We start from the raw sequence: 57,671 nt of genomic DNA, 5'->3' as shown, positions 1-57,671 counted from the left end.
ACTTCGGCCGTGGCTTGATTTCCAGCCGCCTCGATCTGCTGTCTGAGCTCGACTTCCGCTACAAGCGCAACTACGGCTTCCGCGTCAGTGGCGCGGCCTGGTATGACGACGTGTACAACCGCTCCAACGACAATCCCGGTTTTGCCGGCGGCGCCTTGATCAATCAGCGCTCGGCGAAGTACAACGAGTTTGCCAGGCAAACCGAGAAGCTGCACGGGCGTAAGGCCGAGTTCCTCGATGCCTTCGTGTATGGCAGCTTCGCCCCAGGTGGCATGAACCTGAACGCCAAGGCCGGTCGCTTCACCCAGCTGTATGGCGAGAGCCTGTTCTTCGGTTCCAACGGTATTGCCGGTGCGCAAACGCCGCTCGACCTGGCACGCGCGCTGTCGGTGCCCAATTCGCAGTTCAAGGAAGTGGCGCGCCCGGTGGGGCAGGTGTCGGCGCAGCTGCAGATCAACGCCGATGTGACGGTGGGCGCTTACTACCAGACCGAGTGGCGCAAGTCGCGCCTGCCGGCCTCGGGCAGCTATTTCAGTTTTGCGGACTTCGTCGATGAGGGTGGGGATGCGCTGATTCTTGGGCCTGGTGCTGAGGTGCACCGCGGCAAGGATATCGAAGCGAAGAACTCGGGTCAGGGGGGTGTGCAGGTCAAGTTCAAGGCTGGCAACGCCGAGTATGGCCTCTATGCCGCGCAATTCCACGACAAGATGCCGCAGTTCTATGTTCGTCCCGGTGTCAATCCTAAGCCCGGCTTCATTGGCGACTACGTGATGGTCTACGCCGAAAACATCCGCACCGTGGGCGCGAGCTTCAGCACCCTCGTGGGCGAGACCAACGTCGCCGGTGAATTGTCCTTCCGCGACAACATGCCGCTGGTGGGCAGTGGCATCACCATGATCCTGCCGGGCGATACCAAGTCCGATGGCTACAGCAACGCCGCCTTTCCGGTGGGCCGCACCATGCACCTGAACCTGTCCGCGATCAGCGTGCTGGGTGCCAGCTCGATGTGGGATGCTGCCACCTTCATCGGTGAGTTCGCTTACAACCGCCGCCTCAAGATCACCGACAACGCCGATCAGCTCGACCCCTCGGCTACCCGTGACGCCAGTGCGATCCAGTTCGTGTTCACCCCGGAATATTTCCAGGTGACTCCCGGTGTCGACCTGCAGGTGCCGATTGGTTTGAGCTACGGCCTGGCCGGGCGCTCCTCGGTCAATGGCGTGCTGTTCCCGGCAGAGAAGGGCGGCAATGTCAGCATCGGCGTCAAGGCGGATTATCAGCGCACCTGGCAGGCCAGCCTGAACTTCACGCACTACTTTGGCCCGGCCGGCTCGGTGATCAAGTACGACACCGCGGTGCCCGAGCTATCGTACAGGAACTTCCATCGTGATCGCGACTTCATTTCGTTGTCGATCCAGCGCACGTTCTGATTCAGAAAAATCGAATAAAGGAGACGAAACATGATGAAGCTCAAGATGATCTGTGTGGCGCTTGGCGCCGTGCTGCTGAGCGTGGGCGCAGCCCAGGCTGCGGTGACCACCGAAGAGGCTGCGAAGCTGCAGACCACGCTGACCCCGCTGGGCGGGGAGCGTGCAGGCAACGAGGACGGCAGCATTCCGGCATGGACGGGCGGGATCACCAAACCGCTGCCCGGCCCGATGCTGGGTGACATTCCCACGTCGATCTTTGCCGATGAAAAGCCGCTGTTCCAGGTGAACGCCGGCAACATGACCCAGTACAGCGAACTGCTTTCCGACGGCACCAAGGCCTTGCTGCAGAAGTACCCGGATAGCTTCCGTCTCGACGTGTTCCCGACCCACCGCACTGCAGCCGCACCGCAGCGGGTGTATGACAACGTTGCGAAGAATGCCACCCGCTGCAGCACCACCGACGGTGGCTACTCGCTGCAGGGCTGCATCGGCGGCACGCCCTTCCCGATTCCGAAGGAAGGGGTGGAGGTGATGTGGAACTACCTGCTGCGCACCGAAGCGCCGTCCATCGAGTACCGCTTCAAGAACATCGTGGGCAACTCGGATGGCTCGCATACGCTGGCAACGCGTAACGAGATTTCCTTCCAGTACCCGCCGTTCTATGAGGACGCGACCCCGGAAAGCTGGTCGGGTGAATATGCGCTGCTGCGCTTCAACACGCTCGAGCCGCCGTTCAAGGCCGGTGAGTCGCTGGTGATCCGTGACAGCATCGACCAGAAGAACGCGCGTCAGGCCTGGCAGTATCTGGTGGGGCAGCGCCGTGTGCGTCGTGCGCCGACGGTGGCATACGACACCCCGGACTTCGTGGCGTCGGGTGCCAACTACTTCGACGAGGTGCAGGGCCTGTTTGGCTCACTCGATCGTTATGAGTGGAAGCTGATCGGCAAGCAGGAAATGCTGGTGCCCTACAACAACAATGGCTTTGTGGGCGCGCCGCTCAAGGATGCCTTGTCTAAGCATCACCTCAACCCGGATCACGTGCGTTGGGAGCGTCATCGCATGTGGGTGGTCGAGGCCACGGTGGCACCGGGCAAGCGCCATGCGGTGCCCAAGCGTCGCTACTACGTCGATGAGGACACCTGGCTGGTGTTGCTGATGGACGGCTACGATGCCGAAGGCAAATTGTGGCGGACCACCCAGGTGACCCCGTTCGTGGTGCCGTCGATTCCGGCAACGCTGATCAAGACCGCCACCGTGTTCAACCTGCAGGCCAACACCATGAGCGTGATCCAGGCGCTCAATGATGAAACCTTCAAGGTGGTGCCGCGCCGGCCCGAGACCTACTTCACCGGTGACGCAGTCGCCGCTGATGCCTCGCGCTGACCGGTAACGCATCGCGGTTTCCTGCCAGCCCGCAACCGGGCTGGCAGGTGCAACTTCACTCCTGATACGCCTGTTCGAGCGCACTGCCTGCAGCGGCAAGGTGCTGCGTTGCGGGTGTTGCGAACGAGTAAGCACCATGGTTTCCAAGAGTTTTGGTGGTGGGCGCCTGATGCGCCTTGCCGCTGAGTTTTCCCTTGTCTGGCTGAGCGCTGGCTCGCTGGCGATGGCGTCCACGCACAAGGTGCCGGACCTGCTTGAACTGCCGGCGCGGATCGATGTTCGCGCCCAGCATGCACTGCAGCTGTCGGTTGCCCGGGCGGGCGAGCGTCTGGTGGCGGTCGGCGTGCGCGGCAACGTGCTGCTCTCCGACGACCAGGGCGGATCCTGGCGCCAGGCCGGCGCAGTGCCGGTCAGCGTGGCGCTGACGGATGTCAGCTTTGCCTCCGCCAGCAAGGGCTGGGTCGTGGGGCATAGCGGGGTGATCCTGCACACTGCGGACGGCGGCGAAAGTTGGGTTCGCCAGCTCGATGGCATCCAGGCTGCACAGCTGGCGCTGGGCGAGGCCAATGCCCGCCTGGCCGCAGGCGACGAGTCTGCAGCACGCGCCGTGCGCGACGCCGAACGCATGTTGGAAGAAGGCCCCGACAAGCCCTTTCTCAGCGTGCATTTCGTTGATGAGCAGCGCGGGTATGTGGTGGGCGCCTATGGCCTGGCGCTGATGACGCTTGATGGCGGTAACAGCTGGAAGTCGTTCGCTGGGCGTATCCCCAACCGCCGCGGCAACCACCTGTATCAGATCCAGAGCCAGGGCGAGGACGTCCTCATTGTTGGCGAGCAGGGGGTGGTGTTTCGCTCGCGGGATGCGGGCGAGCAGTTCTCTGCGATCTCCACACCTTATCCGGGCACCTTCTTCGGCCTGGTCATGATTGATGCCGACAGCCTGCTGGCCTTTGGCCTGCGCGGTAACGCCTGGGCCACCCGCGACGGGGGTGATACCTGGACGCAGGTGCCGATCGATCAGGAAATCACCCTGACCAGCGGGCGTCGCCTGGCCGACGGTTCCATCGTGCTTGCCGATGAAAGCGGACGACTGCTGCGCAGCACGGACGGTGCGCGCAGCTTCGTGGCGGTGCCCGAACATCCCGCCAGCGGTCTGACCGGTATGGTTCAGACGCCTGCTGGTGACCTGGTCCTATCCGGCGCGCGCGGCCTTGTCCGTGTCGAGCACGCCAAACTCGTGGCGGAAGCAAAGCGATGAGCGCAGCACACATCCTCTCTGCACCGGCCGCTGCCGTCAGTCTGCAGGGCTTCGATCCTCGTTCGGGCTCCTGGCTCGAGCGCCTGCTGTTCAATAACCGTGCTGTGGTGCTGGCGCTGTGCGTGCTGGTCACGGCCATCCTCGGCTACAAGGCGCTGGGGCTGACGCTGAATGCGGCGTTCGAGAAGATGATTCCGACGAGTCATCCCTACATCGTCAACTACCTCGACAACCGCAGCCAGCTCGCCGGCATGGGCAACAGCCTGCGCATTGCGGTCGAAGCCAGGGAGGGCGACATCTTCGATGCGGAATATCTCGACACCGTGCGCAAGCTCAGTGAAGAGCTGTTCCTGATGCCCGGCGTCGATCGTCCGTTCATGAAGTCCTTATGGGCGCCCGCGGTACGCTGGACCGGGGTCACCGAAGAGGGTCTGGATGGCGGGCCGGTGATTCCCGATGATTACGACGGATCGCTCGAGAGTCTGGAGCAGGTCCGGGTCAACATCGAACGCTCGGGCGAAATCGGCCAGCTCGTGGCCGGCAACTACCAGTCGAGCGTGATCCTGGTGCCGCTGCAGGAGCGCATTGCCGAAACCGGCGAGCGCATCGATTACCATGCCCTTTCCCAGCGCCTCGAAGAACTGCGCAGCAAGTACGAGTCCGACCGCATCAGCATATACATCACCGGGTTTGCCAAGGTGGTGGGCGATCTGATCGAAGGTCTGCGGCAGGTGATGGTGTTCTTTGCCGCCGCAATCGCGATCGCCACTTCGGTGCTGTTCTGGTACACGCGCTGCCTGCGCAGCACGCTGCTGGTCATGCTGTGTTCGCTCACTGCGGTGATCTGGCTGTTTGGCCTGCTGCCCACGCTGGGTTACGAGTTGGATCCATATTCCATTCTGGTGCCGTTCGTGGTGTTTGCCATTGGCATGAGCCACGGCGCACAGAAGATGAACGGCATCATGCAGGACATCGGCCGCGGGACGCACAAGCTGGTGGCAGCGCGTTATACCTTCCGTCGTCTGTTCCTCACCGGCATGATCGCGCTCATCACCGACGCCATTGGTTTTGCGGTGTTGATGGTGATCGACATTCCGGTCATCCAGGACTTGGCGGTGACCGCGAGTCTTGGGGTGGCGGTGCTGATCTTCACCAACCTGATCGTGTTGCCGATCGTGCTCTCTTACACCGGTGTAAGCGCATCGGCCGCACAGCGCAGCCACGAGGCCGAGCGCCTTGAGGCCAGCGATACCGAACACACACGGCACCCGTTCTGGGCCTTCCTTGATCTGTTTACGCAGAAGAAGTGGGCCACCATTGGCGTGCTGGCCGGCGTCGGGATGGGGGTGGTGGGTCTGCTGGGCGGCGCGCAGTTGAAAATTGGCGACACCGATCCGGGCGCGCCCGAGTTGCGTCCCGACTCGCGCTACAACATGGACAACGCCTTCATGGGCGCCAACTATGCGGCCAGCAGCGACGTGTTCATCGTCATGGTGAAGACGCCGCAATATTCCTGCGGGCAGTACGACACCCTGATGGCGGTGGATGCGCTCGAGCGTGAGCTGCAGCAGTTGCCGGGCGTGGAAGGCACCAGTTCGCTGGCGGGCCTGGCCAAGGTGGCCAACGCCGGGATGAACGAGGGCAGCCTGAAGTGGTTCGAGATTCCGCGCTCGCAGGACATGCTCAACGCCATCATCACCCGTGCGCCGCGCGAGATGTTCAACCAGAACTGCGACCTGCTCACCGTTTATGCCTATCTCAAGGACCACAAGGCCGACACCCTGGCCAGCGTGGTCAGCACGGTGGAGGCTTTTGCGGCGCAGTATGGTTCGGACAACATCCGCTTCCTCAACGCGGCGGGTAACGCAGGGATCGAGGCAGCCACCAACATCGTCGTTGAAGAAGCCAACACCCAGATGCTCATCCTGGTGTATTGCGCAGTCATCGTGCTGGCCTTCATCACCTTCCGCTCATGGCGTGCGGTGGTGTGTGCGGTGCTGCCGCTGATGGTCACCTCGGTGTTGTGTCAGGCGCTGATGGTGTGGCTGAACATTGGTGTCAAAGTGGCGACGCTGCCGGTGATTGCGCTGGGCGTGGGCATCGGTGTCGACTACGCCTTGTATGTGATGACGGTAGTGCTGGCGCGCATGAAGGAGGGCATGAACCTGTCCGAGGCCTATTACAGGGCGTTGTTGTTCACTGGCAAGGTGGTGGTGATGACGGGCATCACCCTGGGCTTGGCTGTGGCCACCTGGGCGTGGTCGCCGATCAAGTTCCAGGCAGATATGGGCATCCTGCTCGCGTTCATGTTCGTGTGGAACATGCTCGGCGCGCTGATCCTGCTCCCGGCACTGGGGCATTTCCTGCTGCGGCCCAAGAAAGTCGTCGTGGTCTGAACGAGGGAGACAAGACATGTATCGACACCTGCTGGTGCCGCTCGATGGTTCGGAGCTGGCGACGAATCTGGTGACCCAGGCGGTGGCCTTTGCCGTCAGCCTGGGGGCGAAGATCACTTTTTTCACCATGCGCGCCGATTACGGCGCCAGCGGTGACGGCGCGCTAGCGAGGTCGCTTTCGCCCGAGCATTTTGCCGAAGCCGAGATGGGCGACTCCAACGCCATCCTGGCCAAGGCGCTGGCGGCCGCCGGTGCCTTCAAGCTGGAATGTGATGGGGTGGCCCGCACCGGGAGCCGGCCGTACGAGCTGATCCTGGAGGTGGCTGAAGAGAAGGGCTGCGACCTCATTTACATGGCGTCGCACGGACGCCGTGGCCTGAAGGCGCTGATTCTCGGTTCGCAAACGCAGAAGGTGCTGGCGCACGCGACCCTGCCGGTGCTAGTGGCCACCGTCGAAGCCAATGCGCCGGCTGCGGCCGGTGAGGCTGCGATCGGCGTCATCAAGGACGAGCACCGCGCGATTGCCGCCGTCACCAACGGGCTGCGCCACATCGCCCAGCAGGCGCGCTCGGGTGCGGAAGTGGACCTGCAGTTGCTGGAATCGATGCTGCATTACATCCGCGCTTTTCCCGAAGCCCTGCATCACCCCAAGGAAGAGCAATACCTGTTCGCCCGGCTTGCGCAGCGCACCGACGAGTTTGCCGAACTGATCGCGAGCCTCGAAGCCGAGCATCGGGTAGGCGGCGCCCTGCTGGCCCGGCTCGAGTCTCAGCTTTTGCAGTTGCGTGCTGCCGGTGCGGTCATGTCGGTTCCCGCGCGAGCAGAACTGGGTGAGGCGGTGGAAGCCTTTGCCAAGGCCCAGTGGCAGCACCTCAACGCCGAAGAAAAGCTGATCCTGCCTGCGGCGCAGCGCCACCTTAGCAGCGAAGACTGGGCGCAGATCGAATCCGCGTTTCGTGAAAACGGCCCGCTCAGTCGGGGCTCGGAGTACGACGAGGCCTTTAGGCGCCTGTTTACCCGGCTGATGAATCTGAGCGCTGCCGAGGGCCGGTACTGAACCTTGTTGAGCGTGCCGGCGTTGTAAGGGTTCCGAAAGGGGATCCGGATAGGCTGGCCGGCTGCTCGCGGTGTGTGTTGAAGTCCCCTGATGACGGCGACTCCCAGCTGGAAAGCGAGCGTGATTTCATCGCGCCAGCGAACGACAGGACTACACTGGCGAGCTCAGACAAACGGCCGGATGCGTCACGACGATGCGGGGGAGTCGCCGCCTGGATCGTGCCGATACAGAGCCGGTCGGGAAGGAGACACATGGCAGGAGACCGACTGATCGAGCGTTTCAATTTGCGCTCGAGGCTACGCTTCAATATCGACGCCGGCCAGATCTGGCTGGACGAGAGCCGCATGCTGCTCCTGCATGCAAAGGCTTTCGGCGCCCTGCGCCGGGAACTGTTCGACACCCTGGGTGCGCGACGTGCTCAGGGCTTGCTGTTGCGCATGGGCTTTGTGTCCGGCCAGCAGGATGCCGACCTGGCCGCCAAGCTATACGGCGAGGGCGACAACTACGACGTATTTCGCATTGGCCCCGAACTGCACGCCTTCGAAGGTCTGGTCAAGGCGAACATCACCAATGCCAAGATCGACTGGGAGGCAGGCAGTTTTTTCGGTGAGGTCGACTGGGAGGGCTCCTGGGAAGCCGAGTCGCACACCCAGATGTTTGGCCCGGGTGACGACATGGCGTGCTGGAGCCTGGTCGGCTATGCATCGGGCTACACCTCACGCTTTTTCAAGCGACTGATCGTCTTTCGCGAAACGCAATGTGTTTGCCGCGGCGATGAGAAATGCGTGGTCGTGGGCAAGCCTGCCGATGCCTGGGGGCAGGATGATCCCTATCTGGCACATTTTCATCCCGAGAATATCGACGGCCAGCTGCGCGAGATGGAAGAGGAGCTCGTGCGTCTGCGCGGCAAGCTGAGAGATCAGCAGTGCCCGGGGAGACTGGTGGGAAACTCGCCTGGCTTTCGCTCTGCATTTGCACTGCTAAGCAAGGCAGCAGCCAGCCCGATAAACGTATTGCTGCTGGGGGAAACCGGGGTGGGCAAGGAGCTGTTTGCGCGCTGGCTGCATGACAACGGCGACCGCCACGACAAGCCCTTCGTCGCCGTCAATTGTGCGGCGATCCCGCACGACCTTATTGAGTCTGAGCTGTTCGGCGTGCAGAAGGGGGCGTACACCGGTGCCCAGCAGTCGCGTGCCGGTCGTTTCGAGCGCGCTGATGGCGGCACCCTTTTCCTCGACGAAATCGGTGAGCTGTCGCTGTCGGCGCAGGTCAAACTGCTGCGGGTGCTGCAGTCTGGTGAGCTGGAGCGTCTCGGCGACGACAGAACGCGCAAGGTCAACGTACGCTTGGTGGCCGCTACCAACGTGAACCTCCAACAGGCTATCGCCGATGGACGTTTCCGGACCGATCTCTACTACCGGTTGGCGACGTATCCGGTGGTCATCCCGCCCCTGCGAGAGCGGGTGAACGATGTGCCGTTACTGGTGGCCGCCCTGATCGAAAAGTATTCGCCCGTGTACAACAAGAGCCTTGAAGGCGTGACGGACCGCGCCATGCAGGCCCTCATGTCCTACCACTGGCCCGGGAACGTGCGCGAACTGGAGAACCTGATCGAGCGCGGTGTGCTCCTTGCTCCATCGGGCGGCCTGATCGAGGTCGACCACCTGTTTGCCGGTGGCGCGCCAGCGCCGGCGCAGGAGGCGCAGCTTGACCGCGCCGGCATCGTTGGCAACGTCGATGACGCAGAGCGTGAGCATCTCTACGAAAACCTGTTGTGTGAGGGTTTCGACCTGCAGGCGCACGAAACACGCCTACTCGAGCTCGCGGTGGAGCGTGCAGGTGGCAACCTGACCCATGCGGCACGCTTGCTGGGTATTTCGCGCCGGCAGCTCGCCTATCGCTTCAAGAACGCGCAGGGTGAAAGCCCCTGCCAGGATCCGCCGGCCTGATCGCGGGCGCAGCTGCAACTCTACCTTTTGCCTGCGGGGCGCGGTGTTTGATCTGCGCCGGGTGAGCGTCTGTCGCTGCCGCTCAACATGAAATACGCCGTTCAGATGGCCCGCTGACTCCGTTTCGGGAGCGTAGCGGGCCATTCTCTTTGTTTGCTGCATATCCCGATCTGAGGCGGTTTCGCCGCCGGCGGGCTCAGGATGTTGCGGTGCAGCTTGACCAATTTGTAAGGCATTCCGGGTCGATGGACAAAATGGTCATCTATAAGATTCAGTCCAGATCATCGATTTTTCAGATAAATCAAATAAAAACAATGGCCTGAAGGTTCTGGCATGGTCTCTGCATTAAGAAAGCTGAGGTTCTCATAAGGTGGCTTGATGTTTTGCGTGAAGCGAAGCCGAAGCTGCCGGATTTCATCAGCAACTGAGGAGACATATCGATGGCAATGACTGGAGTTCTGCGTCCCGGGCACGCGCAGGTTCGCGTGCTGGACATTGAGGAAAGCGCGCGTTTTTACCGTGACGTGCTTGGTCTGGTTGAAACCGGCCGCGACGCGCAAGGGCGGGTCTATTTCAAGTGCTGGGATGAGCGTGACCACCACAGCTATGTGATCCGTCAGGCGGACTCGGCAGGCATCGACTTCTTTGGCTTCAAGGTGCTGGACGTGGCGACGCTGAACAAGCTCGATGCCGATCTGCGCGCTTATGGGCTGAAGACTGAGCGCATTCCGGCAGGTGAATTGCTTGAAACCGGTGAGCGGGTGCGTTTCGAGCTGCCCTCCGGCCACCAGATCGAGCTCTACGCGGAAAAGACCGCGGTCGGAAACGGCATTGAAGAAGTGAATCCGGCGCCGTGGTCGTCACAGCGTGATCATGGCATCGCGCCAGTGCGCCTGGATCATGCCCTGCTTTATGGTCCCAACGTGGCCGAAGTGCAGGAGATCTTCACCAAGGTGCTGGGCTTTTACCTCGTGGAGCGCGTGCTCACCCCCGATGGTCAGGGTAATGCGGCGATCTGGTTGTCTTGCTCGCACAAGGTGCATGACATCGCCTTTGCCGAGTATCCGGAGAAGGGCAAGCTGCACCACTGCTCCTTCCTGATGGACACCTGGGAGCAAGTGCTACGTGCGGGTGACATTCTGTCGATGAACAACGTGCCGGTCGACATTGGCCCCACCCGGCATGGTGTGACCCGCGGCTGCACTATTTATGCTTGGGATCCGTCGGGCAACCGTTTCGAGACCTTCATGGGCGGCTATCAGCCCTATCCCGACTACAAACCGCTGACATGGACATTCGAAAACTTTGGTCAGGGCCTGGATTACCCCCAGCGCAAGCTGCACGAAACCTTCCTCACCGTTGTGACCTGAGGGGAGCGTGCCATGACCGAATCCGCACAGCCGCCGGCCCAGACCGGAGCAACATTCGACACTAGTCGTCGCTTCGTGCGCGTCACCGGTGAAAGGCCGAATGGCTTTATCGAGTTCGACTTCGCCATCGGCGAACCCGAGCTGTTCGTGGAATTGATTCTGAGCCGCGAGGCCTTTGCCGAGTTCTGCGCAGCCAACGAGGTCGAGGTGCTGGACCCGGAATCGGCGGCCACCGGCGAAGGGACGCCCGATGACTGGAATTGGCGACTCGCTGACGCCACCTACACCCGCTTCAGATAAACACCCACACGGTTTCGCGCGCTGCGAAACTTAAAGGAGACATGCCATGCAAATTGATCTGCGCACGGTCAGCATCCAGCCGCAACGCAATGCCTTTGACCACCTTGTCCGCCGTTTTGGGGACAAGCCCGCTTCGCGCTACCAGGAGGCCAGCTACGACATCCAGGCCGCGGAGAACCTGCATTACCTGCCCACCTGGGATCCTGATCAGACCTTATACGACCCCACCATCAGCCGCATCGTGATGAAGGACTGGTATGCGCTGAAGGATCCGCGCCAGTTCTACTACAGCACCTACACGCTGACGCGCGCCCGCCAGCAGGACACCGCCGAAGCCAACTTCGCCTTCGTGGAATCGCGCGGTCTGGCTGCGATGATGCCCGAAACGCTGCGCGACGTTGCGCTCAAGCTGCTGGTGCCGCTGCGTCATGCAGCCTGGGGCGCCAACCAGAACAACACCTTCATCTGCGGCTACGGCTATGGGGTCACCTTCACCCAGCCGTGCATGTACCACGCCATGGATAACCTGGGTGTGGCGCAGTACCTGTCACGCCTGGGCCTGTTGCTGGGCGATGTCGAGGCGCTCGATGCCGGCAAGGAAGCCTGGCTCAACGATCCCGCCTGGCAGCCGCTGCGCCGCTATGTGGAAGACAGCATGGTGGTGCGTGACCCGGTCGAACTGTTCGTTGCCCAGAACGTTGCGCTCGACGGCTTGCTGTATCCGCTGGTGTATGAGCGCATCGTCGATGACTACCTGTCGGTGCAGGGCGCTTCTGCGGTGGCCATGCTCACGCAGTTCATGAGCGACTGGTTCGACGAAACCCGCAAGTGGGTTGATGCCGTGCTCAAGGTGGCGGCCGCCGAATCGGAACAGAACCGTGATGTGCTTCAGGGCTGGATCGAGGCCTGGAGCAGCCGCGCCACCTCCGCCCTGGTGCCGGTCGTCGAACTGGCTCTGGGCGCCGGCGCGGACGAGGCGGTAGCCGAGCAGTGCGCGGCCTTCCAGGCCCGCATCCAGAAGAACGGCATCCCCCTCTGAGGACACCCAATGTCGACCGTATTTATTGCACTGCAGGCCAACGAAGACACCCGACCGATCATCGATGCGATCGTGATCGACAACCCGAACGCAATCGTCAACCGCCAGCCGGCGATGGTGAAGATCGATGCCCCAGACCACCTGGTCATTCGCCGCGAGACCATCGAAGAGCAGATCGGTCGTGCCTACGACCTGCAGGAACTGCAAATCAACCTGATCACCCTGTCGGGCAACGTCGATGAAGATGAAGACGAATTGACCCTGACCTGGAACAGCTGACCAAGGAGCACATCATGGATATGAAAGTCGCAAAGAAGAAGCTCGGCATGAAAGAGCGCTATCGCGTGCTGACCCGTGACCTCGGCTGGGAGCCGACTTACCAGTCAAAGGACGCGATCTTTCCGTATGTGAAGTACGAGGGCATCAAGGTCCACGACTGGGACAAGTGGGAAGATCCGTTCCGCCTGACCATGGACGCTTACTGGAAGTACCAGGCCGAAAAGGAGCGCAAGTTCTACGCCATCATCGACGCTCACGCGCAGAACAACGGCCACCTGAACATCACCGATGCACGTTACCTGTCGGCACTGAAGGTGTTCCTGCAGGCCATCAGCCCGGGCGAGTACGCCGCCCATAAGGGTTTTGCGCGCACGGGACGCGAGTTCCCGGGTGTCGGCACCCAGGTTGCCTGCCAGATGCAGGCCATCGACGAGATCCGCCACGCGCAGACCCAGATCCATGCGCTGTCGAACTACAACAAGTTCTACAACGGCTTCCACGGCTTTGCCGAACAGCGCGACCGCATCTGGTACACCTCGGTGGCCCGCTCGTTCTTCGACGACGCCATGTCCGCCGGGCCGTTCGAGTTCATGATCGCCATCGGCTTCAGCTTCGAGTACGTGCTGACCAACCTGCTGTTCGTGCCCTTCATGTCGGGCGCGGCCTACAACGGCGACATGGCCACCGTGACCTTCGGCTTCTCGGCACAGTCCGATGAGGCACGGCACATGACCCTCGGCCTCGAGTGCATCAAGTTCATGCTCGAGCAGGACCCGGACAACCTGCCGATCGTGCAGGCCTGGATCGACAAGTGGTTCTGGCGCGGCATCCGCGTGCTCAGCCTGGTCAGCACCATGATGGACTACATGCTCCCCAAGCGTGTGATGTCCTGGCGTGAGGCTTGGAACATCTACGGCATCGAGAACGGCACCGCGCTGTTCAAGGATCTGGCCCGCTACGGTATCCGTCCGCCCAAGGGCTGGGACCACGCTGAAGAAGCCATCGACCACATGTCCCACCAGCTGATGCTCGGCCTCTATCAGTGGAAGTTCGGCACCTCCTTCCACGTATGGATTCCGTCCGACGAGGACATGAACTGGCTGTCGGCAAAGTATCCGAGCACGTTCGACAAGTACTACCGTCCGCGCTGGGAGCACATCAAGAAGCATGAAGCCGCCACCGGCGCGCCGTTCAACAACTTCGGCCTGCCCAAGCTGTGCCAGTGCTGCCAGCTGCCGACCTTGTTCACCGAGCCGGGTGATCCGACCCTGATCTGCCACCGTGAGTCGGTGTACAAGGGCGAGCGTTACCACTTCTGCTCGGACGGCTGCAAGGACGTCTTCGACAACGAGCCGGAGAAGTACGTCCAGGCCTGGCTGCCGATGCCGGGGCTGATGCAGGATCCGCTCAACGGCGACCTGGCCGGCTGGATGGACTGGGTGTTCCTGAAGAACGGTAAGGACAACGGCGACTACGCCACCTCTGAGGATCGCCAGAATTTCGAGCAGTGGCGCGCGCAGGCCACTTCGAACCAGTAAGCGTCTTGCCCCCTTTCCCCTGGATGGGAGAGGGGGCTCAGGCCGGAACAACAAGGAGGGACACGACCATGACCGTAGCCGCCCGCAAAGAATATGTAGGCATCCCGCGCGACCGCGTGGAAAACTTCAAAGGTAATCAACTGGTGTTCATCAGCTGGGATCACCACCTGCTGCTGTCCGCCCCTATCATGTTCTGCATGTCGCCGCAGGCCCGTTTTGGCGAACTGATCGAAACTCACCTGATGCCGCTGCTGCAGTCTGACTCGGATACCGCGTCCATCGACTGGAGCAAGGTCGAGTGGCTGAAAGAAGGCCAGCCCTGGGTGCCGGACTTCGCGGCCAGCTTGGCTGCCAACGGCATCGGCCACAAGGAACAGTTGCGCATGCGCACGCCGGGCCTGAACAGCCTGGTGCCGTTGAACTGAGGCAGGGCGCACCATGGGTTACGAACTGACCATCGAGCCGCTGGGCCAGACCATCGAGATCGAGGAAGGCCAGACCATCCTTGATGCTGCACTGCGCGCCGGCATCTACCTGCCTCACGCCTGCTGTCACGGCCTGTGCGCGACCTGCAAGGTGCAGGTCACTGACGGCGACATCGAACACGGCGAAGCCTCCAGCTTTGCCCTGATGGATTTCGAGCGTGAGGAGCAGAAGTGCCTAGCCTGCTGCGCTACCGTGCAGAGCGACGTCACCATCGAGGCTGAGATCGAGGAGGATCCCGACGCCGAGAACCTGCCGGTGCGTGACTTCCCGGGCGTGGTCAGCCGTATCGAGAGCCTGACCCCGACCATCAAGGGTCTCTGGCTCAAGCTCGAGGATGCCGAAGGCATGCGCTTCCAGGCGGGCCAGTACGTAAACCTGGAGCTGCCCGACGGCATCGGCAGCCGCGCCTTCTCCGTCGCCAACGCGCCGCAGGAGGGCGGTGAGATCGAGCTGAACATCCGCATCGTCCCCGGCGGCCGTGGCACCGGCTACGTCCACGAGCAGGTCAAGGTGGGCGACCGCCTGACCATCAGCGGCCCCTACGGACGCTTCTTCGTGAAGAAGTCCGCTGATGTGCCGGTGATCTTCATGGCGGGCGGCTCCGGTCTGTCCAGTCCGCGCTCGATGATCCTCGACCTCCTGGCTGAGGGTTTCGACAAGCCGATCGCCCTGGTCTATGGCCAGCGGAACCGCGAAGAGTTGTACTACCACGACGAGTTCCTCGCCCTGGCCGAACGGCACCCTAACTTCCGCTACCTGCCGGCGCTCTCCCACGAGCCGGAAGGCAGCGACTGGCAGGGTTTCCGCGGCTTCGTGCACGAGGCGGCCAAGGCGTACTTCGACAACGACTTCCGCGGCCACAAGGCCTATCTGTGCGGTCCGCCGCTGATGATCGATTCGTGCATAACCACCCTGATGCAGGGGCGCTTGTTCGAGCGTGACATCTACACCGAGAAGTTCATTTCGGCGGCGGATGCGCAGCAGGTGAGGAGCCCCTTGTTCAAGGCGATCTGAGCGTGTCTGGCAGCGAATTTTGAAGGGCTTGTGTCGCAGCGCTGTGCTGGCTGCGGCAAGGTGAGACGGGGGCGCGAAAGCGCCCCCCTTTTTTGCTTTTGCATACCTTAAGGGTATTGAGATGGCGATGACAAAGTATTAGACGGTATCTCTGGTCTTTCCTAGACTCAATCCCATGGGTCTGGATCAGATTGCTGCGCTTCAGCTCGCAGTGCGGGTGATGCGCGCGTTTGAGCCGTCCCTTCGAATAAATCAACACGTGGGGAGACCATGCGTCTAATACAAAACTTCATCAATGGCGAATACCTTGACGCTGCAGGCGGGCGTCGTTTCGACAAGCGCTCGCCGCTGGACAACAAGGTTATCGCGTCCATTTCCGAAGCAGGGGCGCCCGAGGTGGATGCCGCCGTGCGTGCCGCACGTGCTGCGCTGAAGGACGAGTGGGGCGCACTGACCACGGATCAGCGCGTTGAGCTGCTGTACGGCGTTGCCAACGAGATCACCCGTCGCTTTGAAGACTTCGTCGAGGCCGAGATGGCCGACACCGGGCAGCCCAGCCATGTCATGCGCCACGTGTTCATTCCGCGTGGAGCGGCCAACTTCAAGGTGTTTGCCGACGTCATCAAGAACGTCGCTTCCGAGTCCTTCCAGATGGCGACGCCGGACGGTCGTGGTGCATTGAACTATGCGGTCCGCATGCCCAAGGGTGTGATCGGTGTGGTCTGCCCCTGGAATGCACCGTTCATGCTGATGACCTGGAAGGTCGGGCCGGCAATGGCCTGCGGCAACACGGTGGTGGTTAAGCCCTCCGAGGAGTCGCCGCAGACCGCAGCGCTGCTCGGCGAGGTGATGAATACGGTGGGCATTCCCAAGGGTGTGTACAACGTGGTGCACGGCTTCGGTCCGGACTCCGCGGGAGAGTTCGTCACCCGTCATCCGGGTGTGGATGCCATCACCTTCACTGGCGAAACCCGCACCGGTACCGCGATCATGAAAGCGGCGGCCGAAGGCATGCGCGATGTGTCGTTCGAGCTCGGTGGCAAGAACGCGGGCATCGTGTTTGCCGACTGCGATTTCGATGCGGCAATAGAGGGTATCTACCGTTCGGCCTTCCTCAACACCGGGCAGGTGTGCCTGGGCACCGAGCGGGTGTATGTCGAGCGTCCGATCTTCGAGCGCTTCGTGCAGGCGCTAAAGGCAAAGGCGGAGGCGGTCAGGTATGGCCGTCCGGAAAACCCCGATGCCAACTTCGGTCCGCTCATCAGCCAGGAGCACCGCGAGAAGGTGCTGTCCTACTACCGCAAGGCGGTGGAAGAGGGCGCCACGGTCGTGACCGGCGGCGGTGTGCCCGACATGCCCGCCGATCTGGCTGACGGCGCCTGGGTGCAGCCGACGATCTGGACCGGTCTGGCCGACGATGCGTCGCCGGTGCGTGAGGAAATTTTCGGCCCGTGCTGCCACATCCGCCCGTTCGATAGCGAAGACGAGGTGGTCAATCTCGCCAATGACAACATCTATGGCCTGTCCACCACGATCTGGACCAACAACCTGGCGCGTGGTCACCGCGTGGCTGCCCGGGTCGAGGTCGGTATTACCTGGGTGAACAGCTGGTTCCTGCGTGATCTTCGCACCCCGTTCGGGGGCTCGAAGCAGTCCGGCATCGGCCGCGAGGGCGGGGTGCATTCGCTCGAGTTCTACACCGAAACACGCAACATCTGCGTCAAGCTCTGAGGCCCGCCATGGACGACACCACCATCAACCGGCTCGGCGACGAGCTTTACGAAGCCTGGCGTGACCGCCGCGTATTGAAGCCCCTGCGCGAGCGCGAGCCCGACATCACCATTGCCGACGCCTACCGCATACAGGAGCGTTTCGTGGCGCGGCGGGTCGCCGCCGGTGAGACCATCATCGGCAAGAAGATCGGCGCCACCAGCAAGCCGGTGCAGGATTTCCTCGGGGTCTATCAGCCCGATTTCGGCATGCTGACTTCGGGCATGGTCTTTCAGGAAGGCGACGTCATCGATCTCGGCACCCTGATCCAGCCCAAGGCCGAGGCTGAGCTGGCTTTCGTGCTGAAAGCGGACCTGAAGGGGCCGGGCATCACCGCGATGGACGTCATCCGTGCCACGGATTACGTGCTGCCGTGCTTCGAGATCGTTGATTCGCGCATCGCCGACTGGAACATCAAGATCCAGGACACCGTGGCGGACAACGCTTCCTGCGGCGTTTATGTGCTGGGCAAGACCAAGGGCGACCCGCGCAAGCTCGACATCACGCTGGCCGGCATGGTGCTGGAAAAGAACGGCGAGCTGTTCTCCACCGGGGTGGGCGCTGCGGTGCAGGGTTCGCCGGCGAATGCGGTGGCCTGGCTGGCGAACACCCTGGGTGAGCTGGGCATTCCCTTCAAGGCCGGTGAAGTGATCCTGTCCGGTTCGCAGTCGGCACTGGTGCCAGTGGTGGACGGCGATGAGCTGGTATGCACCGTGGGTGGCCTGGGCAGCTGCCGGGTCAGGTTTTCCGGGAGGAGTGCAGCATGAGCATGAACATCACCCTGTCGCAGGAGGACATCGTCCGCCTGTGCGAACGTATCGAAGGTGCGCAGGCGCGCGCGTACGCCATCCCCAAGCTCACCGAGGAATACCCGGGCATGACCATCGGCGACGGCTATGCCGTGCAAAGCGCGCTGCGCCGCCGCTTCATCGCCCAGGGCCACAGGCTGGTGGGCTGGAAGGCGGGGCTGACCTCAAAGGCCAAGATGCAGCAGATGGGCGTGAGCGTGCCCTCGATCGGCTTCCTGACCGACCGCATGGCCCGCCCGGAGAACTCGGCCATCAGTACTGGCGACCTGGTGCATCCACGGGTGGAGTGCGAAGTGGCCTTCGTGATGAAGAAGGATCTGGCGGGCCCCGGGTGCACGCGTGAAGACGTGCTCGCTGCCACCGACTACGTGCTGCCCGCGGTCGAGATCATCGACTCGCGTTTTTCCGGCTTCAAGTTCGACCTCGAAAGCGTGGTGGCCGACAACGGTTCGTCGGCGCGCTATGTCGGCGGTGGCCGCGCTCGCTATGTCGAGGACATCGACCTGCGCACGCTGGGTGTGGTGATGGAAAAGAACGGCGAGATTGTCGGCATGGGCGCAGCAGCTGCCGTGCTGGGCCATCCGGCCGAGGCGATTGCGATGCTGGTCAATATTCTCGCCGAGCTGGGTGAAACCCTGCCCGCGGGCAGTTTCGTGATGAGCGGCGGCATTACGGAAGCCGTTGCAGTGAAGCCGGGTGACAGCATCGTTGCCCGTTTTCAGGAACTGGGCAGCGTATCGATGCGCTTTGTCGACTAAGCCAGGATAGATCGGAGAAATCCCATGCCAATTATTGAAATGCACATGATGGAAGGCCGTAGCCCGGAGCTGAAATGCAGCGTGGCTGCAGCGGTGACCGAGGCGGTGGCCCGCACCTTGTCGTGCAGTCCGGAGACCGTGCGCATCCTCATCACCGAACACGGCGGGCAGGAGTTCTTCGTCGCTGGCCAGACCATGGCACAGCGCGCAGAGCGTCAGCGCGCGGCAGCAGCCCAGGAGCAGGGACTATGAAGAAGATTCGTTGTGCATTGATCGGTTCCGGCAACATCGGCACCGACCTGATTTACAAGATCCAGCGCAGTGAAGTGCTGGAACCGGTGTGGATGGTCGGTATCGACCCTGCGTCCGAGGGCTTGTCGCGTGCGCGCGAAATGGGTTTGAAGACCACTGCGGAAGGGGTGGATGGGCTGTTGACGCATGTGCTCGAAGACAACATCCAGATCGCTTTTGATGCCACCAGCGCCTACGTGCACGCGGAAAACAGCCGCAAGCTCAACGAACTGGGCGTGATGATGATCGACCTCACGCCTGCGGCCATTGGCCCGCTGTGCGTGCCGCCGGTGAATCTGCGCGAGCACACCGAAAAGCTCGAGATGAACGTGAACATGATCTCCTGCGCCGGTCAGGCCACGATCCCCATCGTTCATGCGGTGTCACGCATTCAGGGTGTGGAATATGCCGAAATCATCGCTAGCCTGGCCTCGAAGTCGGTGGGGCCGGGTACCCGCGCCAACCTCGATGAATTCACCTACACGACCTCGAACGCGATCGTGAAGGTGGGCGGTGCCAAGCGCGGCAAGGCGCTGGCGATCATCAATCCGGCCGAGCCGCCGATGATCATGCGCAACACCATTTACTGCCTGACCGAGGACGAGCCGGATCACGCCAGGATTACCGAGTCGATCCTGCAGATGATCGGTGAAGTGCAGAAGTACGTGCCGGGCTACAAGCTGGTCAATGGCCCGAGCTACGACGGCAACAAGGTCGCGGTGTTCATGGAGGTGGCGGGCCTGGGTGACTACCTGCCCAAGTATGCCGGCAACCTCGACATCATGACCGCAGCGGCGACCCGCACCGCCGAGATGTTTGCCGAAGAAATTCTCTCCGGGAAAATCCAACTCAAGGCTACGGAGGCCGCGTGATGAACAGTTCCTCTTCCCTGAAGGGCCGCAAGGTCATCCTTCATGACATGTGCCTGCGTGATGGCATGCATGCCAAACGTGAGCAGATCAGTGTCGAGCAGATGGTGAAAGTGGCCACTGCGCTGGACGACGCAGGCATGCCCTACATCCAGGTCACCCACGGTGCCGGGCTGGGTGGCAATTCGCTGCAGCACGGTTTTGCGCTGGCCACCAACGAGGAATACATCAGCGCGGTGGCGTCGAAGATGAAGCAGGCCAAGGTTTCGGTGCTGCTGATTCCCGGCCTGGGCACGATGAAGGAGCTGCAGTCTGCTTACGACTGTGGCGCGCGGAGTGTGCACGTGGCCACCCATTGCACCGAGGCTGACACTTCGCCGCAGCACATTGCGTTTGCACGCAAGCTGGGTATGGACACCACCGGCTTCCTGATGATGGCCCACCTGAACGACGCCGAAGGCATTGCCCGGCAGGGCAAGCTGATGGAGTCCTATGGCGCACACACGGTGTATGTGACCGACTCGGCGGGCTACATGCTGCCCGACGACGTTCGTGCCCGCGTCAGCGCCTTGCGCGACGTGCTCAAGTCCGAGACCGAAATCGGTTTCCATGGCCACCACAACCTGGGCATGGGCATCGCCAACTCGATCGCCGCGATCGAAGCCGGGGCGACCCGCATCGACGGTTCGGTGGCAGGGCTGGGCGCCGGTGCCGGCAACACGCCGCTGGAAGTGTTCGCCGCCGTGTGCGAGCGCATGGGCATCGAGACCGGCGTGGATCTGTTCACGGTGATGGATGCCGCTGAAGACATCATCGTGCCGATGATGGATCACCTGGTGCGGGTGGACCGCGAATCGCTGACCCTCGGTTTTGCCGGGGTGTATTCCACCTTCCTGCTGCATTCGAAGCGCGCTGCCGAGCGCTTTGGCGTGCCGGCGCGCGACATCCTGGTCGAGCTGGGCCGCAAGAAGATGATCGGTGGTCAGGAAGACATGATCCAGGACACCGCGATGACGATGGCGAAGGCGCGCGGATTGCTCAAGGAAGTTGCCGCCTGACCCCTATAGCGGCCTGCAGGTGCAACACGGGGTGGGGCCATCCGGCTTCACCCCCGCATAAAGATAAAAAACCAACGGAGACAAAAGACATGGCGCTACGAGGCGTATTGCGGATCGGCGAGGTCGCCATCCGGGTAATGGATATCGAAGAGGCGCGTGAGCACTACGGTCAGCGCATGGGCCTGCTCGAAGTGATGCGTGATGACAGCGGCCGGGTGTACTACAAGGCCTGGGATGAGCACGATCACCACAGCATCGTGCTGCGCCAGAGCGATCGCGCCGGCATGGACTACTTCGCCTTCAAGGTTTATGACGACGACACCCTGACCGCGCTCGAAGGCAGGATTCGCGCCTTTGGGCTTGAGGTGGAGCACATTGCCGCCGGCGTGTACCCGAAAAGCGGGCGCCGCCTGCAGTTCGTGCTGCCTTCGGGCCACGTCATGCAGCTTTACGCAGAGAAGGAGCAGATCGGCAACACGCTGGGGGTGCGCAACCCCGGCGTGCTGCCTGATGAAGGTGTCATTCGCGGTTTCCGTATCAACCGGCTCGACCACTGCCTGCTGGGTGGGCCCAACATCGATGACAACGCCCGGCTGTTCCGCGAAGTGTTTGATTTTGACCTCAGCGAGCGCCTGATCGAAGTCGATAGCGAGATGTCGCTGGCCTTGTTCCTGAGCTGCTCCACCAAGCCGCACGACATTGCCTTCGTGCTGCAGCCTGAGCCGAACCGCTTTCACCATGTTTCCTTCTTGCTCGAGTCGACCTACGACGTGATTCACGCCGCCGACTTGATCGGCAAATACCGCATTCCGGTCGATGTCGGCCCCAACCGGCATGGTGTGACGCGTGGCGCGACGATTTACTTCTTCGACCCGTCGGGCAACCGGAACGAGGTGTTCGCGGGCGGCTACGTGCATTACCCCGACACCCCGACCCTGACCTGGGACACCACCGAGCTGGGTGCCGCGACGTTCTCGCAGGACAACATCGTGCGCGAAAGCTTTCTCACCGTGCTGACCTGAGGAGGCGCAATGAAACAGCGTGAACCTGCAGAGCTGGCTGTCGTTGTGGGTGCTACCGGCGATTTTGGCCGTGCGGTGGTGGCCCGTTTGCTGGCAGAAGGGCTTGGCGTGGTGGCGGTGTCACGCACCGCGGCGGCGCTCGATACGCTGGTTGCCACTCATCCGGCGCTGAAGGCCTGCGTGGCCGATATCAGTGACGATACTTCCAGTGCGCAGATTGTGGCGGCGATCGACCGTCCGGTGCGCATGGTGGTGCACGGGCCGGGTGTTGCGGTGGCGGGCGGAATTGCCAGCGTGCCAACCGCTGCCATGGTCGATGCGGTCAACATCAAGGTGGGCGGCATGTTGCGACTGGTGCGTGCGGTGGATGGGCACCTGGTGCCCGGCGCCCGGCTGGTCGCCATCGGCGGGCATTACGGGCTGGAGCCCACGGTGTATGCCGCTGCTGCGGGGGTAGCCAATGCTGCGCTGGTGAACGTGATGCGCCAGCTCAGCCTGTCCTACGGGCCGCGCGGCATCACCACGCATGTGATTGCACCCGGCCCGGCCGACACCGAGCGCTTGCACCGGGTGGCCACTGACCGTGCGGCGCTGCGCGGCATCAGCAAGGACGAAGTCCTTGATGCGATGCGCGCCGAGTCGTCCCTTGGTGCATTCGTGAGCCCACAGCAGGTGGCGTGGGCAGTGGCGATGCTGCTGGCACCCGAGGCGGATGCCATGACGGGCAGCACCCTGATGCTGGATGCAGGGCGCCGCCGCGGCTTGCCCTGATCTGCAGGCCAGTCCCGGCCCGGGCACGCGTCCCGGGCGGATAGCGTACGGAGGTCGATAAAGATGCCAGTCGTTAAATTTCACCTGGTGGACGGCGTGAGCACGCCTGTACAGGACGCGCAGTTGCTCAGCTCGGCCACCCAGCTTTACTGCGAGGTGCTGCAGGCGCCGATCGAGCGGGTGCGTGCATTCATCACCCCGCACGCGCCCGGACGCTTTGCGGTGGCGGGCCAATTGGTGGCGGACGGCGCGCCGCATGCGCCGGTGTTCGACTTCATCGTGCTGGAGGGGCGGCCGCTGGATCAACGCCAGCGGCTGATGGCAGGGTTCACCGATCTGCTGGTGGACATCCTGGGTGTACGGCGCGAGCTGATCCGTGGCAGCTGCCGCCGTGTGGAGCCGGAGGACTGGTGCATCGGCGGGCAGCCGGCAAGCGTGTTGCGTGCGGATGAAGTGCGAGCGCGTGCCGAGCAGGCGCAGCGCCCGGATATTCAGCCTGCGCGCTGAGCGGGAGCGCCCGGGAGATGAACTACGAGGTTCTGATCGAGGACACCGGCGAGCGCTACGCGTGCAGCGAAACCGAGTCGGTGCTTGAGGGCATGGTACGACTGGGGCGGCGGGGAATTCCGCTCGGCTGCCGGGGTGGGGGCTGTGGCGTGTGCAAGGTGCAGATCACCGCGGGCGAATACCGCAGCCGGGTGATGAGCCGGCAGCATGTCAGTGCGGCAGAGCAGGCGGCAGACTGTGTGCTGGCCTGCCGGGTCCATCCCCTAAGTGACCTCAGCCTGCGCGTGATCGGGAAGATGGAAAAAACCGTGTGTCGGGTACCATCGGCCCCGTTGCCGGGCATGCCGGAGCGAACACAGGGAGCATGAATTGATGAAGGTGTTGATTGTTCACGCGCACAACGAGCCAGGCTCGTTCAATGCGGCCTTGAAGGACCAGGCGGTGGCGCAAATGCGCGCAGCGGGTCACGAGGTGGAGGTGTCCGACCTTTACGCGATGAACTGGAACCCGGTGGCCAGTGCCGCGGATTTTGGCTCGCGTGCCAACCCGGACTATCTGGTCTACGCGCTTGAGCAGCGCCACAACTACGAGGCCGGCACACTGGCGGCGGACATTGTTGCCGAGATCGACAAGGTGAGGCGCTGCGATCTGTTGATCCTGAATTTCCCGATGTACTGGTTTTCGGTGCCCGCCATTCTGAAAGGCTGGATCGACCGCGTACTGATTTCCGGTGTGTTCTACGGCGGCAGGCGCATTTACGACCGGGGTGGCATGCAAGGCAAGCGGGCGATGGCGGTGGTGACCCTGGGCGGGCGCGAACACATGTTCGGTGCGGACGCCATTCACGGTGACATCGGCACGATGTTGCGACCGCTGCTGCAGGGCAGTCTTGCCTACTGCGGCTTCGAGGTTTTGCCGCCGTTTGTCGGCTATCACGTGCCCTATATTGGCGACGAGGCGCGTCGTGAAGTGCTCGCACAACACGCCGCCCATCTGCGCGCAGTCGACACGCTGACGCCACTTTCCATGCCGGCGATGGCGGATTTCGACGACCAGTTGCGGCCGTTGCAAGGGTGATGACGCGTCCTGGCCACGCTTGAGCGAGCAGAGTCAGGGGTGGTGCTGATGGCAGTTTCTCTCCTCCTTCACTGCATCAGTGCGTTCGGGGCTCCGGGACCAAAACCGGAGCCCATTTTTTGAGTGCCTGGCTGAGCGCTCTCACTTGTTGGTGGAGGTCCTCTGCTTAGGTGGTAAGGGAAGAGTTGGATGGCAAGCATTGAGTCGCCGCGAGAGTCTGGGACGGTCTCGTTCTTCATAGAAAGCGTTTGCCCGGCAGCACGGGGCGGGCGGCGGCGGTCTAAACCAAGGTCTAATGGATCGTCCTCGTCGGCCGGGCTAGCCTCGCCCCCTCTGCGCTCTGTGTGTCCCTCTGCGTCTGCCGCGGCAACCATGCGCGAGGTGCCCGGCATGAACCATCCCTGAGGAAGAAGATGACTTTTGAAAACCCCCGTTTGGGACACTGGACCCTGCGTCAGCGCTTTTCGCTGGCGCTCTGGACAATCGTCGCCGTCATTGCCGTCTCGATGTACGGCACCCGGCTGCTCGGCAAGGCGGCGACCTTCCATTTCCTCGAGCGCAACCACATGGAGCTAGCCCTGCGCATCGATGCGGCGCTGGCCAGCGTCGAGCAGGGCGCCCGAAATGCCGGCGAAACGCGCATCGAGGGCATCACCGGCATGCTGCACGAGGCGCGCGATCTGGCGGTGCGTGCCGGCGAAGAAACCTTCGGGTTCGAAAAAGTCATGCTGTCGCTGCTTGGTTTCGGCCCGTTGGTTGAGCTGCCGGCCAAGGATATTGCCGATGTGGATGCCATGCTCGCTACCATTGCCGCCGGTTCGGACGGCAATGGTGTGTTGTCGCCTGAGCTAGCCGCGCGCCTGCGGCCAGGCATGGATGTGGTGATGAAGAACTCCCGCGATTTCGCCCCGCTAACATTCGCCGCCGCCCGCTTCATCAAGATCAACGTCGCCGTGCTCTCTCTGCTCTGCGCCGCCGTGCTGATCCTGACGGCGACCGGTTTGCGGCGGCGCACGCTGCGCCCGCTGGCGACCGCCGTCGCCTCGGCGCAACGGGTGGCCGGCGGCGACCTGACGGAGAGCATGACCGCCATCGGCCATGACGAGGCGGCCCAGCTGACGCAGGCGCTGGCCGACATGAACGCCAGTCTCGGTCGTCTGGTCCGTGCCGCCCGAGAGGATGCCGACCTGATTGCCGAAAGCGCGGCCACGGTGCGCCAGCAATCCGAGGCGGGGGCGGCCGGCATGCATCAGCAGAGTAATGCGGTGACGGCCATCTCGAGCACCATCGAAGAGCTGGCGGTCAGCATTGCCAACGTGGCCGACCGCGCCGGAGCGATCAAGCAGCTGTCGGCGGAGAGCCTGGCCTGCTCGCGCCAGGGCTGGGATCACATGCAGCACCTAGTCGGCAATGTCGGAGAAATCCGTCAGGCGGTCGAGGACATCCGGCAGACCACCGAAGCCTTCATGCGCAACACCGGTTCGATCTCGGCGCTGACCCAGCAGGTCAAGGCGATTGCCGAGCAGACCAACCTGCTGGCGCTTAACGCAGCCATCGAGGCGGCGCGGGCCGGCGAATCGGGGCGCGGCTTCGCCGTCGTTGCCGACGAGGTGCGCAAGCTGGCCGAACAGTCGCGGCGCTCTGGCGAAGACATCGAGAACCTGACCCGCCTGCTCTCCGAGAACTCGCAGTCCGTCGCCCGTTCCGTCGAGCGCGGGGTGGAAACCCTGCACAGCGGGCAGGCCTACATGAGCAATACGGTGGCGGCGCTGGAAACCGCCATCGGCCGCGTCGAGGAGGCCAACCGCGGCATCGACGAGATCGGCCTGTCGGTCAGGGAACAGGCCGTCGCGGGCAACGACATCGCGCGCAACATGGAAAACATCTCGTCCGCCCTGGAAGCCACCAGCGCCAGTCTGGCCGTCAGCCTGCATGCGGCCCGCGGTCTCGATCAGCTGGCCGAGCGTCTGCAGGCGGCGGTGGGCAGCTTCCGCGTCTGAGTCTCGGTCGGTTGTTTCGACGGCCTGGCGTCTTAGCGAAGCGGCGTAGCCCTCGAGAAGCGTCTCCGCCGCGACCTTCTGCGCATTGATTTCTCGGATCGCGGTGCCGATCTCCTCTGCCTCCTCGGCCGGCCAGACATGTATCGACATCTGCAGGCTGTCGAGCAGATCCGTAAGCTGTTCCAGCTTATCTGCGAGGATGTCCATGATGGCCTTCAGGTTGTGCCGAGGGCTGATCAGGTTGCTCGGCCGGGCATCTCCCGCTGTCTGCAGGGCAAGCAGCTTTTCCCGGCCTGGGGGACCGCCAATCAACTGGTCATCATAGGCGTAGAAGGCTTTGGCGTTGTCTCTAGCTAGCGGCGACAGCACCGACATCAAGAGCGGGCATTGCGGGCGGTATGTCCTCAAATCCTCGATAGGGGAAGGGTGTGCCGCGACCCGTAGACTGCGGCAATCCATTGAGATCTCGGAGCGCGGTGTTCGTAGGGGAGGCTACCACAAGCTTATCGCCCGCTACCGGACAAGGAGATTCAACTTTCGTTAAGCGGGCTGCTACTGAGGCGTTGTCACCGTGCCATCCAGTGCCTCTAAACCAAAGTCTAATAGTCGCCCCATGACTTTCCGAATAACTTTGAGCCATCGCGAAATCTCGAGAAATTCCAGAGTTCGCTGAAGCCAGGTGGCCGAGACCGCCCGGATTCGGAAATCGCAGGCCGTCAGGTCTGCACCGTCGAGGAGACACAAATGGCTGTACTCAACAGAATGGATTGGTACGACCTGGCCAGGACCACAAACTGGACCCCGTCGTACGTGACCGAAGACGAACTGTTCCCGCCCAAGCTGTCGGGCGATTTTGGCCTGCCGCAGGACGCCTGGGAAAAGTACGACGAGCCCTACAAGCAGACCTACCCGGAATACGTGAAGGTGCAGCGCGACAAGGACGCCGGCGCCTACTCGGTGAAGGCGGCGCTGGAGCGCAGCCGCATCTTCGAGAACGCCGATCCGGGCTGGAAGTCGGTGATGAAGGCGCACTACGGCGCCATCGCCCGCGGCGAATACGCCGCCGCCAGTGCCGAAGCGCGGATGATGCGCTTCTCCAAGGCGCCGGGCATGCGCAACATGTCCACGCTGGGCTGCCTCGATGAAATCCGCCACGGCCAGATGCAGCTCTACTTCCCGCACGAGCACGTCTCGAAGGACCGCCAGATGGACTGGGCCTTCAAGGCCTACGACACCAACGAGTGGGCGATGATCGCGGCGCGTCACTTCTTTGACGACATCATGATGACCCGCGACGCGATCAGCGTCTCGATCATGCTGACCTTCAGCTTCGAAACCGGCTTCACCAACATGCAGTTCCTCGGCCTCGCCGCCGACGCCGCCGAAGCTGGCGACCACACCTTTGCCAACCTGATCTCCAGCATCCAGACCGACGAATCGCGCCATGCGCAGATCGGCGGCCCGGCGCTCAAGCTGCTGATCGAGAACGGCCACAAGGCCGAGGCACAGAAGCGCGTCGACATCGCCGTATGGGGGGCCTGGAAGCTGTTCTCGGTGCTGACCGGCCCCATCATGGACTACTACACGCCGCTCGAGCACCGCAAGCAGTCGTTCAAGGAGTTCATGGAGGAGTGGATCGTCGCCCAGTTCGAGCGGGCGCTGACCGACATGGGCCTCGACCTGCCCTGGTACTGGGACATCTTCCTCAAGGACATCGCCCAGACCCATCACGGCATGCATCTGGGTGCCTACTACTGGCGGCCGACCCTGTGGTGGAACCCGGCCGCCGGCGTCACCCCGGACGAGCGCGCCTGGCTGGAAGAGAAGTACCCCGGCTGGAACGACACCTGGGGCCAGTGCTGGGACGTCTTCATCGACAACGTCGTCGACGGCAACATGGCCAAGGCCTATCCGGAAACGCTGCCCTACGTCTGCAACATGTGCCAGCTGCCGATCCTCGGCACGCCGGGCAAGGGCTGGAACGTCAAGGACTACCCGCTGGAATACAACGGCCGCCTCTACCACTTCGGTTCCGAGGTCGACCGCTGGGTCTTCCAGCAGGAACCCGAGCGCTACGCCGGCCACCTGTCCATCGTCGACCGCTTCCTGGCCGGCATGATCCAGCCGATGGACCTCGGCGGAGCCCTGCAGTACATGGGCCTGGCCCCGGGCGAGATCGGCGACGACGCGCACAACTATGCATGGGCCGAGGTTTACCGCGCCATGCGAGCCGCCAAGAAGGCGAGCTGAGTAAGAAAACAACCTGCACGGGCCGGCGCCGCGTCCGGCCCAACGAGGAGACTGAACCCATGGCTCTATACCCCCTGACCTCGAATTTCGAGGGTGATTTCGTGCTGCAACTGCTTCCGGTCGATACCGAAAACACCATGGACGAAGTGGCTGCCGCTGCCGCCGTGCATTCGGTAGGACGCCGGGTCCGTGACCGTCCCGGCTGCATCCTGCGCGTCCGCCGCCAGGATGCGACCGAGTTCTTCCCGCGCACGATGAAAGTGGCCGAATCCGGCCTGAAGCCGACCGAAACCGTCGAAATCATCTGGGAAGCCGCATAGCCCCACGGCTACAGCCTGCTACAGAACGATATCGGAGAGAAACATGAGTTTTACCAAGGTGTGCACGGTCGACGACCTGTGGGAAGGCGAAATGGAACCATTCACGGTCAATGGCCACGAGATTCTCCTGGTCTGTGCCGAGGGTGGAAACGTCAAGGCCTTCCAGGGGATTTGCCCACACCAGGACATCCCTCTTGCGGAGGGCAAGTTTGACGGTCAGAAGATCATTTGTCGGGCGCATCTCTGGCAGTTCGACGCCTGTTCAGGCAAGGGTATCAATCCGGACGACTGCGCACTGGCGGAGTACCCGGTCAAGCTGAACGGTGACGACATCCTGGTCGAGACCGAGGGCGTCACCCCCTTGTTTGCCCATACCTGAACGCTTCGCTCCGGATAGAAGGGCAACTCGGATGAGTTTCATCAACTGGTTCAGAAGCGTATTCGACCCCGGGGCGAAGGCGACCGAACTGCGAAAGGAAAATGCAATGAACACGTCGAATTCAGGACAGGCGTATCACAACAACATGGTCGGCCCGGTGATGCGGGCTGGCGACCTGGCCATGGCGGTGATCGAGGCGGCGCGGGTAGACAACCCGGGCAAGGAGATCTTCGTCGAGGACAAGCGTGCCTACATCCGCATCCACGCCGAACAGGAAATGATCCTGCGACAGGAAACCATCGCGGAAGAGCTGGGGCGACCTTTCAAGATCAACGACCTGGAAGTTGACCTCAGTTCCTTCGCCGGGCAGATCGAAAGCCAGCCCAACGCCGTCCGCTTCTACTTCACCAAGACCCTGTAGGCCTCCGTCGGCGGCTGCCCGGCAACGCCCGACACCAATAAAACCGAGGAGACAAAGACATGTCCGAAATCCAGCCCCTGAAGCCGCTGAAAACCTGGAGCCATCTTGCCGCCCGCCGCCGCAAGCCAAGCGAGTACGAGATCGTCAGCGCCAACCTGCACTACAACGACCGAGATCCGAACTCGCCCTACGAGCTCGATCCCAACATGTTCATGAACCAGTGGTACAAGAAGAACACCTTCGGTACCTCGCTCAAGCATGAGGACTGGAACGCCTTCCGCGATCCGGACGAGGTCGTCTACCGGACCTACAATCTGATGCAGGACGGTCAGGAAACGTACGTCTTCAGCCTCTTCGACCAGTTCAACCAGCGCGAACACGACAAGGCGCTCGATCTTCGATGGGCCGGCTCGCTGGCGCGCTTCTACACCCCGGCCCGCTACCTGTTCCATACCATCCAGATGGCGTCAGCCTACGTCGGCCAGGTGTCGCCGGCGAGCACCATCACCAACTGCAACTACTTCCAGATGGCTGACAGCCTGCGCTGGCTCAGCCATACCGCCTACCGGACCAAGGAACTCTCACTCCAGTTCGCCGACAAGGGCTTCGGCGTCGACGAACGCAAGTACTGGGAAACCGACCCCGTGTGGCAGGGCTTTCGCGAGCTGATGGAAAAGACCCTGACGGTCTGGGACTGGGGCGAGGCCATCGTCGTCCTCAACCTGGTCGCCAAACCGGCCATCGAGGAAAGCGTCCTGCGCAAGCTCGGCGAGGCAGCCCGCCACAACGGCGACACACTGCTCGGCCTGATCACCGACGCGGAACTGATCGACTCGGCCCGCCATCGCCGCTGGGTCAGCGCCTTCGTCAGGATGGCCCTGGAAACGCCGGGCAACCTTGAGCTCATCCGGAGCTGGATCGCCAAGTGGGAGCCGCTGGCCGACGAAGCAACCGACGCCTACTGCGCTCAGCTTCCCGATGTCGCCGACGCCGCTGCTTCGGCGAAGGCGGCAACGCGCGAATTCCGCAATTCCCTCGGCCTGTAAGCCGGCACAGCCCATGGTTGGTCCGGGGCGCCCAGGCGCCCTGTGGGCGACTGTTCCCGCAAGCGAGGCGCTATGAGCGATCAGGCAAGAATCACCAATCAAAAGGACGGCAGCAGCTTCGTGCAGGCTGCCGGTGACAGCATCTTGCGCGCCGCACTACGCGCCGGGCTGGGGCTGGCTTACGAATGCAATTCCGGCGGCTGCGGCAGCTGCAAGTTCGAGTTGCTCAAGGGCGAGATCGAGACCCTTTGGCCCGAGGCGCCGGGCCTGAGCGAGCGTGACAGGCGGCGTGGCCGGCATCTGGCCTGCCAGTGCCGGGCACTTGGCGAGGTCAACATCGCCGCCCCGAGCGGCAGCGAGTATGTGCCGAACATCCGGCCGCGCCGCCGCTCGGCACAACTGGCTGGTGTGCGCGACATTACGCATGATTTGCGCGAATTTCGTTTCGTCAGCTTTGAGGGGGCGGCGTTCCTGCCCGGACAGTACGCCATGCTGGACCTGCCTGGGCTCACAGCCTCCCGCGCCTATTCGATGAGCAACACGACGAACGAACGCGGTGAATGGCATTTCCAGATCCGACGCGTGCCGCACGGACAGGGTACGCATACCCTGTTCGACCGCTTGGCGGTCGGTGATGAGATCGGCCTCGACGGTCCCTACGGCGTCGCCTGGCTGCGCACCGACAGCCCGCGCGACATCGTCTGTGTCGCCGGCGGTTCTGGCCTGGCACCGATGGTCTCGATCGCCCGCGGTGCCGTCGATGCCGGCCTGGTGGGCGAGCGCACGCTGTACTTCTTCTACGGCGCCCGCACCCCCCGCGACGTCTGCGGTGAAGACATGCTGCGGGCGCTGCCGGGTTTCGGCCAGCACATCCATTTCATTCCCGTCGTTTCGCTGCCCGGCGAGGAGGGCCAGTGGTCCGGCGCCACGGGTTACGTCCACGACCAGCTCGAGCGCGTGCTGCCGGAGCGCATGGCGGAATACGAGTTCTATTTCGCCGGGCCACCGCCGATGAGCCAGGCCATCCAGGAGCTTTTGATGATCGGTCATCAGGTGCCCTTCGGCCAAATCCATTTCGACCGCTTCTTCTGAGGCGGCACGGCGGCACTGCCGCAAGGACCAAAACCCCATAACGAGAGGAGACGACACATCATGCAGAAGAAACTGGCGGCCACCCTGGCCTGTAGCGCGCTGGCGGTTTCCAGCCCAGTCGCCCTGGCGACCGATGTCTTCCACCTCGAAGGCATCGGCGCCGTATCCCGCGCCATGGGCGGCACCGCGGCGGCGCACGACGTCGGCGCCGGCGGTATGCTGACCAATCCGGCCAACCTGTCCTTCGGCCCGAACGACCGTGAAGTGATGGTCGGGCTCGATCTGGTGACGACGGATATCGCGGTCAGGAACAAGGCGACTGGGGATTCCGTCGATTCCGACACGCACAACAAGAACCGCGGTCCTTACTTCGCGCCGGAAGTGGCCTACACCCAGCGCCTCGGCAATCTCACCATCGGCATTGGCGCTTTCGCCCAGGGTGGCCTGGGCACCGAGTACGGGCGCTCCAGCTTCCTGTCTCGTGCCACGGGTGGTGCCGACACCGGCCTGGAGAACTCCAGTCGCCTGCTGTTGCTCGATATCCCGCTGGCTGCCAGCTACAAGCTTAACGATGCACTGACCATCGGCGGCAGCATTGATGCGATGTGGCAGGGCTTGAACCTCGATCTGCTTCTCGGCGCCGACCAGGTTGGCAGCCTGATCGGCGCAGGTCGCGCCACTGGTTCGCTGGTGCCGGTTCTGGGCGGCATTCCCGGTCTGCAAGGTGCGCATTTCAGCCTGACCAAGAGCAAGCTGCTGGGCAGCGGCGTCGATGCCTGGGGTGTCGCCGGCCGTCTCGGCCTTGCCTGGCAGGTGACGCCCTCCACCCGCCTCGGTGCGGCCTACAACTTCCGCAGCCGGATCAGCGACATGGAAGGTGACGCGACGCTGACGGCGATCTCCGGCGTCGTCGGCCACATTCCCGTGGAAGGCAAGATCAAGATCCGCGATTTCCAGATGCCGGCCAAGCTGGTCATCGGCGGCAGCCACCGCGTGACGACGCAATGGCTGCTGACGGCCGATGTTTCGCGGGTCTTCTGGAAGGATGTCATGAAGGACATCAAGGTCGCTTTCGAAGCCAATGCCGGCGGCAACCTGAACATCCTGCTGCCGCAGGACTATCGCGACCAGACCATCCTCGCGCTCGGCACCTCCTACACCCTGAGTCCGGAATGGACGCTGCGCGCCGGTGCCCGCTTCGCCAGCCAGGCCTTGCGCAAGGAAACCCTGTTCGCGGTGATTCCGGCGACACCGACCAAACACCTGTCGGTCGGTTTCTCGTATGCCGTCTCGCCGGCCAGCCGCATCGACTTCGCCTTCTCGCACGCCCTGCGCGAGAAGATGAGCAACAGCAGCCTGCCCAATACCTCGGCACCGATCGAGGTCAAGCATTCGCAGAACAATGCGACACTCAATTACACGCTCAGTTTCTGATCCGCTTTCAGCACCTTCCTCCTCTCGGTGCTCTTGGAGCGAGGCTTGCCTCGCTTTTTTTCATCGGGTATCGGATGCTTTGAGTTCGTCAGTCCCTGCAATTCATACATGGAAACCAACTCAGGCAGCAGCCCCGGCAATCGGAGGACAGCCGTGAAGGGTGTGGAACTCCTTGCCGAAGATCCGCTGGATGTCCGGCGCCAGAAGCTCGCCCGCATCATTCTGGATTCGATGTATCAGTTCCTCGGTCTCCTCGACATCGAGGGCAAGGTCATCGAGATCAACCAGGCAGCGCTCGACGGCGCCGGCGTGGCGCTCGATGAGGTCGTCGGCAAACCCTTCTGGGATGCGCGCTGGTGGGCGCTATCGGAGGCGACCAGAGCACGCGTCCGCAGCATGGTCGAGGAGGCGGCGACCGGCCGCTTCGTGCGTTGCGACATCGAGATCTACGGCGAGTCTCGCGGCCAGCAGACCATCGTGGTCGACTTCTCGCTGACCCCCATCTTCGACGACAGCGGCCGCGTTGCCTTCCTGTTGCCGGAAGGGCGCAACATCTCGGAGAAGATCGCCATTGAGGCGGAGCTGACGCGCCGCAACAACGAGGTGCATGCGGCGCTGGAGAAACTGCGCGAGATCGACGGTTTCAAGACCAAATTCTTCGCCAACGTCAGCCACGAACTGCGTACGCCGCTGACCCTGATCCTCGGCCCGGTGAACCAACTGCTGCAGTCTTCCGGCGACATAGCCGAACGCGAGCGCTTCCGCCTGCTTACCATCAAGCGCAATGCCCAGGCGCTGCTCGAACAGGTCAACGACCTGCTCGACCTGGCCCGCATCGATGCCGGCGAAATGCCGCTCGTGTACGTCTGCGCCGATATCGTCAGTCTCGTCCGCGCCGTGGCCGACAGCTTCGAGGCAGCGGCCGAGGAGCGGAGCATTACGCTGAGCTTTGCCGGTGAAGGCGAGCTCTACGCCGATGTCGACCGGGCCAAGTTCATCCGCGTGGTGACCAACCTGCTGTCGAACGCCTTCAAGTTCACGCCGAACGGCGGGCGCATTCGCTGCTCCTTCGAGCGCCGGCCCGGCGAGCGGGTGCTGATCAGCGTTCAGGACAGCGGTCCCGGCGTGCCCGACAGTCAAAAGGCGTCGATCTTCGACCGCTACGCCCAGGGTGCCGACGAAGACTCGGCCAAGGGCAGTGGGCTGGGGCTCAACATCGTCAAGGAATTCGTCGCCTTGCACCGCGGCACGATCACGCTACTCGACGCGCCTGAACATGGCGCGCTGTTCCAGGTCGAATTGCCACTCCGCGCTCCGGCCGGTTCCTTCGTCCGGGCGCCCGACAATGGGTGGCAGCCAGTCGTCGAGCCGCTGGAGCTGCTGCGCCCGGTCGATTCTCCGAAGCTGCCCGAGAATGCCGCGCATCCGCGCATCCTCATCGCAGAGGACAACCCCGACCTGCGCCAGTTCCTCCACGACGTGCTTGCCGACGACTACCGCGTGACGCTGGCCGAGCACGGCGAGCAGGCGCTCGCCCTGGCCTGTGCAGACCCGCCCGACCTGATCATCACCGACTTGATGATGCCGCAGATGGATGGCGAGCGCTTCGTCCACGAACTGCGCCGGCAGCAGATCTCGCACGTGCCGGTGCTGGTGCTCTCCGCCCGCGCCGACGATGCACTGCGCCAAACTCTGCTCGAGAACTTCGTCCAGGACTACCTGACCAAGCCCTTTTCGCCCCAGGAGCTACGGGCGCGCGTACGCAACCTGATCACAGTGAAGCGCACGGTGGATATCCTGCAGAAGGAGCTCAACTCGCAGGCGTCCGACATCTGTGAGCTGACCAACGGCCTGATCGCCAGCCGAAAGTCACTGCAGGAAGGCCTGCGCGCTCTGCAGATTTCCGAGCGTCGCTGGCAGGGCTTCTACGAGAACACGGCGGTGGGCATTGCGCTGATCGACGCCGATGGAAAGATCATGAAGGCCAACCCGGCGCTGCAGCAGATGCTTGGCTACGGGCCGCAGGAGATTCTCGATATATCGCTGGTCGACATCAGCGAGGCCTCGGAGCGGGCGAACACGCGCGACAACGTCTACAGCTTGCTCGAAGGACGGCGCGGCAGCTACCAGTTGCAGAAGCGTTACGAACGACGCGACGGCAGCTACCTGTGGGCCAAGGTCTGCGCTTCGTTGATCCCGATGGTCGACCGGGAAGGACCACGCATCGCCGTCATCGTCGAAGATCTCAGCGCACAGAAGAGCGCTGAAGACGCGCTGGCGAAAACCCAGGCCGACCTGGCCCGCGTGTCGCGGCTGACCACGATGGGCGAACTGGTAGCATCCATCGCACACGAGGTCAATCAGCCGCTGGCAGCGATCGTCACCAATAGCCAGGCTGCACTGCGATGGCTGGAACGCGAGGAGCCCGACCATCAAGAAGTGGTCGCGGCGCTGCAGCGCGTACATCGCGATGCCGCGCATGCCGGCAATGTAATCACGCGCATCCGCGGCTTTCTCAAGAAGGAAGACCTGAAGCGGGAGCGGGTCGATGTCTACGGCATGATCGACGTGCTCATCCAGATGCTACGGCGGACGCTGAACGAAGCCGGCGTCAGCGTCACGCTCAGCCTGGCGCCCGACTTGCCGGTTCTGTTCGGCGATCAGGTCCAACTGCAGCAGGTCATCCTCAATCTGTTGGTCAACGCCGTCGATGCCATGCGCCAGCAAGAGGGACGGGTGCGCCGCATCGTCGTCAGCGTCCAGGAAAGCCCGGCATGTGGCGCGCTCTTCACCGTCGAGGATAGCGGGCCGGGCATCTCGGCCTCCATGGCGGACACTCTCTTCGAACCGTTCTGCTCAACCAAAAGCGACGGATTGGGCATGGGGCTTGCCATAAGCCGGTCGATTATCGAACATCATGGCGGATCGCTTTGGCTCGATGAATCTGGCGCCAACGGCTCACGTTTTGCCTTTTGCCTGCCGGTGAGCTCGTCGTGAATGCGAACGCTCCCCTCTCGCCGACCGTGTACGTCGTCGACGACGATGTTTCAATCCGTGAATCGCTGAGCAGCCTAATCCGTGCGGAAGGCATGCAGGTCGAGGTCTTTGCCTCGCCGCTCGATTTCCTGGCGCTCGAACGGCTCAAGGACTTCTCGTGCGTGGTGCTCGACGTTCGCATGCCTGGGCTGGACGGACTCTCGCTACAGGACGAACTGACGCGCCGTGGTTGGCAGCCGCCGATCATCTTCATTACCGGCCACGGAGACGTACCAGATGCTGTTCGCGCAATGAAGGCGGGTGCCATCGACTTCATCAAGAAGCCCTTCGAGGATTTTGCCCTGCTTAACGCGATTGCAACTGCGCTCTCTCGCGTCAGCAGCGAGTTCCACGAGAGGTTGGAAATAGCTGAACTGCAGGTCCGCTACGATCAGCTTACTCCGCGCGAGAGGGAGATCTTGGCCATGGTGATACAAGGGTGGCCAAACAAGGTCATTGCATACGATCTCGGCGTTTCTGAGAGTACAGTCAAGGTGCATCGCCACAATGTGATGAGTAAGATGCGCTTTCGCTCGCTCCCCGAACTGACGCTCGCAATAGAGCGCTTGAAACCAAATCGGTGAGTTCTTTGGTAGCGCGGCGGCATTTCTCGCCGGACTCGCGTGTGCCGGCGAATCATCCGCTGCGACGGGTGAAGCGTTTTTGCCGACCGTGCCCTGGGCGCAATTTCTGGGGAGTTGGACGCACTGTACTCCTCGGTCGGTCGCCCATCGATTCCGCCAGAGCGACTGCATTGCCTTCTGAGAAGTATCACGTTCTGGGTCAAGATCATCATTCCGTACCAAGCCCCATGTGCCGGTATGTCTGGCGCTATCGTTCCGGAGTCCGGGTTTGGGGACCGGCGGCCGGCGGTTTTGTTAGTATCCCCGCAGCGCCCTGCGCATGCATGCGTGCCCCTCTCAGCCTGCTTGAAGGGAAGATGGATTTATTTGATTAAAATCTCGAGATTGTTGCTGTAGAGTGCACCTGTCCCCATCGATGCGGCCTGGATAGGCCGTGTCGTGGCGCCCCTACAGGAGATTGACAGTGACGAATGCCCCCGCCAAAGCAGAGACCGTTCGCGTGACCCGCATTGCCCGCCGCCGCGCCCGTCCGGGGCATGAGGCGGAATACGAAGCCATGCTGCGCGAGATGTTCGCAAGAATGCGCGCGCACAAGGGGTTCCTGGGGGGCGACCTGATTCCGCCGGAGACGCCGGGCGGGGAGTATCAGACGGTGGTGCGCTTCGCGTCCGAGGCTGAACTGCAGGCCTGGGACATGAGCGATGCGCGCCTCGAGTTGCTCGAGCGCATGAAGGCGGTGGCCGAGGGCGAGCCCGAGTTCCGCAAGCTGAGCGGTCTGGAGGCCTGGTTCGAGCCCGCAGTGGTGCCAGCCACCATGCACCCGCCGCGCATGAAGATGGCAGTCGTGACCTGGCTCGGCATCTTCCCCACGGTGTCCTTCTTCCTGTGGTTCGTGCTGCCATGGCTGCAGCCGCTGCCTTTCCTGCCGCGTACGGCGATCCTTACCGCACTCATCGTCGCCACCATGACCTGGGTGGTCATGCCGCGCCTGACCAGGCTGTTGCGCGGCTGGCTCAGCCCTGCACCCAAAGGCTGAGCCAGCGCCGCTCTCCTGTCCAGGGGCGCAGCGCGCGGGCCTATTCCGCCGGGCCGATGTCGAAGCTCAGTGCGCCGACGCCTTCGATCCAGCCATCCAGATGGTCGCCCGGCTGCACCGGTCCCACGCCTTCGGGCGTGCCGGTGTAGATCAGGTCGCCAGCCTTCAGGTGGTAGTAGGTGGACAGGTCGGCGATGATTTCCGGGATGGTCCAGATCATGTCCGCGAGGTCACCGTTCTGGCGCAGCTGGCCATTGACCTTCAGGCTGATTTCGCCATGCGTGAGGACGCGGCCGTCGGCCGGCACGATCTCGCTGGCGACTGCTCCGGCTTCCACGTTCTTGGCGACGTCCCAGGGGTTGCCCTTGGCCTTGGCGCCGGCCTGCAGGTCGCGTCGGGTCATGTCCAGGCCACAGGCATAGCCGTAGATCATGCCCGCAGCCTGCTGTGTCGACACCCGGAATCCATCTTCGCCGAGGGCGACGATCAGCTCCATCTCGTGGTGGTAGTCCTGTGTCTCGGGCGGGTAGGGGGCGGTCGTACCCGACTCGGCCAGCATCGCGGCGAATTTGGTGAAGTACACCGGCCGCATGCTCGCCTTATCCACCGAGGTTCCCATCTCGCGTGCATGGGCCTGATAGTTGCGCCCGACGAAGAACAGCCTGTTGACCGGGAAGCGCGCACTGGTGCCGCGTACCGGCAGCGATGAGGGGGCGGGCGGTGCCCACAGGTAGTTGATGTCGGCCATCGTGGTCCTCGCGATCGGTTGAGGGCAGCAGTCTACAACGATCGCACGCATGGCAAGGGTGCGTGGAGCAGGGCAGTTGCACGAAGCGTCGCGCCCTTTTCCATGCTCGACGATCGGTTTTGACCTGCGGGCCATCATCAAGGCGATTGCGCTGCTTGGACGAGTGCTCGACGGCAGGGGGAGAGGTGCCTCGGTTATAATGCGGAGCTTGCCGGCGCTCCCACGCGTGGGCATCCGTTCCCCCGACCTGTTCCTGACAAACATGACCTCGATCCTCAAGCTGCGTGGCGCTGCGGCGCTGTCCTCTTCCCGCCTGGAACGTCTCGGCCGCGCCGTCGGCGAGGTCCTGCCCAAGCTCAATGCGCTGGTCGCCGAGCACTGGTACTTCATCGAGCTCAACGCGGCGTTGAGTGCAGAAGAGCATGCCCGCCTCGTCGACCTGCTCGACGCCCACCCGGCCACCGCGGTCCCGCCCGCCGGCACGCTGCGCCTGGTGGTGCCGCGCCTGGGCACGATTTCGCCATGGTCGTCCAAGGCGACCGACATCGCTCACCAGTGCGGTTTCGACAAGGTCGTGCGCATCGAGCGCGGTATCGCCTACTCCATCGAGGCGCGCGGGGTCGAGGGTAATGCGGGCCTGCTGGCGCTGCTGCACGATCGCATGACCGAGTCGATCCTCAACAGCGTCGATGAGGCCGAGGCCCTTTTCCATCACTACGAGCCGCAGCCGCTCACAACGGTCGACATCCTCGCCGGCGGTCGCGCCGCGCTCGAGCGGGCCAATGGCGAGCTCGGCCTGGCGCTGTCCGAGGACGAGATCGACTACCTGGTCGAGAACTTCAGCCGCATGGGGCGCAACCCGACCGACGTCGAGCTGATGATGTTCGCCCAGGCCAACTCCGAGCACTGCCGGCACAAGATCTTCAACGCTGACTGGGTGATCGACGCGCGGCCGATGGAGAAAACCCTGTTCGGCATGATCAAGGACACCCACAAGGCCCACCCCGAGGGCACGGTGGTGGCCTACTCGGACAACGCCTCGGTGATCGAGGGGGCGCGCATCGCCCGCCTGTACCCGGATGCCGACGGCGCCTTCCGCTACCACGACGAGGACACCCACATCCTCGCCAAGGTCGAGACCCACAACCACCCGACCGCGATCTCGCCCTTCCCGGGCGCGGCCACCGGCGCCGGCGGCGAGATCCGCGACGAGGGCGCAACCGGTCGCGGCTCGCGTCCCAAGGCGGGCCTGGCTGGCTTCACGGTGTCGAACCTCAACATCCCCGATTTCGGCCAGCCCTGGGAGAAGCCCTATGGCAAGCCCGAGCGCATCGCCTCCGCGCTCGACATCATGATCGAGGGCCCGATCGGCGCCGCCGCCTTCAACAACGAATTCGGCCGGCCCAACCTCGCCGGCTATTTCCGCACCTTCGAACAGGAAGTGCAGGGCGAGGTGCGTGGCTACCACAAGCCGATCATGATCGCCGGCGGCCTGGGCAGCATCCAGGGCCAGCAGGCCGAGAAGCCGACCTTCCCGCCGGGCACGCTGCTGATCCAGCTCGGTGGCCCGGGAATGCTGATCGGGCTCGGTGGTGGCGCGGCCTCGTCGATGGCGACCGGCACCAACACCGCCGACCTCGACTTCGCTTCGGTGCAGCGCGGCAACCCCGAGATCCAGCGCCGCTGCCAGGAGGTCATCGACGCCTGCTGGCAGCAGGGCGACAAGAACCCGATCATCGCCATCCACGACGTCGGCGCCGGCGGCCTGTCCAACGCCATGCCCGAACTGGCCGACCACGCCAGCCTGGGCGCGCACTTCGAGTTGCGCGAGGTGCACATCGAGGAACCGGGCATGAGCCCGCGCGAGATCTGGTCGAACGAATCGCAGGAGCGCTACGTGCTGGCGATCGCGCCCGAGAGCCTGCCGCTGTTCCAGGCCTTCTGCGAGCGCGAGCGCTGCCCCTTCGCGGTGCTCGGCACTGCCACGGCTGATGGCCACCTCACGGTGTCCGACCGCCACTTCGGCAACAAGCCGGTGGACATGGACATGAAGGTGCTGCTCGGCAAGCCGCCCAAGATGACGCGCAACGTGTCTCGCCGCGCCGTGCATCTGCCGCCCTTCGATACCACCGACTTCGATCTCAAGGAAGCCGGGATGCGTGTGCTGCGCATGCCGGCGGTAGCCAGCAAGAGCTTCCTGATCACCATTGGCGACCGCTCGGTCGGCGGCCTGACCGCGCGCGACCAGTTCGTCGGCCCTTGGCAGGTGCCGGTGGCCGACGTCGCGGTCACCGCGATGAGCTTCCAGGGCTACCGCGGCGAAGCCTTCGCCATGGGCGAGCGCACGCCGCTGGCCTGCGTCGATGCAGCGGCCTCGGGTCGCATGGCGATCGGCGAGGCGATCACCAACATCGCCGCCGCCGACATCGCCAAGCTCGGCGACGTCAAGCTCTCGGCCAACTGGATGGCCGCTGCCGGTCATCGCGGTGAGGATGCCAGGCTCTTCGACACCGTCCAGGCGGTGTCCGAGTTCTGCATCAGCGCCGGGGTGTCGATCCCGGTCGGCAAGGACTCGCTGTCGATGCGCACCGCCTGGCGCGAGGGCGAGGAGGACAAGCAGGTCGTCGCCCCGCTGTCGCTGATCGCCACTGCTTTCGCGCCGGTGCAGGACATCCGCAACACGCTCACACCGCAGCTGCAGCTGCCGGAAGGCGTCGAGACAGAGCTACTGCTGATCGACCTCGGCAACGGCAAGAACCGCCTCGGCGGCTCGGTGTTCGCCCAGGCCTACGATTCGGTCGGCGAGCATGCGCCCGATGTCGACCCCGTCCAGCTCAAGGCCTTCTTCGAAACCATCCAGCAATTGCGCCGCGATGGTCTCTTGCTGGCCTACCACGACCGCTCCGACGGCGGGCTCTTTGCGACCGTGTGCGAGATGGCCTTCGCCGCCAGGTGCGGCCTGTCGCTGATTCTCGACACCGTGTGCTACGACCCCTACATGATGGATGTCGATGGCCTCGAGAAGAAGCCCGACACCCTCAAGGGCCGTTTCGCCGACCGCCTGTTCGCGGGCCTGTTCGCCGAGGAGCTTGGCGCCGTCGTGCAGATCCGCCGCGAGGAGCGCGCCCGTGTCACCGAGCAGTTGCGCGCTGCGGGCCTCGCCTACCACTTCATCGGCGAGCCCAACACCCAGGACCAGATCCGCCTGCGTCGCAACGCCAAGCTGGTGTTCGAGGGCAGTCGCGTCGAGCTGCTGCAGGCCTGGTCGGAGACCAGCTACCGCATCGCCAAGCTGCGTGATGATCCAGAGTGCGTGCAGCAGGCGTTCGACGCCTTGGCGGATGCGACCGACCCAGGCCTGTCGGTGTCGCTGTCCTTCGACGTCAAGGAGGACGTGGCCGCACCCTTCATCGCCAGCGGTGTGCGTCCCAAGGTGGTGGTGCTGCGCGAGCAGGGGGTGAACTCCCAGTTCGAGATGGCAGCCGCCTTCGAGCGTGCCGGCTTCACGCCGGTGGACGTGCATATGTCCGACCTCCAGGCGGGCCGCATCGACCTCGCCGACTTCCATGGCCTGGCCGCCTGCGGCGGCTTCTCCTACGGTGACGTGCTCGGCGCCGGCCAGGGCTGGGCCAAGTCCATCCTGTTCAACGCCCGCTTGCGCGACGAGTTCGAGGCCTTCTTCCGCCGCAGCGACACCTTCGCGCTCGGCGTGTGCAACGGCTGCCAGATGATGGCTCACCTCGCACCGATCATCCCCGGCGCCGAGGCCTGGCCGACCTTCCATCGCAACCGCAGCGAACAGTTCGAGGCTCGCTTCGTGATGGTCGAGGTTACCGACAGCCCGTCCATCCTGCTGCAGGGCATGGCAGGCAGCCGCATGCCGATCGTGGTCAGCCATGGCGAGGGCAGGGCGGTGTTCCGCAGCGAGGCCGACCAGGACAAGGCGCTGCTGGCATTGCGTTTCGTCGACAACCACGGCAACCCTGCGCAAGCCTACCCGGCCAACCCCAACGGTTCGCCGGCGGGCGTCACCGGCTTCACGACTGCAGACGGGCGTTTCACGGTAATGATGCCGCACCCTGAGCGCACCGCCCGCACGCTGCAGATGTCGTGGGCGCCACGGTGGCTGGTGAAGGATAGTCCCGATGCTTCTCCCTGGCTGCGCATGTTCGGCAACGCGCGGCGCTGGCTGTGCTGATCCTGTAGTCGATTGCCGCAGGCCTGCCGCGTCGGCTGCCCTGTTCATGAAGGGGTGACGGGATGTCCGTCAAACTGGCTTTGACCGCTGCCTGAAGAGGGGCAGCGGTAAGTTCACGTTATGGGAGCCATCGTTTGAAGCGCACGCTGTCGACTCGTGATGTGAAGATCGGCATGTTCATTGCCGAGATCGATCGTCCGTGGATCGAAACGCCGTTCCGCTTGCAGGGCTTTCTGCTAGAGAACGTCGATCAGATGCGTGCGCTGCAGGAGTACTGCCGCGAGGTGGTGGTCGATCACACCCTGTCGGTAGGCGAGCATCACAGCAGCAGGGTGATCGATGTAAGCGCGCGTCTGCTGGGGCTGGACGGTTTGCCGCGCAGCCATCCCAGCGATGTCGAGTCCCGCCTCCAGGCAAGCCAGTTCCTCAATGTTGCCCGCAGCTTCAAGGGCCGGATCCATACGACGCGCGTAGCCCATGTCCCGCGTATTCGCAGCGAGGATGGGCGCAGCCGTCTCGAGTCGGAGCTGCTCTATTCGGCCCCGATCGTCGATGACGTCTATCGCGCCCTGCGTGAAGCTCGAATGGAGATCGACAGCGCGGGCGCTGTCGATGTCGAGCGCCTCGACGGCCTCGTCGGCGAGATGGCCTCCGGTGTGGAGCGCAACCCCGATGCGCTGCTGTGGCTCACCCGCCTCAAGCGCACCGATCACTACGCCTACGACCATGCGCTCAATGTCTCTGTCCATGCAATGGTGTTCGCGCGCTTCGTCGGCCTGAGCAGCCGCCAGGTGAGGCAGGTGGGGCTGGCGGGTTTGCTCCAGGACATCGGCAAGGTACAGATCGACTATGCGATCCTGAGCAAGGCGGGCCCGCTCGACGACCGGGAGTTCGAACTCGTCAAGGCGCATGTCAGCAACACGGTCGACCTGCTGCGGGCGAACGAGGATTTCGATTCCGAGGTGCTGGGAATCATCGCCGCTCACCATGAGCGCTTCGACGGCACGGGCTATCCGCGCGGCCTGGCGGGCATGCGAATCCCCTTGTCCGCCGAGATCGCCGGCATCGTCGACACCTACTGTGCGATGACCCGAGACCGGGTCTATCGCGATGCGGTATCCAGCCAGAGGGCGATGGAGACGCTCAATCAGCTGCGTGGCACCCAGTTCCGCGACGCCTTGGTCGACCAGTTGCTCCAGTGCATTGGCCTGTACCCGATCGGCACACTGGTCGAACTCAACACCGGGGAGGTGGGCGTGGTGGTCCAGCAGAACCAGGTACGCCGGCTGCAGCCCCGGGTGTTGGTGCTGCTCGCACCAGACAAGACGATCGATCGTTTTCCGCGCACGCTGGATCTCATCATGCAGCCGTTGGCGCACTCCGGCGAGCCGTATCGGATCGTGCAGGCGTTGCCGCCCAACGCGCACGGTATCGACCCTACCGACTTCTTTCTGGTCTGAGCATGGACGTCCGTATCCCGCCCGGTCTACTGGCGGCCTTGTCCGAACTTTCCGCGCGGCTGGTCGAGCAGAAGTCCACGGATTGTGGTGTCGGGGTCATAGCCTTTGCCGTGATCCCCGATCCGCTGATCCTGCGCCTGCCGTTGGAGCATGTGCGCAAGTTCGAGCGCGCACTCGAGCGCCGCCTGCTGAACAGCCTGCGGGCGCAGGATCTGCTGTTTGCCCTTGACGGCAACGAGTGGTTGATCTTGCTGCCCGCGCTGTCGAGTCCCGCCGTGCTGACCTTGGCCATGCTCAAGCTCGATCAAGCCTTTGGCCGCGAGCCGGTGCAGGTGGAGGGGCTGGACCTGCAGGTCAAAGTCGTCAGCGGTGCGGCGATGTCGCCGATCCACGGCCAGGATGCCTTTCACCTCCTGCAGTCGGCACGAATCGCCTGCCTGATGGCGCAGCGCAATGGGTCGGGCAGCCAGGTTTACGATCCGTCGATGGATCGGGTTTCGCCGCATGCGGCACGGCTCGAACGCGACTTGCGCGAGGCCTTCTTCGGTGGCAGTGCGCCCGAGCTCCATCTGCAGCCCAAGATCCACGTCGCCAGTGGCGAATGCCGCAGTGCCGAGGGCTTGCTGCGCTGGCGCGACAGCGGCGGCGAAGCCGTGCCTCCGCCCGTAGTCCTTGGGCTGATCGATCGACTCGGGCTGCGCCACACCTTCAACCGCTGGTTGTTCCAGCATGCAGCGCGCACTTTGCACGGGCTGCGCATGGCCGGGCTCGACATCGAGTTGTCGATCAACCTCTCGGCCACCGATCTCTACGACGCGGAAGTCCCCGACCTGATCGAGCAGGCACTCAAGACATGGAATGTGGCTGCAGCCGCGCTCTGCCTGGAGATCACCGAAACCAGCATGCTCGAGGAGGCGGAGGGCGTTGGAGTGACCGATGTGCTCAAGCGCCTGCGCGAGCTCGGGGTGAGTCTCTCCATCGACGACTTCGGGACCGGCTTCTCCGGCATGAGCCGCCTCAAGCAACTGGCGGTGCAGGAGGTCAAGATCGACCGCAGCTTCGTCACCGATCTAGTGAGCTCCGAGCGTGACCGCGAGATTGCGGACTCCATCATCGATCTCTCCCATCGCCTTGGCCTGAAGGAGACGGCCGAGGGTGTAGAGCGTGCGGACACGGCGCGCGTGCTGGCCGAGATGGGGTGCGACTTCATCCAGGGCTTCCTGTACTCCAGGGCCTTGCCGCTTGACGAGTTCATCGCCTGGGTGCGTGCCCGAGCCGGTATCTCGATCTGAAGACGAGGCGCGATGAGCTGCGGCCTGCGGCGTATTGCCGCAGCTTGCAGCCTGCAGTGTGCGGGAACTGACTGGAATCAATTGTGGGGCAGCGCCTGCCGGTATACTCCGTTCCGTTCCAGAGCACAGACCGAATCCATCGACTCGTCATGCGGCGCCTAAATCAACCCCTCTTCGCCTGGCTCGCGATCTTCGCGATGATGATGGCGGCGCTCGCGCCCACCATCAGCCGGGCGATGGGGCCGGATGCAGATGGACGGTACCTGATCGAGGTCTGCTCGGCTGAAGGGTCGGGTTGGGTCGCGGTCGGCGAAGATCAGTTCGGCCTGTATTCAGTACAGGGCCCGGCTGGTGGGGACGATGGCGATCCCCTGCAGGCCTTCAAGCAGTGTCCTTACTGTGGCGCCCATGCCGGCGTGGCCTTGTTGCCTGCCCTCGCCATCGCCAAGCCAGGGCCGGACGCGACGGGCAAATCTCATCCATGGCTTTTCTTCCACGCACCGCGTCCGCTCTTTGCATGGTCGCCGTCGCGTCCGCGCGCGCCTCCGCTACCGGCCTGAGCACTCGCCTCCCGAGTATGCGTGGGCACCGCCGTGTCACGCGTCTGGGAGGGTAGATCCCGGTTGATCCGGCGCGAGCCGATCGTTCCGCCTCAACCGTATGCCGTATGCGCCCCATTCTGGAGAATTCAGTCATGAAGAAGATTGCCCTTGCCACCCTGCTCGCCCTGAGCTCCCTCCACACCCTCGCCGAGGTTACCGTTGCCGAGCCCTGGGTGCGTGCCACCGTGCCGCAGCAAAAGGCCACCGGCGCCTTCATGCAGCTCAAGTCCGACACCGGCGCGCGCCTCGTTGCTGCAGATTCGCCAGTGGCCGGTGTCGTCGAAATCCATGAAATGCTGATGGACAAGGATGTCATGAAGATGAACCGGATCGACGCGCTCGAGCTGCCGGCCGGTCAGGTCGTGGAACTCAAGCCCGGCGGCTACCACGTCATGCTGATGGACCTGAAGGCGCAGGTGAAGGAAGGCGAGCAGGTGCCGCTGACCATCGTCGTCGAGAACAAGGACGGCAGCCGCCAGTCCATCGAGCTGAACGCCCCTGCGCGTGCGCTCAATGCGCCGATGAAGATGCAGCACGGCAAGCACTGAGCCCGCCTCGGCGCCTCCGTGACAATGGGCTGATTTTCCCGCCCGGCGTTCCGTCGCGCCCCTAGCACCTCACCTCTGTACATGAAGCCATCATCCAGGCGCCCAAGGGCGCCCGGAGGGGCGGACTCATGCCTGCGCCAGGCGCGTCCGGCACGGCTGCCCCAGATATCGAGAGCACTGAAATGAACAAAAATCTCCGCCGCCTGCCGCTTGCAGTCGCCATCTCCCTTGCACTCCCGGCGCTCGCAAGCGCCCAGGATGCCATGCTTGGCAGCGTTGTCGTCACTGCACCGCAGATGGCGCAGCCGCTTACAGTTGAAGTCGACCCGAAGGCGCCTCAGCAGCCGCTGCCCGCTAGCGATGGCGCGAGCTTGTTGAAGAACATTCCTGGCTTCTCGATCATCCGCAAAGGGGGCACGGACGGCGACCCGGTGCTGCGAGGTCTTGCCGGCTCACGACTGCCGATCCTGCTCGACGGGATGGATTTCCACGGTGGCTGCAACCACCGAATGGATCCGCCGACGGCGTACGTGTTCCCGGAGTCCTACTCCAATGTGCGTGTCATCAAGGGACCACAGACCGTGCTCTATGGCAATGGCAACGCCGCCGGTGTCGTGCTGTTCGAGAATGAGCGTGTGCCGATCTCACCGGGCGTGCGCGGCGAGGGCAGTCTTCTCGTGGGCTCGTGGAGTCGCCGTGACGTGTTTGCGAGCGGTGAGGTTGCCGGCGAGCAGGCAGCGCTGAAGGCCACGATCACACATGCCGAGTCCGGCAACTACGAGGACGGCGACGGCACCGAGATCCACTCGCGCTTCAAACGCCAGAGTGCCACGCTTGTCGGCAGCTACGAGCTGGATCGCGATACCCGGATCGATCTGGACGGTATCGTCAGTCGCGGCAAAGCGGCCTATGCCGATCGCGCCATGGACGGCAGCAAGTTCGACCGCGAGAGCTATGGCATGACTTTCCGCAAACAGGATCTGTCGCCAGTGGTCAAGGCGGTAAACCTGCGGCTTTACCACAGCTATATCGACCACGTGATGGACAACTACTCGATGCGTGACACCGCCTCGTGTGTTGGGGGCGCGGCGACCGGATGCGCGGCGATGAATCCCGACCGTGAGACGGACGGTGCGCGCGTATCGGTCGACCTTGCGCTCGGCGCACGTAACCAGCTCACCCTCGGAGCAGACTGGCGACGCGATGAGCACACCACTCGTCATCAGCGGGGTGCCAGCGCAGCCGCAGCAGATACCTACAAGACCAGAGACCGTCTGACCGATTACAAGAGCCGGTTCACCGGCGTATTCGGCGAGCTGACCCACGAATTGAGCGACAACCAGCGCTTGATCGGTGGATTGCGCCTGGATGACTGGAAAGCCGATCGTACGTTCATTGGCATGGGGGCAGTCGCCAGTGCCCCGGGTACCGCGCAAGGTCGGGCCAGCGAGACGCTCAGGAGCGGCTTCCTGCGCTATGAGCAGGACCTCAGCAGCCCGGCAACGGTCTACGTCGGCTATGGCATGAACCAGCGCCCGATGGATTACTGGGAGGCCAATCTCTACGAGGGCATTCAGGCTAACACCAGCGGCCTGAGGCCCGAGACCACGCATCAGCTCGATGCCGGGCTGATGTGGAAGAGCGAACGCTTGCAAGGCTCGCTGTCGGCCTTCTATGCCAAGGTCGATGACTACATCCTCCTCTACAGCGGACCCGGTGTCGGTACCGCGGGTGGGCCGATGGGAGCGGGCACCATGCCTGGCGGCGCTGGTTGCCTGGCCGCCAGCGGGCTGTCGAATTCGCGCAATCACCAGCTCAACTCGTGCCTTGCCAGCGGTAACGTCGACGCGACGCGCTATGGCGCCGAGGCTGACATCGCCTACCGAATGACGGATGCGCTGACTCTGCGTGGCAGCCTCGCATACGTGCGTGCCACCAATGACACCATTAATGTTCCGCTCGCACAGACGCCGCCGCTCGAGGCCAAGATCGGTGCGGATTACACACTTGGTGCATGGGGCGTCGGCGGCGTGATTCGCGCGGTTGCCAGACAGGATCGCATTCATGCCCGATACGGAAATATCGCCGGCGTTGACCGTGGGACGACGACACCTGGCTTCGCGACCTTGTCACTGAACGGCAGCTATGCGCTGAACAAGCAGGCGAAGATCAGCTTCGGTGTCGATAACCTGTTCGATAGAACCTATGCCGAGCATCTGAGCAAGGGTGATGCGACGATCCTCGGCTATACGAATGCAGTTGGTGACCGCGTCAACGAGCCCGGCCGAACCTTCTGGCTCAAGGCGCAGGTGGCCCTGGACTGAGATGGCTAGCGCCCTGTCTCTCCCCGAGCATGTTCGGACTTCGTGCGGTGTGGGGGGGGCGCCTTTTAATGCCATAGTTATGTTGAGAGCACTGAAATGAACAAGAATCTCCGCCGCCTGCCGCTTGCAGTCGCCATCTCCCTTGCACTCCCGGCGCTCGCGAGCGCCCAGGATGCCATGCTGGGCAGCGTTGTCGTCACTGCACCCGTGACTGAGGCCCCGCTTACCGTCACTACAGATCCGAAGGCACCGCGCCAGCCGCTGCCTGCGCACGACGGCGCCGACTACCTCAAGGCCATCCCGGGCTTCTCCGTCATCCGCAAGGGCGGGGCGGATGGCGACCCCGTCCTGCGCGGCATGTCGGGGTCGCGTCTCGGAATCGTGCAGGATGGATATGAGGTGCATGGTGGGTGTGGCGGCCGTATGGATCCGCCGACAGCCTATGTGTACCCGGAGTCCTTCGATCGTGTGACGGTGCTGAAAGGGCCGCAGACCGTGCTCTACGGATCAGGCAACTCGGCCGGCATCGTGCTTTTCGAGCGCGACAATCCGCGCCTGGCTGAGGCCGGCTGGCGCGCCAACGGCAGTCTCACGGTGGGCAGCTGGGGGCGCAACGACCAAGTCTTCGATGCCAAGGCAGGCAACCCCGACTTCTTCGCCCGCATCGGTGCGACGCGCTCGGACAGCAACAACTACAAGGACGGCAGCGGCCGAGAGGTGCATTCGTCCTACACGCGCTGGAGTACCGATGCCGCGCTTGGATGGACGCCTGACGACGATACGCTTCTCGAACTGGCCTTCGGGCGCAGTGATGGTGAGGCCGCCTACGCAGACCGTGGCATGGACGGCTCGAAGTTCGCGCGCGAGCATGTGAACCTCAAGCTGGACAAGCGCAAGCTCTCGCCGCTGGTGAGCCGTGTCGAAGCGCAGCTGTTCTACAGCTACATCGACCACGTCATGGACAACTACAGCCTGCGCCGGCCCATGGCGACGCGCAATGTCAGCAACCCCGACCGCGAGACCTGGGGCGCGCGGGCAGCGCTCACATTGACACCGTCCGACAATGTCGAACTGGTGCTGGGCGCCGATCTCAAGGATGACACCCATACCGGTCGCATGGTGTCGGTCGCTGCGCCGGCCTTCCCTGATCGCAATGCGGTAGCGCGCATGAAGGACTACAGCTTCGAGCGCCACGGCGTGTTCGGAGAACTGCGCTACAGCTTTGATGACGATAGCCGGCTCATTGGCGGCGTGCGTGCCGACCGCCACGAAGTGCGCAAGCACAGCGTTTCGCGAGACCAGGCAGATACCCTCGGCTCGGGCTTCGTCCGCTACGAGGCAGCATTCGATGAAGGGCGTGGCACATGGTATGCCGGCCTCGGGCATGCGAGCCGCTTCCCCGACTTCTGGGAGTACATGCGTGCATCTGGCGCCGGGGGTACCCGGACATTCGATACCCTGCAGCCCGAAAAGACCACCCAGCTCGATATCGGTGCGCTGTGGGCTGCGGGCGATCTGGCAGGGTCGGTTTCCGGCTTCTACGGCAAGATCGATGACCACATCCTGATCAAATGGATGCCGGCGCCAGTGGCCGTGCGCAACGTCGATGCCACGGTGTATGGGCTGGAGGGTGACCTCACCTGGCGCTTCGCCTCCAACTGGAAGGCGGTCGGCACGCTTGCGTGGGTGCGGGGCACGAACGATACCGACAACAAGGCGCTTGCCCAGCAACCGCCTCTGGAGGGCCGCGTCAGCCTGGACTACGATGACGGTCGCTTCTCGTACGGGGCGATGGTGCGCCTGGTGGCCAAGCAGGATCGCGTCCACATCGGCTACGGTGGCATCGTTGCCAATGGTGCGGATACCGGCACTACGCCGGGCTTCGCGACCCTGTCGCTCAATGCGGGCTGGCGTCACAGCAAGCATGTGCTGATGACCGCGGGTATCGACAACGTGTTCGATCGCACCTATCGCGAACATCTGTCCAAGAGTGGTGCGGCAATTCCGGGCTATATCGCGCCGAGCGGTGCGCCGATCAACGAGCCTGGTCGTACCTTCTGGCTCAAGGCGCAGGTGGCGCTGGACTGAACCCCGAACCGGCCCCGAGCGTCGCCTGAGGTGGGATGCAGTGTGTAGGCTGCAGCGCGTCCCTCGCAATCGGTGTTCGGGGCGGAGGATCGACAAGATGCAGTTGTCGTTGCCGCATGCAAGTTGCCCGCAGCCTGAGTCTAACCGGATAGCCGATGCAACTGCCGCAGGGCTCGTCTTCCATCAGCGTGGAGCCGAGATCTATTGCGGCGGGCAGACTGGCGAAGCCTGGCGCATACAGCAGGGATCAGTGCGCCTAGATCTTCATACAGGGGACCAGACCCGCTTTGCAGGGGTTGCGCTCGCGGGTGACCTTATCGGGGTTGAGGTCTTGCTGTTCGGTATCTATTCCTATTCTGCGCGGGCGCTGTCCGAAGTCATCCTCGAGCGATGGTCAGATCCCGAAGAGCAGATGAGTGCGCCCAAGCTGTTACACCTGGTGCATGGCATGGAACGGCGCTCCGCAGACTCGGTTGCTTTGCGAAGTGGGGCAGCGGAGACCCGGATCGCACAGTTGCTCGGCCTGATGGGCCGCGGTTTGGGTTTGGGGAAGGCTCGCGTGCGGGTTGCACTGCCGACCCTGCGCGACATTGCCGATATCACCGGCCTGACCATCGAGACGGTGTCGCGAACCTTGAAGAGCCTGCGCCATGCGGGGCGCCTCGAGATGGTCGGCGAGCGGCGCACGCGCGAGGTCTGGGTGCAGGCGGGCGATGGCGAGCCCGCACTGGGCGATGTGCTCGCTGGCCGCGATGATCCGCGATGATCGCTGTGGTCGTGCGATCTCATGCTGTTTGCTTCGACTCGGTCTTAGCGGGCGCGCATGATCGTTAGGGTCGCCCGCACGCGCTTTCTCGCAGGCTTGAGTGCCTTGCTACTGGCACTCGGCGCTGTCATGCCGCAACTGCTGCACCTGACCGGTGAGTCGGTCTGGGCCGAACTGTGTACCACACGTGGCGTCGAGCGCGTTGCTATCGACCGAGATGGCAACCCGATCGATGAGGATGGCGCTTCGCCTCTGTCCTGTCCCATTTGCACTGTTGGTGCCAAGGCATGGGCAATCCCAACTGGTCCTCTGGTGGGCCTCGCCGGGCCGCTCGGCTACAGGGCTTTCGCTCTGCCCGATCTGGCTGAGGCGCACCTGCTGCGCATCACTTTCCTGGCCGCATTTCCACGCGCCCCTCCTCACTCTATCTGATCCCTTCTCCCACTCGTATCGCATCCGGCGCTGCCTTGTGCCGGGTGCATTTCGGCTTGTCGAACGACACGGCCTATTTGCCGCGTTCTGCGTCGTGTTGGTACGGCGTGATCGAGCCCCAATTTGCCATCGCCCTTGGCGAGAGGGTTGCGTGGCGACAGAACAGGAAGGAATTCGGATGAGAAACATTGTCTTCGGTACGGGCTCGCTATGCGCCCTGCTCGCTGGTGGTGCAGCCTTCGCGGATCAGACGTCCGTGAGGACGCTTGACCAGATCATCGTGACGGCTACTGGACAGGCGTCCGCCGTGCGGGATGTGCAGGCGAGCGTTGATGTGGTGGAGCGCGACCGGCTTGAGCGCTATGGAGACACGAGCGTAGGGCAGAGTCTCAAGCATGTGCTTGGCGTCAGTGCTTCGAGTTCGGGGGCTACTGGGGACCTCTCACTGCGGGGCTTCAATCGCAACCACACCCTGATCCTGGTGGACGGTTTTCGCCGCACCAACAACTATGGTAGCAACAACATTTCCCAGGTTGGCTTTTTCGACATTGAGCGAATCGAGATTGTTCGTGGGCCCTTGTCGTCGCTGTACGGTTCGGATGCACTCGGTGGTGTGGTCAATGTCATCACCCGTCATCCGGGTGAGGGGGCGGGCACTCAGGCACTCGTCAGGGTCGGTTCAGCGGACGGGGGCCGCGAGTCGATTGCGAGCGGGATCAACCACCGTACAGGCGATACGGTGCTCGGTCACAGCTTCACGATCGAGCAGAACCTGCGTGGGAGGCTTCGCCATCCGGATTCGGCCAGCGACGACTACGGCCGGCTCAACAACTGGTCGGGTAGTTACCGGGGGCGCTGGACGCCCGATGCTATGCATAGCCTGGGTTGGGCGATGGAGGTCTTCGATCGAGACAGCGAGGCGAAGGCAACTGGTGCCGGCGGTTCGCATGTCCGTTATGAGAAGGAGACCCGTCACTTTGGCAGCCTCGATTATCGAGGTGCGATCGCCGATGGCGAACTCGTGGTCCGAGCCAGTTCGGGCCGGAGCAAGGGCTCCACGAATCGCAGCCATCCCGCAGTGGAGACGACAGATTTTCGTCAACTCCAGGCTGACGCTGTTTATCACTTCGAGCCCGGCACAACACACTTTGGCTCAGTCGGTATCGGCGGCACGCGCGATGTACTCGACGTCAGCATCAACAGTCGGAAGGCCAGCCGCAACAACCGTTTCGTTCTTCTTCAGGATCAGTGGCAGATCACCGATCACTGGCAACTCGTTGCGGGTGTTCGCCATGATCGGTTTGACGACTTCGGCGGCACCTCGAATCCGCGATTGTCGCTTGGGTGGCTAGATGGCACCTGGAGTGCCCGATTGGGATATGGCTCGGCGTTTCGCGCGCCCTCACTCCTCGAGCAGTATTCCCGCTTTACCCGCGGACGACTGCTCATTCGCGGCAATCCGGAACTCAAGCCAGAAGAGAGCAAGACCTGGGAGGCAATGTTGCGCAGGGAGTTTGGTGCTGGATACGTCGAGCTCACCCTGCACCGAAACCGGGTGCACGAGCTGATTGAATCTTTCACCACCACCGAGATGGCGGGTCCGTTGCGTGTAGTCGAATACCGCAATATCGGTCGTGCCAAGATCGATGGTGCAGAGTTTATCGCACGCTGGCCGTTGAGCCACGGGTGGTCGGTCATCGGCAGCGCCGAGATGTTGCGGGCAACAAACGCCGATACCGGTGATCGACTGAGTGGGCGCGCCAGACAGACCTGGCGGTTGGAAGCGCTCTACGAGCGGGGTGCCTGGGGTATGAGCGCGCGAGCCCGTCATATGCGTGACTATCTGGCGGTGGGTATCGATGCGCCGCGCGGTGCGCTTCCTTACAACTCAAACCTGACCGTGGCTGACCTGGGCGTGCAGTACCAGCATCGAAAGGGACTGGTGCTGACGGCAGGTGTGGATAACCTTTTCGATCGCCGTGATCCCGACAACTTCTCGGTCACATCGACGGGGACGCAGCGCAACGATCCGGATGCCCGGTACTTCCACCTCGGTGCGCGGGTCGCGTTCTGACGCCACCCGGCAATGGAGAAGCGATATGAATCGAGTGATCCCGATCGCGCGCGCGCCCGCTCCCGCCGTGGCGACCCGCGTGGCTAACGTACTGACCCGCTGGCCGCTACTGGGGTGGTTGCTGCGCCGCGGCTACCTGATGACCGGCTTGCGGGTGCTCTCGCTGCTGCTGTTCACGGTTGGCGTGGCAACTGCCTTCGTTACCGAGGATGCACGGGTAGGTCTGGCTACCCTGCTAATGTGGGGCGTCTTCTGGCCCTTGCTGACAAGTGTTGTCACGCCCACTTTGGGTAATGCCTACTGCGCCATCTGCCCGCACGGATTCGTGGGCAAGTGGCTGAGCCGGCGGGGCTTGCGCAGACCTTTCCCTAAGCGGCTCCGGGGAGTGTGGCTTGGTCTTGTCATCATCGTACTCGCCTACTGGGTGGTGGCCTATGCGATGCCTGGCGCGCTGTCAGCGTCGACGCGCACTACGGCTTGGTATTTCCTGATCTTCTCCGTCATCGCCTTTGCCACCTTCTTCGTGTTCAAGGACATGGCGTGGTGCAAGCATGCCTGTCCACTGGGACGCGTGTTGGCGACGCACGGCAAGGTCGGGGTGCTGCAGATCCTCACCGAAGCGGAGGACTGCAAGAGTTGTCGGACTTTTGAGTGTGCAAAAGCATGCAGCTATCACCTGTCGCCGTTCCGCTTTGAGTCGCGCAACAACATGGATGCGTGCACCCTGTGTACGGACTGCATCACCGAATGCGATAGCGCTCACTTGGTCGTCCTGCGCCCCGGGGCGGCCCTGACATTGCCGGTGACTGGCCAGGATAGACACGAAATGTGGGTGTTCCTGGTGATCCTTGGGGTAGCGGGTGTGGGTATCCAATTCTTGCACGGTCTGCAGCACACGCCGCTCAAACCCTACCTGCCCTGGGTATTGGCTGGCGAATGGGTGCATGCGAGGGGCGCACTTGATGCAAAGGTGTTCGATATCGGACGTTTTCTTGCACTCGCACTGGGGCTTGGGTTAACGCTGCTCGTCGGTACGTGGGCCTACGCGCGGGCGGCGCGAGCGGCTGGGGTCTCATGGCGTACCGCGGCCAATGGGCTCGCGCTTGCGCTGGCCCCGCTGGCGATCATCGGCTTGATTCCGCACGCGGTGACCACTTTCGCGACTCGCAATGCGCATGTCCTTGGCAATGAGTTGGGTGCCCTGTTCGGGGTGCACTTGTCCTTCCCTGCGCTTGCAGAGCGCGGGGATGCGTGGCTCGGCTGGCTCAACGTGCTGCCCTATGCTGCGCTGGTGTGGACTCTTTGGCTTGTCTGGATCCGGGTTGAGGTGCTCGCCATGCAGGCGGGCTGCGGTCGCATGCGGCTGTGGCTGTATGGCAGTGCGCCTGCTCTTCTTTATGCGTTCGTGCTCGTCATTAAACTTGCCGCTTTGGTGTTGATGCCGGGGGCCGAGCACACTCATTAGACGCCTGGTACGGAGACGGGGCGTCCCCAGCGACAGATTGCCGGGGACGCCCCGTTTAGGTCTGCGCAAGCAGCAGGATTACTTCTTGCGCATCGGCGGCAGGTCGGTGCAACTGCCATGGGCCACTTCGGCCGCCATGCCCACCGTCTCGCCCAGGGTCGGGTGCGGGTGGATGGTCTTGCCGATGTCGACCGCATCCGCACCCATCTCGATGGCCAGGCAGACCTCGCCGATCATGTCGCCGGCCGACGGCCCGACGATGGTGCCGCCGATCACGCGGTGGGTCTCGGCGTCGAAGATCAGCTTGGTGAAGCCGTAGTCGGCGCCGTTGGCGATGGCCCGGCCGGACGCCGCCCATGGGAACTTGGCGGTGTCGACCTTCTTGCCTTCGGCCTTGGCCTGCGCCTCGGTGTAGCCGACCCAGGCCACTTCCGGATGGGTGTAGGCCACGCCCGGGATCACGGTGGCGTCGAAGGCCGCCTTGTGGCCAGCGGCCACTTCGGCCGCGACGTGCGCCTCATGCACCGCCTTGTGGGCGAGCATGGGCTGGCCGACGATGTCGCCGATGGCGAAGATGTGCGGCACGTTGGTGCGCATCTGCGCATCCACCGGGATGAAGCCGCGCTCGCCGACGATCACGCCCGCCTTGTCGGCGCCGATCTTCTTGCCGTTGGGCGCACGGCCCGCCGACTGCAGGATCATGTCGTAGCGCACCGGCTCCGCAGGGGCGCCTTCGCCTTCGAACTTGACCCACAGACCGTCGTCCTTCGCCTCGACGGCGACGGTCCTGGTCTTGAGCATGACGTTGTCGAAGCGGTGGGCGTTCTGCTTCTCCCACACCTTCACCGCGTCGCGGTCCGGACCCTGCATCAGGCCGTCCATCATCTCGACCACGTCGATGCGCGCACCGAGCGTCGAGTACACCGTGGCCATCTCCAGGCCGATGATGCCGCCGCCGATGACCAGCATCTTGCCCGGCACCTGGCGCAGTTCCAGCGCGCCGGTGGAGTCGACAATGCGCGGGTCCTTCGGGATGAAGGGCAGGTGCACCGCGGCCGAACCGGCAGCGATGATGCACTGCTTGAACTTCACCACCTTCTTGGCGCCGGTCTTGTCCTGGCTGGTGCCGGTGGTTTCCTCGACTTCGAGGTGATGTGGGTCGAGGAAATGGCCGTAGCCGCGGATCACATCCACCTTGCGTGCCTTGGCCATGCCGGCCAGGCCGCCGGTGAGCTTGCCGATGACGCCGTCCTTGTGCTTGCGCAGCGCGTCGACATCGACCGACGGCTTGGCGAAGCTGATGCCGGCGCTGTGAACATGCTCGGCCTCCTCGATGACCGCGGCGACGTGCAGCAGGGCCTTGGAAGGGATGCAGCCGACGTTCAGGCACACGCCGCCGAGGCTGGCGTAGCGCTCGATGATCGCGGTCTTGAGGCCGAGGTCGGCAGCGCGGAATGCCGCCGAGTAGCCGCCCGGGCCGGCGCCGAGCACGACCATGTCGTACTCGACATCGGCCGCGCCGCCGTGCGAGGCAGCGCTCGGTGCCGCAGCGACGGCAGCAGCCCCTGTAGGCGCGGCGCCAGCCGCGAGCTTTTGGTCTGCAACCGTGCCAGCGGGGCCTCCCGAAGGGCTCGCGGCTGGCGCC

At 63.4% G+C, this 57,671-nt stretch carries 48 protein-coding genes (1 of these 48 running past the window's edge); 46 read left to right on the top strand and 2 right to left on the bottom strand.

Going from position 1 to position 57,671, the window contains the following annotated elements; translation table 11 throughout:
- From B447_RS13375 to B447_RS13200, 35 genes are all read left to right on the top strand, one after another.
- Nucleotides 1–1,430, top strand: the 3' portion of a protein-coding gene (locus B447_RS13375; RefSeq protein WP_002941002.1) for a DUF1302 domain-containing protein. 217 nt of this gene lie to the left of the window's left edge; 1,430 of the gene's 1,647 nt are visible here — the last part of the coding sequence; the start codon falls outside the window, past its left edge; its stop codon occupies nt 1,428–1,430.
- A 30-nt stretch (nt 1,431–1,460) separates the two neighbouring features.
- Entirely contained in the window at nt 1,461–2,813 is a 1,353-nt protein-coding gene (locus B447_RS13370) for a DUF1329 domain-containing protein (RefSeq protein WP_002941000.1), read from the top strand.
- A 136-nt stretch (nt 2,814–2,949) separates the two neighbouring features.
- Entirely contained in the window at nt 2,950–4,071 is a 1,122-nt protein-coding gene (locus B447_RS13365) for a WD40/YVTN/BNR-like repeat-containing protein (RefSeq protein WP_002940999.1), read from the top strand.
- Nucleotides 4,068–6,467: an efflux RND transporter permease subunit gene (locus tag B447_RS13360; protein WP_002940996.1), complete on the top strand. Its 2,400-nt coding sequence runs from the start codon at nt 4,068–4,070 to the stop codon at nt 6,465–6,467. Before B447_RS13365 ends, B447_RS13360 begins: the two co-directional genes overlap by 4 nt.
- A 16-nt stretch (nt 6,468–6,483) precedes the next feature.
- Nucleotides 6,484–7,524, top strand: coding sequence for a universal stress protein (locus B447_RS13355; RefSeq protein WP_002940995.1), 1,041 nt, complete (start codon nt 6,484–6,486; stop codon nt 7,522–7,524).
- Nucleotides 7,525–7,775: 251 nt separating this feature from the next.
- Nucleotides 7,776–9,473 (top strand): sigma-54-dependent Fis family transcriptional regulator, encoded by a 1,698-nt coding sequence (locus tag B447_RS13350; RefSeq protein WP_002940994.1) that lies wholly within the window; start codon nt 7,776–7,778, stop codon nt 9,471–9,473.
- Between the two features lie 440 nt (nt 9,474–9,913).
- Nucleotides 9,914–10,843, top strand: a complete 930-nt coding sequence (locus B447_RS13345) for a catechol 2,3-dioxygenase (RefSeq protein ID WP_002940993.1) — start codon at nt 9,914–9,916, stop codon at nt 10,841–10,843.
- Between the two features lie 12 nt (nt 10,844–10,855).
- Complete coding sequence (locus B447_RS13340; protein ID WP_002940992.1) at nt 10,856–11,143, top strand: phenol hydroxylase subunit; 288 nt, start codon at nt 10,856–10,858, stop codon at nt 11,141–11,143.
- Between the two features lie 46 nt (nt 11,144–11,189).
- Complete coding sequence (locus B447_RS13335) at nt 11,190–12,182, top strand: aromatic/alkene monooxygenase hydroxylase subunit beta (protein ID WP_002940991.1); 993 nt, start codon at nt 11,190–11,192, stop codon at nt 12,180–12,182.
- Between the two features lie 9 nt (nt 12,183–12,191).
- Entirely contained in the window at nt 12,192–12,461 is a 270-nt protein-coding gene (locus B447_RS13330) for an MmoB/DmpM family protein (protein ID WP_002940989.1), read from the top strand.
- A gap of 14 nt (nt 12,462–12,475) precedes the next feature.
- A complete protein-coding gene (locus B447_RS13325) occupies nt 12,476–13,999 on the top strand; it encodes a YHS domain-containing protein (RefSeq protein ID WP_002940988.1) in 1,524 nt (507 codons plus the stop codon).
- Between the two features lie 68 nt (nt 14,000–14,067).
- Nucleotides 14,068–14,424: a phenol hydroxylase subunit P4 gene (locus B447_RS13320; protein ID WP_002940987.1), complete on the top strand. Its 357-nt coding sequence runs from the start codon at nt 14,068–14,070 to the stop codon at nt 14,422–14,424.
- A gap of 13 nt (nt 14,425–14,437) precedes the next feature.
- Nucleotides 14,438–15,499, top strand: a complete 1,062-nt coding sequence (locus B447_RS13315; RefSeq protein ID WP_002940986.1) for an NADH:ubiquinone reductase (Na(+)-transporting) subunit F — start codon at nt 14,438–14,440, stop codon at nt 15,497–15,499.
- 270 nt (nt 15,500–15,769) lie between these two features.
- Nucleotides 15,770–17,230 (top strand): 2-hydroxymuconic semialdehyde dehydrogenase, encoded by a 1,461-nt coding sequence (locus tag B447_RS13310; protein WP_002940983.1) that lies wholly within the window; start codon nt 15,770–15,772, stop codon nt 17,228–17,230.
- An 8-nt stretch (nt 17,231–17,238) separates the two neighbouring features.
- The gene (gene dmpE, locus B447_RS13305; RefSeq protein ID WP_002940980.1) at nt 17,239–18,036 is read left to right on the top strand and encodes a 2-oxopent-4-enoate hydratase; all 798 of its coding nucleotides are present in this window, start codon (nt 17,239–17,241) and stop codon (nt 18,034–18,036) included.
- Nucleotides 18,033–18,836 carry a 2-oxo-3-hexenedioate decarboxylase gene (dmpH, locus tag B447_RS13300; RefSeq protein ID WP_002940978.1) on the top strand — a complete coding sequence of 268 codons (804 nt, stop codon included), beginning with the start codon at nt 18,033–18,035 and terminating at the stop codon, nt 18,834–18,836. Before dmpE ends, dmpH begins: the two co-directional genes overlap by 4 nt.
- A gap of 24 nt (nt 18,837–18,860) precedes the next feature.
- Nucleotides 18,861–19,088, top strand: coding sequence for a tautomerase family protein (locus B447_RS13295; protein ID WP_002940977.1), 228 nt, complete (start codon nt 18,861–18,863; stop codon nt 19,086–19,088).
- Nucleotides 19,085–19,999 carry an acetaldehyde dehydrogenase (acetylating) gene (locus B447_RS13290; RefSeq protein WP_002940975.1) on the top strand — a complete coding sequence of 305 codons (915 nt, stop codon included), beginning with the start codon at nt 19,085–19,087 and terminating at the stop codon, nt 19,997–19,999. The genes B447_RS13295 and B447_RS13290 overlap by 4 nt, the downstream gene beginning before the upstream one ends.
- A complete protein-coding gene (gene dmpG / locus B447_RS13285) occupies nt 19,999–21,054 on the top strand; it encodes a 4-hydroxy-2-oxovalerate aldolase (protein WP_002940973.1) in 1,056 nt (351 codons plus the stop codon). The genes B447_RS13290 and dmpG overlap by 1 nt, the downstream gene beginning before the upstream one ends.
- Nucleotides 21,055–21,143: 89 nt before the next feature.
- On the top strand, nt 21,144–22,076 hold the full coding sequence (locus B447_RS13280; protein WP_002940969.1) for a catechol 2,3-dioxygenase: 933 nt from the start codon (nt 21,144–21,146) through the stop codon (nt 22,074–22,076).
- A 9-nt stretch (nt 22,077–22,085) separates the two neighbouring features.
- Entirely contained in the window at nt 22,086–22,847 is a 762-nt protein-coding gene (locus B447_RS13275; protein ID WP_002940966.1) for an SDR family NAD(P)-dependent oxidoreductase, read from the top strand.
- 63 nt (nt 22,848–22,910) lie between these two features.
- A complete protein-coding gene (locus B447_RS13270; RefSeq protein WP_002940962.1) occupies nt 22,911–23,354 on the top strand; it encodes a tautomerase family protein in 444 nt (147 codons plus the stop codon).
- 17 nt (nt 23,355–23,371) lie between these two features.
- The gene (locus tag B447_RS13265) at nt 23,372–23,722 is read left to right on the top strand and encodes a 2Fe-2S iron-sulfur cluster-binding protein (protein ID WP_002940957.1); all 351 of its coding nucleotides are present in this window, start codon (nt 23,372–23,374) and stop codon (nt 23,720–23,722) included.
- A gap of 4 nt (nt 23,723–23,726) precedes the next feature.
- Entirely contained in the window at nt 23,727–24,431 is a 705-nt protein-coding gene (locus B447_RS13260) for an NAD(P)H-dependent oxidoreductase (RefSeq protein WP_002940956.1), read from the top strand.
- A 344-nt stretch (nt 24,432–24,775) separates the two neighbouring features.
- Complete coding sequence (locus B447_RS13255) at nt 24,776–26,431, top strand: methyl-accepting chemotaxis protein (RefSeq protein WP_232431622.1); 1,656 nt, start codon at nt 24,776–24,778, stop codon at nt 26,429–26,431.
- A 744-nt stretch (nt 26,432–27,175) separates the two neighbouring features.
- The gene (locus B447_RS13245; RefSeq protein ID WP_002940952.1) at nt 27,176–28,681 is read left to right on the top strand and encodes an aromatic/alkene/methane monooxygenase hydroxylase/oxygenase subunit alpha; all 1,506 of its coding nucleotides are present in this window, start codon (nt 27,176–27,178) and stop codon (nt 28,679–28,681) included.
- 59 nt (nt 28,682–28,740) lie between these two features.
- Nucleotides 28,741–29,001 (top strand): toluene-4-monooxygenase system B family protein, encoded by a 261-nt coding sequence (locus tag B447_RS13240; protein ID WP_002940949.1) that lies wholly within the window; start codon nt 28,741–28,743, stop codon nt 28,999–29,001.
- 43 nt (nt 29,002–29,044) lie between these two features.
- Nucleotides 29,045–29,380: a Rieske 2Fe-2S domain-containing protein gene (locus B447_RS13235; protein WP_002940947.1), complete on the top strand. Its 336-nt coding sequence runs from the start codon at nt 29,045–29,047 to the stop codon at nt 29,378–29,380.
- 106 nt (nt 29,381–29,486) lie between these two features.
- Complete coding sequence (locus tag B447_RS13230; RefSeq protein ID WP_002940945.1) at nt 29,487–29,801, top strand: MmoB/DmpM family protein; 315 nt, start codon at nt 29,487–29,489, stop codon at nt 29,799–29,801.
- A 59-nt stretch (nt 29,802–29,860) separates the two neighbouring features.
- Entirely contained in the window at nt 29,861–30,847 is a 987-nt protein-coding gene (locus tag B447_RS13225) for an aromatic/alkene monooxygenase hydroxylase subunit beta (RefSeq protein ID WP_002940943.1), read from the top strand.
- A 72-nt stretch (nt 30,848–30,919) separates the two neighbouring features.
- A complete protein-coding gene (locus tag B447_RS13220) occupies nt 30,920–31,939 on the top strand; it encodes a 2Fe-2S iron-sulfur cluster-binding protein (protein ID WP_002940942.1) in 1,020 nt (339 codons plus the stop codon).
- Between the two features lie 60 nt (nt 31,940–31,999).
- Nucleotides 32,000–33,373, top strand: a complete 1,374-nt coding sequence (locus B447_RS13215; protein WP_002940940.1) for an OmpP1/FadL family transporter — start codon at nt 32,000–32,002, stop codon at nt 33,371–33,373.
- A 108-nt stretch (nt 33,374–33,481) separates the two neighbouring features.
- A complete protein-coding gene (locus B447_RS13210; protein WP_051018821.1) occupies nt 33,482–36,370 on the top strand; it encodes an ATP-binding protein in 2,889 nt (962 codons plus the stop codon).
- Nucleotides 36,367–36,993 carry a response regulator transcription factor gene (locus tag B447_RS13205; RefSeq protein WP_002940933.1) on the top strand — a complete coding sequence of 209 codons (627 nt, stop codon included), beginning with the start codon at nt 36,367–36,369 and terminating at the stop codon, nt 36,991–36,993. The genes B447_RS13210 and B447_RS13205 overlap by 4 nt, the downstream gene beginning before the upstream one ends.
- A gap of 463 nt (nt 36,994–37,456) precedes the next feature.
- Nucleotides 37,457–38,029 carry an antibiotic biosynthesis monooxygenase gene (locus B447_RS13200; RefSeq protein ID WP_002940931.1) on the top strand — a complete coding sequence of 191 codons (573 nt, stop codon included), beginning with the start codon at nt 37,457–37,459 and terminating at the stop codon, nt 38,027–38,029.
- A 40-nt stretch (nt 38,030–38,069) separates the two neighbouring features.
- Here the strand turns inward: B447_RS13200 and B447_RS13195 are convergent, their stop codons facing one another.
- On the bottom strand, nt 38,070–38,777 hold the full coding sequence (locus B447_RS13195; RefSeq protein ID WP_002940929.1) for a fumarylacetoacetate hydrolase family protein: 708 nt from the start codon (nt 38,775–38,777) through the stop codon (nt 38,070–38,072).
- A gap of 262 nt (nt 38,778–39,039) precedes the next feature.
- Here B447_RS13195 and purL point away from each other — a divergent pair, with 262 nt between their 5' ends.
- From purL to B447_RS13140, 11 genes are all read left to right on the top strand, one after another.
- Nucleotides 39,040–42,975: a phosphoribosylformylglycinamidine synthase gene (gene purL, locus B447_RS13190; protein ID WP_002940927.1), complete on the top strand. Its 3,936-nt coding sequence runs from the start codon at nt 39,040–39,042 to the stop codon at nt 42,973–42,975.
- Between the two features lie 134 nt (nt 42,976–43,109).
- Nucleotides 43,110–44,435 (top strand): HD-GYP domain-containing protein, encoded by a 1,326-nt coding sequence (locus tag B447_RS13185; protein ID WP_002940925.1) that lies wholly within the window; start codon nt 43,110–43,112, stop codon nt 44,433–44,435.
- Nucleotides 44,436–44,437: 2 nt separating this feature from the next.
- On the top strand, nt 44,438–45,727 hold the full coding sequence (locus B447_RS13180; RefSeq protein ID WP_002940924.1) for a GGDEF domain-containing phosphodiesterase: 1,290 nt from the start codon (nt 44,438–44,440) through the stop codon (nt 45,725–45,727).
- 83 nt (nt 45,728–45,810) lie between these two features.
- Nucleotides 45,811–46,287 (top strand): DUF2946 domain-containing protein, encoded by a 477-nt coding sequence (locus B447_RS13175; RefSeq protein ID WP_232431621.1) that lies wholly within the window; start codon nt 45,811–45,813, stop codon nt 46,285–46,287.
- A 134-nt stretch (nt 46,288–46,421) separates the two neighbouring features.
- Nucleotides 46,422–46,877, top strand: a complete 456-nt coding sequence (locus B447_RS13170; RefSeq protein WP_002940919.1) for a copper chaperone PCu(A)C — start codon at nt 46,422–46,424, stop codon at nt 46,875–46,877.
- Between the two features lie 182 nt (nt 46,878–47,059).
- Nucleotides 47,060–49,201 carry a TonB-dependent receptor domain-containing protein gene (locus B447_RS13165; protein ID WP_002940916.1) on the top strand — a complete coding sequence of 714 codons (2,142 nt, stop codon included), beginning with the start codon at nt 47,060–47,062 and terminating at the stop codon, nt 49,199–49,201.
- Between the two features lie 96 nt (nt 49,202–49,297).
- Nucleotides 49,298–51,289 (top strand): TonB-dependent copper receptor, encoded by a 1,992-nt coding sequence (locus B447_RS13160; RefSeq protein ID WP_002940907.1) that lies wholly within the window; start codon nt 49,298–49,300, stop codon nt 51,287–51,289.
- A gap of 97 nt (nt 51,290–51,386) precedes the next feature.
- A complete protein-coding gene (locus B447_RS13155; RefSeq protein WP_083491452.1) occupies nt 51,387–52,055 on the top strand; it encodes a Crp/Fnr family transcriptional regulator in 669 nt (222 codons plus the stop codon).
- 57 nt (nt 52,056–52,112) lie between these two features.
- Nucleotides 52,113–52,487 carry a DUF2946 family protein gene (locus B447_RS22740; protein WP_332306966.1) on the top strand — a complete coding sequence of 125 codons (375 nt, stop codon included), beginning with the start codon at nt 52,113–52,115 and terminating at the stop codon, nt 52,485–52,487.
- Between the two features lie 178 nt (nt 52,488–52,665).
- Nucleotides 52,666–54,561 carry a TonB-dependent receptor plug domain-containing protein gene (locus B447_RS13145; protein WP_002940893.1) on the top strand — a complete coding sequence of 632 codons (1,896 nt, stop codon included), beginning with the start codon at nt 52,666–52,668 and terminating at the stop codon, nt 54,559–54,561.
- Between the two features lie 25 nt (nt 54,562–54,586).
- A complete protein-coding gene (locus B447_RS13140; protein WP_002940891.1) occupies nt 54,587–56,026 on the top strand; it encodes a 4Fe-4S binding protein in 1,440 nt (479 codons plus the stop codon).
- 78 nt (nt 56,027–56,104) lie between these two features.
- On the opposite strand, the gene lpdA is transcribed toward B447_RS13140, so the two are convergent.
- On the bottom strand, nt 56,105–57,671 hold a 1,567-nt coding region (gene lpdA / locus B447_RS13135), incomplete at its 5' end, for a dihydrolipoyl dehydrogenase (RefSeq protein WP_002940888.1).

It is taken from the genome of Thauera sp. 27 (genome assembly GCF_000310125.2).
Lineage (GTDB): Bacteria > Pseudomonadota > Gammaproteobacteria > Burkholderiales > Rhodocyclaceae > Thauera > Thauera mechernichensis.
This window is presented reverse-complemented; position numbering and strand designations above follow the sequence as displayed.

Coding starts and splice junctions, on each gene's coding strand:
- B447_RS13370 (WP_002941000.1), top strand. CDS start 1,461: ATGATGAAGCTCAAGATGATCTGTGTGGCGCTTGGCGCCGTGCTGCTG.
- B447_RS13365 (WP_002940999.1), top strand. CDS start 2,950: ATGGTTTCCAAGAGTTTTGGTGGTGGGCGCCTGATGCGCCTTGCCGCT.
- B447_RS13360 (WP_002940996.1), top strand. CDS start 4,068: ATGAGCGCAGCACACATCCTCTCTGCACCGGCCGCTGCCGTCAGTCTG.
- B447_RS13355 (WP_002940995.1), top strand. CDS start 6,484: ATGTATCGACACCTGCTGGTGCCGCTCGATGGTTCGGAGCTGGCGACG.
- B447_RS13350 (WP_002940994.1), top strand. CDS start 7,776: ATGGCAGGAGACCGACTGATCGAGCGTTTCAATTTGCGCTCGAGGCTA.
- B447_RS13345 (WP_002940993.1), top strand. CDS start 9,914: ATGGCAATGACTGGAGTTCTGCGTCCCGGGCACGCGCAGGTTCGCGTG.
- B447_RS13340 (WP_002940992.1), top strand. CDS start 10,856: ATGACCGAATCCGCACAGCCGCCGGCCCAGACCGGAGCAACATTCGAC.
- B447_RS13335 (WP_002940991.1), top strand. CDS start 11,190: ATGCAAATTGATCTGCGCACGGTCAGCATCCAGCCGCAACGCAATGCC.
- B447_RS13330 (WP_002940989.1), top strand. CDS start 12,192: ATGTCGACCGTATTTATTGCACTGCAGGCCAACGAAGACACCCGACCG.
- B447_RS13325 (WP_002940988.1), top strand. CDS start 12,476: ATGGATATGAAAGTCGCAAAGAAGAAGCTCGGCATGAAAGAGCGCTAT.
- B447_RS13320 (WP_002940987.1), top strand. CDS start 14,068: ATGACCGTAGCCGCCCGCAAAGAATATGTAGGCATCCCGCGCGACCGC.
- B447_RS13315 (WP_002940986.1), top strand. CDS start 14,438: ATGGGTTACGAACTGACCATCGAGCCGCTGGGCCAGACCATCGAGATC.
- B447_RS13310 (WP_002940983.1), top strand. CDS start 15,770: ATGCGTCTAATACAAAACTTCATCAATGGCGAATACCTTGACGCTGCA.
- dmpE (WP_002940980.1), top strand. CDS start 17,239: ATGGACGACACCACCATCAACCGGCTCGGCGACGAGCTTTACGAAGCC.
- dmpH (WP_002940978.1), top strand. CDS start 18,033: ATGAGCATGAACATCACCCTGTCGCAGGAGGACATCGTCCGCCTGTGC.
- B447_RS13295 (WP_002940977.1), top strand. CDS start 18,861: ATGCCAATTATTGAAATGCACATGATGGAAGGCCGTAGCCCGGAGCTG.
- B447_RS13290 (WP_002940975.1), top strand. CDS start 19,085: ATGAAGAAGATTCGTTGTGCATTGATCGGTTCCGGCAACATCGGCACC.
- dmpG (WP_002940973.1), top strand. CDS start 19,999: ATGAACAGTTCCTCTTCCCTGAAGGGCCGCAAGGTCATCCTTCATGAC.
- B447_RS13280 (WP_002940969.1), top strand. CDS start 21,144: ATGGCGCTACGAGGCGTATTGCGGATCGGCGAGGTCGCCATCCGGGTA.
- B447_RS13275 (WP_002940966.1), top strand. CDS start 22,086: ATGAAACAGCGTGAACCTGCAGAGCTGGCTGTCGTTGTGGGTGCTACC.
- B447_RS13270 (WP_002940962.1), top strand. CDS start 22,911: ATGCCAGTCGTTAAATTTCACCTGGTGGACGGCGTGAGCACGCCTGTA.
- B447_RS13265 (WP_002940957.1), top strand. CDS start 23,372: ATGAACTACGAGGTTCTGATCGAGGACACCGGCGAGCGCTACGCGTGC.
- B447_RS13260 (WP_002940956.1), top strand. CDS start 23,727: ATGAAGGTGTTGATTGTTCACGCGCACAACGAGCCAGGCTCGTTCAAT.
- B447_RS13245 (WP_002940952.1), top strand. CDS start 27,176: ATGGCTGTACTCAACAGAATGGATTGGTACGACCTGGCCAGGACCACA.
- B447_RS13240 (WP_002940949.1), top strand. CDS start 28,741: ATGGCTCTATACCCCCTGACCTCGAATTTCGAGGGTGATTTCGTGCTG.
- B447_RS13235 (WP_002940947.1), top strand. CDS start 29,045: ATGAGTTTTACCAAGGTGTGCACGGTCGACGACCTGTGGGAAGGCGAA.
- B447_RS13230 (WP_002940945.1), top strand. CDS start 29,487: ATGAACACGTCGAATTCAGGACAGGCGTATCACAACAACATGGTCGGC.
- B447_RS13225 (WP_002940943.1), top strand. CDS start 29,861: ATGTCCGAAATCCAGCCCCTGAAGCCGCTGAAAACCTGGAGCCATCTT.
- B447_RS13220 (WP_002940942.1), top strand. CDS start 30,920: ATGAGCGATCAGGCAAGAATCACCAATCAAAAGGACGGCAGCAGCTTC.
- B447_RS13215 (WP_002940940.1), top strand. CDS start 32,000: ATGCAGAAGAAACTGGCGGCCACCCTGGCCTGTAGCGCGCTGGCGGTT.
- B447_RS13210 (WP_051018821.1), top strand. CDS start 33,482: ATGGAAACCAACTCAGGCAGCAGCCCCGGCAATCGGAGGACAGCCGTG.
- B447_RS13195 (WP_002940929.1), bottom strand. CDS start 38,777: ATGGCCGACATCAACTACCTGTGGGCACCGCCCGCCCCCTCATCGCTG.
- purL (WP_002940927.1), top strand. CDS start 39,040: ATGACCTCGATCCTCAAGCTGCGTGGCGCTGCGGCGCTGTCCTCTTCC.
- B447_RS13180 (WP_002940924.1), top strand. CDS start 44,438: ATGGACGTCCGTATCCCGCCCGGTCTACTGGCGGCCTTGTCCGAACTT.
- B447_RS13170 (WP_002940919.1), top strand. CDS start 46,422: ATGAAGAAGATTGCCCTTGCCACCCTGCTCGCCCTGAGCTCCCTCCAC.
- B447_RS13165 (WP_002940916.1), top strand. CDS start 47,060: ATGAACAAAAATCTCCGCCGCCTGCCGCTTGCAGTCGCCATCTCCCTT.
- B447_RS13160 (WP_002940907.1), top strand. CDS start 49,298: ATGAACAAGAATCTCCGCCGCCTGCCGCTTGCAGTCGCCATCTCCCTT.
- B447_RS13155 (WP_083491452.1), top strand. CDS start 51,387: ATGCAGTTGTCGTTGCCGCATGCAAGTTGCCCGCAGCCTGAGTCTAAC.
- B447_RS22740 (WP_332306966.1), top strand. CDS start 52,113: ATGATCGTTAGGGTCGCCCGCACGCGCTTTCTCGCAGGCTTGAGTGCC.
- B447_RS13145 (WP_002940893.1), top strand. CDS start 52,666: ATGAGAAACATTGTCTTCGGTACGGGCTCGCTATGCGCCCTGCTCGCT.
- B447_RS13140 (WP_002940891.1), top strand. CDS start 54,587: ATGAATCGAGTGATCCCGATCGCGCGCGCGCCCGCTCCCGCCGTGGCG.